The 57,671-nt window shown below is 66.0% G+C and carries 45 protein-coding genes (2 of these 45 cut by a window edge); 19 read left to right on the top strand and 26 right to left on the bottom strand.

Annotation, left to right across the window (positions count from 1 at the left end; all coding sequences use genetic code 11):
• Positions 1-1,582, bottom strand: partial view of a transglycosylase domain-containing protein gene (locus tag CO669_RS26905; protein WP_097662965.1) — the 5' portion only. It extends 704 nt beyond the left edge of the window; only the first 1,582 of its 2,286 coding nucleotides appear in the window; it begins with the start codon at positions 1,580-1,582; the stop codon falls past the left edge of the window.
• A gap of 295 nt (positions 1,583-1,877) precedes the next feature.
• Between CO669_RS26905 and CO669_RS26910 the strand changes: the two genes are divergently transcribed.
• Positions 1,878-2,393: a YcgN family cysteine cluster protein gene (locus CO669_RS26910; protein WP_097662966.1), complete on the top strand. Its 516-nt coding sequence runs from the start codon at positions 1,878-1,880 to the stop codon at positions 2,391-2,393.
• A 162-nt stretch (positions 2,394-2,555) separates the two neighbouring features.
• Positions 2,556-4,139, top strand: coding sequence for an MDR family MFS transporter (locus CO669_RS26915; protein WP_097662967.1), 1,584 nt, complete (start codon positions 2,556-2,558; stop codon positions 4,137-4,139).
• 3 nt (positions 4,140-4,142) lie between these two features.
• Here the strand turns inward: CO669_RS26915 and CO669_RS26920 are convergent, their stop codons facing one another.
• Positions 4,143-6,623, bottom strand: a complete 2,481-nt coding sequence (locus CO669_RS26920; protein ID WP_198964282.1) for a GAF domain-containing sensor histidine kinase — start codon at positions 6,621-6,623, stop codon at positions 4,143-4,145.
• A gap of 95 nt (positions 6,624-6,718) precedes the next feature.
• A complete protein-coding gene (locus CO669_RS26925; RefSeq protein ID WP_283806823.1) occupies positions 6,719-8,368 on the bottom strand; it encodes a thiamine pyrophosphate-requiring protein in 1,650 nt (549 codons plus the stop codon).
• Positions 8,369-8,571: 203 nt separating this feature from the next.
• Between CO669_RS26925 and CO669_RS26930 the strand changes: the two genes are divergently transcribed.
• The gene (locus tag CO669_RS26930) at positions 8,572-9,210 is read left to right on the top strand and encodes a VOC family protein (protein ID WP_097662970.1); all 639 of its coding nucleotides are present in this window, start codon (positions 8,572-8,574) and stop codon (positions 9,208-9,210) included.
• Positions 9,211-9,259: 49 nt separating this feature from the next.
• On the opposite strand, the gene CO669_RS26935 is transcribed toward CO669_RS26930, so the two are convergent.
• The 8 genes from CO669_RS26935 to ku form a co-directional block, all read right to left on the bottom strand.
• Positions 9,260-12,013 (bottom strand): beta strand repeat-containing protein, encoded by a 2,754-nt coding sequence (locus CO669_RS26935; protein WP_097662971.1) that lies wholly within the window; start codon positions 12,011-12,013, stop codon positions 9,260-9,262.
• Between the two features lie 1,219 nt (positions 12,014-13,232).
• Entirely contained in the window at positions 13,233-14,828 is a 1,596-nt protein-coding gene (locus tag CO669_RS26940) for an MBL fold metallo-hydrolase (protein ID WP_097662972.1), read from the bottom strand.
• Positions 14,825-15,745, bottom strand: a complete 921-nt coding sequence (locus CO669_RS26945) for a ribose-phosphate pyrophosphokinase (RefSeq protein ID WP_097662973.1) — start codon at positions 15,743-15,745, stop codon at positions 14,825-14,827. The genes CO669_RS26940 and CO669_RS26945 overlap by 4 nt, the downstream gene beginning before the upstream one ends.
• The gene (locus CO669_RS26950) at positions 15,742-17,283 is read right to left on the bottom strand and encodes a thymidine phosphorylase family protein (RefSeq protein WP_097662974.1); all 1,542 of its coding nucleotides are present in this window, start codon (positions 17,281-17,283) and stop codon (positions 15,742-15,744) included. Before CO669_RS26950 ends, CO669_RS26945 begins: the two co-directional genes overlap by 4 nt.
• A 152-nt stretch (positions 17,284-17,435) precedes the next feature.
• Positions 17,436-17,600 (bottom strand): Flp family type IVb pilin, encoded by a 165-nt coding sequence (locus tag CO669_RS26955; RefSeq protein WP_097662975.1) that lies wholly within the window; start codon positions 17,598-17,600, stop codon positions 17,436-17,438.
• Positions 17,601-17,787: 187 nt separating this feature from the next.
• Positions 17,788-17,970, bottom strand: a complete 183-nt coding sequence (locus CO669_RS26960; RefSeq protein ID WP_097662976.1) for a hypothetical protein — start codon at positions 17,968-17,970, stop codon at positions 17,788-17,790.
• A 159-nt stretch (positions 17,971-18,129) separates the two neighbouring features.
• A complete protein-coding gene (locus tag CO669_RS26965) occupies positions 18,130-18,366 on the bottom strand; it encodes a hypothetical protein (protein WP_097662977.1) in 237 nt (78 codons plus the stop codon).
• Positions 18,367-18,423: 57 nt separating this feature from the next.
• Positions 18,424-19,425: a non-homologous end joining protein Ku gene (gene ku, locus CO669_RS26970; protein WP_097662978.1), complete on the bottom strand. Its 1,002-nt coding sequence runs from the start codon at positions 19,423-19,425 to the stop codon at positions 18,424-18,426.
• Between the two features lie 236 nt (positions 19,426-19,661).
• On the opposite strand from ku, the gene CO669_RS36165 reads away from it, so the two are divergent.
• The 14 genes from CO669_RS36165 (at position 19,662) to CO669_RS27035 (ending at position 37,051) form a co-directional block, all read left to right on the top strand.
• The gene (locus CO669_RS36165; protein WP_174718932.1) at positions 19,662-19,817 is read left to right on the top strand and encodes a hypothetical protein; all 156 of its coding nucleotides are present in this window, start codon (positions 19,662-19,664) and stop codon (positions 19,815-19,817) included.
• Positions 19,818-20,047: 230 nt separating this feature from the next.
• A complete protein-coding gene (locus tag CO669_RS26975) occupies positions 20,048-20,713 on the top strand; it encodes a response regulator transcription factor (RefSeq protein WP_018315821.1) in 666 nt (221 codons plus the stop codon).
• A gap of 94 nt (positions 20,714-20,807) precedes the next feature.
• Entirely contained in the window at positions 20,808-22,184 is a 1,377-nt protein-coding gene (locus tag CO669_RS26980) for an ATP-binding protein (protein WP_097662979.1), read from the top strand.
• Between the two features lie 161 nt (positions 22,185-22,345).
• Complete coding sequence (locus CO669_RS26985) at positions 22,346-23,746, top strand: hypothetical protein (RefSeq protein WP_097662980.1); 1,401 nt, start codon at positions 22,346-22,348, stop codon at positions 23,744-23,746.
• 99 nt (positions 23,747-23,845) lie between these two features.
• Positions 23,846-24,115, top strand: coding sequence for a hypothetical protein (locus CO669_RS26990; protein ID WP_097662981.1), 270 nt, complete (start codon positions 23,846-23,848; stop codon positions 24,113-24,115).
• Positions 24,116-24,246: 131 nt separating this feature from the next.
• The gene (ccmI, locus tag CO669_RS26995; protein ID WP_097663025.1) at positions 24,247-25,350 is read left to right on the top strand and encodes a c-type cytochrome biogenesis protein CcmI; all 1,104 of its coding nucleotides are present in this window, start codon (positions 24,247-24,249) and stop codon (positions 25,348-25,350) included.
• 37 nt (positions 25,351-25,387) lie between these two features.
• A complete protein-coding gene (gene ccmE / locus CO669_RS27000; RefSeq protein ID WP_097662982.1) occupies positions 25,388-25,933 on the top strand; it encodes a cytochrome c maturation protein CcmE in 546 nt (181 codons plus the stop codon).
• Positions 25,930-27,912, top strand: a complete 1,983-nt coding sequence (locus tag CO669_RS27005; RefSeq protein WP_097662983.1) for a heme lyase CcmF/NrfE family subunit — start codon at positions 25,930-25,932, stop codon at positions 27,910-27,912. Before ccmE ends, CO669_RS27005 begins: the two co-directional genes overlap by 4 nt.
• Before the next feature lie 4 nt (positions 27,913-27,916).
• The gene (locus CO669_RS27010; protein WP_097662984.1) at positions 27,917-28,399 is read left to right on the top strand and encodes a cytochrome c-type biogenesis protein; all 483 of its coding nucleotides are present in this window, start codon (positions 27,917-27,919) and stop codon (positions 28,397-28,399) included.
• A 127-nt stretch (positions 28,400-28,526) separates the two neighbouring features.
• Positions 28,527-29,870 carry a methyl-accepting chemotaxis protein gene (locus CO669_RS27015; protein ID WP_097662985.1) on the top strand — a complete coding sequence of 448 codons (1,344 nt, stop codon included), beginning with the start codon at positions 28,527-28,529 and terminating at the stop codon, positions 29,868-29,870.
• 222 nt (positions 29,871-30,092) lie between these two features.
• Positions 30,093-31,670 (top strand): Do family serine endopeptidase, encoded by a 1,578-nt coding sequence (locus CO669_RS27020; protein ID WP_097662986.1) that lies wholly within the window; start codon positions 30,093-30,095, stop codon positions 31,668-31,670.
• A 272-nt stretch (positions 31,671-31,942) separates the two neighbouring features.
• Positions 31,943-32,623 (top strand): response regulator transcription factor, encoded by a 681-nt coding sequence (locus tag CO669_RS27025; RefSeq protein WP_097663026.1) that lies wholly within the window; start codon positions 31,943-31,945, stop codon positions 32,621-32,623.
• Positions 32,607-34,067 (top strand): sensor histidine kinase, encoded by a 1,461-nt coding sequence (locus CO669_RS27030; protein ID WP_097662987.1) that lies wholly within the window; start codon positions 32,607-32,609, stop codon positions 34,065-34,067. Before CO669_RS27025 ends, CO669_RS27030 begins: the two co-directional genes overlap by 17 nt.
• Positions 34,064-37,051, top strand: coding sequence for a bifunctional [glutamine synthetase] adenylyltransferase/[glutamine synthetase]-adenylyl-L-tyrosine phosphorylase (locus CO669_RS27035; protein ID WP_097662988.1), 2,988 nt, complete (start codon positions 34,064-34,066; stop codon positions 37,049-37,051). Before CO669_RS27030 ends, CO669_RS27035 begins: the two co-directional genes overlap by 4 nt.
• On the opposite strand, the gene CO669_RS27040 is transcribed toward CO669_RS27035, so the two are convergent.
• The 5 genes from CO669_RS27040 to CO669_RS27060 are packed head-to-tail and all read right to left on the bottom strand — an operon-like array spanning position 37,008 to position 43,000.
• Positions 37,008-37,241, bottom strand: coding sequence for a formate dehydrogenase subunit delta (locus CO669_RS27040; RefSeq protein WP_198964283.1), 234 nt, complete (start codon positions 37,239-37,241; stop codon positions 37,008-37,010). The two genes, CO669_RS27035 and CO669_RS27040, sit on opposite strands and share 44 nt — an antisense overlap.
• Positions 37,231-38,058 carry a formate dehydrogenase accessory sulfurtransferase FdhD gene (fdhD, locus tag CO669_RS27045; RefSeq protein ID WP_097662990.1) on the bottom strand — a complete coding sequence of 276 codons (828 nt, stop codon included), beginning with the start codon at positions 38,056-38,058 and terminating at the stop codon, positions 37,231-37,233. Before fdhD ends, CO669_RS27040 begins: the two co-directional genes overlap by 11 nt.
• 4 nt (positions 38,059-38,062) lie before the next feature.
• The gene (gene fdhF, locus CO669_RS27050; protein WP_097662991.1) at positions 38,063-40,960 is read right to left on the bottom strand and encodes a formate dehydrogenase subunit alpha; all 2,898 of its coding nucleotides are present in this window, start codon (positions 40,958-40,960) and stop codon (positions 38,063-38,065) included.
• A gap of 10 nt (positions 40,961-40,970) precedes the next feature.
• Positions 40,971-42,527 (bottom strand): formate dehydrogenase beta subunit, encoded by a 1,557-nt coding sequence (locus CO669_RS27055; protein WP_097662992.1) that lies wholly within the window; start codon positions 42,525-42,527, stop codon positions 40,971-40,973.
• Positions 42,524-43,000, bottom strand: coding sequence for a formate dehydrogenase subunit gamma (locus CO669_RS27060; RefSeq protein ID WP_097662993.1), 477 nt, complete (start codon positions 42,998-43,000; stop codon positions 42,524-42,526). The genes CO669_RS27055 and CO669_RS27060 overlap by 4 nt, the downstream gene beginning before the upstream one ends.
• A gap of 224 nt (positions 43,001-43,224) precedes the next feature.
• Between CO669_RS27060 and CO669_RS27065 the strand changes: the two genes are divergently transcribed.
• Complete coding sequence (locus CO669_RS27065) at positions 43,225-44,118, top strand: LysR family transcriptional regulator (protein WP_097662994.1); 894 nt, start codon at positions 43,225-43,227, stop codon at positions 44,116-44,118.
• 3 nt (positions 44,119-44,121) lie between these two features.
• Here CO669_RS27065 and CO669_RS27070 read toward each other — a convergent pair whose 3' ends face one another.
• From CO669_RS27070 to CO669_RS27100, 7 genes are all read right to left on the bottom strand, one after another.
• Positions 44,122-46,452: a PAS domain-containing sensor histidine kinase gene (locus CO669_RS27070; RefSeq protein WP_097662995.1), complete on the bottom strand. Its 2,331-nt coding sequence runs from the start codon at positions 46,450-46,452 to the stop codon at positions 44,122-44,124.
• 240 nt (positions 46,453-46,692) lie between these two features.
• Complete coding sequence (locus tag CO669_RS27075; RefSeq protein WP_097662996.1) at positions 46,693-48,066, bottom strand: cation-efflux pump; 1,374 nt, start codon at positions 48,064-48,066, stop codon at positions 46,693-46,695.
• Positions 48,067-48,274: 208 nt separating this feature from the next.
• Positions 48,275-49,243 (bottom strand): zinc-binding dehydrogenase, encoded by a 969-nt coding sequence (locus CO669_RS27080; protein WP_097662997.1) that lies wholly within the window; start codon positions 49,241-49,243, stop codon positions 48,275-48,277.
• A gap of 25 nt (positions 49,244-49,268) precedes the next feature.
• Positions 49,269-50,264, bottom strand: a complete 996-nt coding sequence (locus CO669_RS27085; protein ID WP_097662998.1) for an NAD(P)H-dependent flavin oxidoreductase — start codon at positions 50,262-50,264, stop codon at positions 49,269-49,271.
• A gap of 1,025 nt (positions 50,265-51,289) precedes the next feature.
• The gene (locus CO669_RS27090; protein ID WP_097662999.1) at positions 51,290-51,943 is read right to left on the bottom strand and encodes a hypothetical protein; all 654 of its coding nucleotides are present in this window, start codon (positions 51,941-51,943) and stop codon (positions 51,290-51,292) included.
• A 53-nt stretch (positions 51,944-51,996) separates the two neighbouring features.
• The gene (locus CO669_RS27095) at positions 51,997-52,194 is read right to left on the bottom strand and encodes a hypothetical protein (RefSeq protein WP_249153894.1); all 198 of its coding nucleotides are present in this window, start codon (positions 52,192-52,194) and stop codon (positions 51,997-51,999) included.
• A 243-nt stretch (positions 52,195-52,437) separates the two neighbouring features.
• Positions 52,438-54,174, bottom strand: coding sequence for a phospholipase D-like domain-containing protein (locus CO669_RS27100; protein ID WP_198964284.1), 1,737 nt, complete (start codon positions 54,172-54,174; stop codon positions 52,438-52,440).
• A 7-nt stretch (positions 54,175-54,181) separates the two neighbouring features.
• On the opposite strand from CO669_RS27100, the gene CO669_RS35450 reads away from it, so the two are divergent.
• Positions 54,182-54,616, top strand: a complete 435-nt coding sequence (locus tag CO669_RS35450) for a hypothetical protein (protein ID WP_143278743.1) — start codon at positions 54,182-54,184, stop codon at positions 54,614-54,616.
• Between the two features lie 158 nt (positions 54,617-54,774).
• Here CO669_RS35450 and CO669_RS27110 read toward each other — a convergent pair whose 3' ends face one another.
• The 3 genes from CO669_RS27110 to CO669_RS27120 form a co-directional block, all read right to left on the bottom strand.
• Complete coding sequence (locus tag CO669_RS27110) at positions 54,775-56,178, bottom strand: coiled-coil domain-containing protein (RefSeq protein WP_198964285.1); 1,404 nt, start codon at positions 56,176-56,178, stop codon at positions 54,775-54,777.
• 580 nt (positions 56,179-56,758) lie between these two features.
• Positions 56,759-57,544: a fumarylacetoacetate hydrolase family protein gene (locus CO669_RS27115; protein ID WP_198964286.1), complete on the bottom strand. Its 786-nt coding sequence runs from the start codon at positions 57,542-57,544 to the stop codon at positions 56,759-56,761.
• Positions 57,544-57,671, bottom strand: the final stretch of a protein-coding gene (locus CO669_RS27120) for a 2-dehydropantoate 2-reductase (RefSeq protein WP_097663004.1). The gene runs 892 nt beyond the window's last position; 128 of the gene's 1,020 nt are visible here — the last part of the coding sequence; its start codon lies off the right edge, out of view — the gene reads right to left on this strand; the stop codon is at positions 57,544-57,546. The genes CO669_RS27115 and CO669_RS27120 overlap by 1 nt, the downstream gene beginning before the upstream one ends.

A 57,671-nucleotide genomic window follows, 5' to 3' on the forward strand; every position in this document is an offset into this window, starting at 1 on the left:
CCACGGCGTGCTCGAGCACGGTGACCTCGTCCGAGCCGATCGGCATCGACGGCGTGTCGGGCAGCGGCGCCTTCAGGCCGAAGCGGCGCGCGACCTCGACGATCTTGGCGCGGCCGACCTTGGCCGGGTTCTGCGCCTTGGGCTCGTTCCTCTGGCCGATCGCGATCGACAGCTTGACGGGCACGACGTTGATCGAGCGCGTGATCGCCTGCGTCAGCGTCACCGAACCGGAATAGGAATGGCCATAGTTCTGCGGACACCAATTGCCGATGCAGACCGGGCCGTCGACCACGATCGAGTTCGGGGTGAAGCCGTTCAGCAGCGCGGTGGTGTAGACATAAGGCTTGAACGACGAACCCGGCTGGCGATAGGCGTCGGTGGCGCGGTTGAACTGGCTGGCGCCGTAGTCGCGTCCGCCGACCATGGCGCGGATGCCGCCGTCGAGATCGGACACCACGGTCGCCGCCTGCGTTGCGTGATAATCGCGGCCGAACTGGCGCAGCTGGTTCTCCACCGCGTCTTCGGCCGCCTTCTGCACGTTGGTGTCGATGGCAAGCCGCACCACGAAGACGCGCTCGGTGTACGACTTCGGGAAGGTGTCGACCAGCTTGCGCATCTCGTCGAAGGCGTAGTCGAGATAGTAGTTCGGCGAGGCCTCGTCGCGGCGGTCGACGGCGAAGGCGGGGTTGCGGCGGGCGCCGAACACCTGGCCCTCGGTCATGAAGCCGGCATCGACGAGGTTGTCGAGCACGACGTTGGCGCGGGCGCGGGCGGCGGGCAGGTTGATGTGGGGGGCGTATTTGGTCGGCGCCTTGAACAGGCCGGCCAGCATCGCAGCTTCCGCCAGCGTCACGTCGCGCGCGGACTTGTTGAAGTAGAAATGCGCAGCTCCATCCACGCCGAAGGTGCCGCCGCCCATGTAAGCGCGGTCCAGGTACAGCTTGAGGATCTCGTTCTTGGTCAGGCGCCATTCCAGCCAGACCGCGAGGAAGGCCTCGTTGACCTTGCGCTCGATGGTGCGCTCGTTGCTCAGAAACAGGTTCTTGGCGAGCTGCTGGGTGATCGAGGAGCCGCCCTGGCGGACGCCGCCGGCCTGCGCGTTGGTGACGAGCGCGCGCGCGGTGCCGGCGATGTCGATGCCGAAATGCTCGTAGAAGCGGCGGTCTTCGGTCGCCAGCGTCGCCTTGATCAGGACATCAGGAAAATCTTCAAGCGGGATCGAGTCGTTGTGCTTGATGCCGCGGCTGCCGATCGGATTGCCGTAGCGATCGAGGAAGGTCACCGCGAGATCGGACTTCTTCAGCCAGTCCTCGTCCGCGGTCTCGCGGAAGGCGGGGATGGCGAGCGTCAGCATCACGACCAGGCCGCCGAGGCCGAGGGTTGCGGCTTCCGACAGCGGCTCGATGAACACCCAGCGCTTCCAGCGCCCGACATAGAACCGGTCCATGAAGGTCGAGTAGCGCTCGTAGAGCTCGCGGATGCCCTTGGCCGAGGAGAACAGCGAGGAGTCGATGCGCGCGTCGAGGTCCAGAAAGAAATTCCGGATGCGGCTCTTCCAGTTGGATGGTGTATTCTGGACCACCTAGAACCCTTGAGGCTCGCTTCGACAGCATTCAAGCACCCGGCCGGGGCGGCACCGAAACGTCTTGCGGGAATGTTGCGGCAAACCCAAGGCGCCCGGTTCGCATCCGAGGGGGGACTTCGTGTTCCTTCTAGCCGAGCGGGGTCCATAAACCAATGGTCACGCTCGCGATTTTGAACAACAGGCCTAATTGACCCCGGTTCATTACGGGCCTCGAAAAGCGCCTGCTTGCGGCATCCCGGCGCGACCGCCTAGATGGCGTCGCCGTCACTCTTTCGAACCCTTGTTGAGGCGCATGACCGCAGCTCCCAAACGACCTTCCGCGCAGGAAGAATTCTTCTGGAAAACCAAGACGTTGGAAGAAATGTCGGCGGGCGAATGGGAAAGCCTGTGCGACGGCTGCGGGCGCTGCTGCCTGAACAAGCTCGAGGACGAGGATACCGGACAGATCTATTTCACCCATGTCGGCTGCAAATTGCTCGATGGGATGAGCTGTGCCTGCAAGGACTATCCGAATCGATCCGACAAGGTTCCGGATTGCGTCCGCCTGACGCCGGCCAATGTCCGCACCCTGAACTGGCTGCCGCCGAGCTGCGGCTACAAGCTCGTCGCGGAGGGGCGGGACCTCTATTGGTGGCATCCGCTGGTGTCGGGTGATCCCAACACCGTGCACGAAGCCGGCGTCTCCGTGCGCGGCCGGGTCGAGGGCAGCGAGGACGAGATCCCGGACGCTGAGCTCGAGGACCACATCGTGCAATGGCCGGCACAGCTGCCGAAACGGGCCCGCCTGAAGCGACGTCCGAAGGTCTGAGCCGCCGTCAGGCCCTGGCGACGATCACGCGTTCGGGATGGCCCGGGGGCGGGATGCACCCATGCGCCGCGGTGCCTGCCCGGGACAAGCTTTGCTGTCTACATTGGGCTGCATAGAACGAATCCTTTGCGGCGTTGCGCCGCCACACGGCTTTCGATCGAGATGAACAAGTTCGACCGGCAGAGCAATTCTGCCGACATCCAAACTTTGCCCGACGACATCGCCGAAGAGCTGTCCCGGCTTCCGAGCGAGGTCATCAGCGTCGATGATGCCCCGTCCATCACGCCGCCGGCGCCGCTGACCTCCGACGAGGTCCGCACCATCGTGATCAGCCTGATGCTGACGATGTTCCTGGCGGCGCTCGACCAGACCATCGTGGCGACCGCGCTGCCCACCATCGGGCGCCAGTTCCAGGACGTCTCCAATCTCTCCTGGGTCATCACCGCCTATCTGCTCGCCTCGACCGCGGTCGCGCCGGTGTTCGGCACCTTGAGCGACATCTACGGCCGCCGCGCCATGATCATCATCTCGCTCAGCCTGTTCGTCGCAGGCTCGGTGCTGTGCGCGATCGCGCCGAACATGCCGATGCTGATTTTGGCGCGCGGCCTCCAGGGCCTTGGCGGCGGCGGCATCATGCCTGTCGTGCAGACCGTGATCTCCGACGTCGTCTCCCCGCGCGAGCGCGGCCAGTACCAGGCCTATTTTTCCAGCGTCTGGATGGTCGGCGGCATCCTTGGCCCCGTCATCGGCGGCGTGTTCGCCGAGCATCTGCACTGGTCGATGATCTTCTGGATCAACCTGCCGCTCGCGGCCGCCGCCATCGTGATGCTGCTGCCGAAGATGAAGAAGATCCCGGTGTTCCACCGCAAGCGCAAGGTCGACTGGCTCGGCGGCGTGCTGCTGATGGCCTCCGCCGTCGTCTTCATGCTGGTGCTGACCTGGGGCGGCACGCGCTATCCCTGGCTGTCGCCGACCGTGCTGGCGATGGTGGGCGGTGCCGTCGCGCTCGCGGTCAGCTTCGTGTGGCATGCAAGGCGGGCCGACGAGCCGTTCCTGCCGTTGAAGCTGCTGACCGGATCCGTGGCGCCGTTCGCGCTGACCGCCGGCGGCTGCGGGCTCGGCGCGATCACCGGCCTCACCGTGCAGCTGCCGCTCTATTACGAGTCGGTCTACCATTTGAGCGCGAGCGAGGCCGGTCTTGCGCTGATCCCGCTCGCGGCGGTCTCGACCGTCGGCGCGGCCGTCGCCGGCCGCACCATGGCCCGGGCAAAACACTACAAGCGCGTCGCCATCATCGGCACGTCCTGGGCCGCGCTGTGCGGCCTCGGCCTCACGCTCACCACCTTGCCGCTCTGGGGACTGCTCATGCTGATGGCGGCGTTCGCGCTCGGGCTCGGCACCACGTTCCCGGTCTGCGTGGTCTCGCTGCAGAACTCGGTCGCGCGCCCGCAAGTGGGCACCATCACCGGCGCGATGAACTTCTTTCGCTCGCTGATGTCCTCGTTCACGGTCGCCGCCTTCGCCGCGATCCTGCTCATCGCTCTCGGCATCGACGTTCCGCTCGCCGGCGAGCACCACGCCGCAGGCAGCGTCGCCATTCCCGCCGACGACATGCGGCACGCCTTCCGCTACGTGTTCGGCGCCGCCACCGCGCTGATGACCACGGCCGCGCTGTGCCTGATCGCGATGGAGGAGCGGCCGCTGGCCGGGCCGTCTGCCGCCCCGCAGGTGGAGATGGCGGAGTAGGGCTCAGCCCGCACCATCCGGGAAGCTGCTCTTGCGCGGCAGCAGAATGGTGAATTCGGTGAACTCGCCCGGCCTGGTTACGACGTCGATCGTGCCGCCATGCTGCTTCACCACGATGTCGTGACTCATCGACAGTCCGAGCCCTGTGCCTTCGCCGGCCGGCTTGGTGGTGAAGAACGGATTGAACATCTTCTCCTTCACCTCGTCCGGGATGCCCGTGCCGTTGTCGCGGATGCGGATCTCGACGTGATCGCCGCGGTCGCGGGTCGCGGCGGTCACGACCGGCGCGTAGCCGGCAGCCGCGTTGTCCGCCTTGCGCCTGGTAACGGCATAGAAGCCGTTTCCGATCAGGTTCAGCAGCACCCGCGTGATCTCCTGCGGAAACAATTCGGCAGAGCCTGCCGCCGGATCGAAGTTGCGCTCGAGCGTCACGTCGAACTGCGGCGTCTCGGCCCGCGCGCCGTGATAGGCGAGGTTGAGGCTTTCCTCGACCACTGCGTTGACGTCGCTCAGCCGATGCTCGCCGCCGCCCTCGCGCGAATGCAACAGCATGTTCTTGACGATGGAATCGGCGCGCCGTCCGTGCTGCACGACCTTGTCGAGATTGTCCTTCAGAAGTCCCGTAAGCTCGTCGACCTCGCTGCGGATATCCTCCGCAAGGGCGGCGGGCGCGAGCACCTCGTTCAGCTCGTCGGTCAATTCGGCCGAGAGCGAGGCAAAATTGTTGACGAAGTTGAGCGGGTTCTTGATCTCGTGCGCGATGCCGGCGGTGAGCTGGCCGAGGGACGCGAGCTTTTCGGTCTGGACCAGCCGGTCCTGTGCTGCGCGCAGATCGTCGAGCGATTTCGCAAGCTCCCGCGTGCGGTCCTGCACCTCGTTGAACAGGCGCGTGTTCTCGATCGCGATCACGGCCTGGTCGGCGAAGGTCTTGAGCAGGTTGATCGCCTTGTCCGGGAATTGGCCGGCTTGGGGTCGCGTCACCGCGATGGTGCCGATCGCGATGCCGTCGCGGAGCATCGGCACCACCAGGATGCTGCGATAGCCTCGGGTGCGCGCCAGCTCCTTCATGGCCTCGGTCAGGTCAGGCTCGTTCTGCATGTCGCTGCGGAAGGCATGTTCTCCGCTTCGAGCGACCCGGCTGTGAATGCCCGGCGACGACAGCTGCGTGGGGAAGGAGCTGAGCAGATCGGCATTGCCGGCTTCATTGTCGGTGGTGAAGGCGGCCAGATGCAGCATGCCGTCCTTGAGGCGGGTGACGGTGGACGAATGTCCGCCGATCAGCGTCTTGGCGCTGTCGGAAATGGCCTGGAACACCGGCGTGACGTCGGCGGGCGAGGCCGCGATCACCTTGAGGATGTCGGCGGTCGCGGTCTGGCGCTCCAGCGCCTCCCGCGTCGCATTGAACAGGCTGACGTTCTTGATCGCGATCACCGCCTGGTCGGCAAAAGTCTGCAGCAGCCGGACGTGATGGTCGGCGAAGGCGCCGGTCGCGCGGCGCGTCGCGATGATGAGGCCGATCGCCTCGCCCTCGCTCATCAGCGGCGCGAACAGCATGCTGCGATAGCCGCGGGCGCGCGCGATGTCGCGCGCGGCCGGTTCCAGCTCGGTGTCCGGCAATTGCGCCGCGGCACCCCTGGCCACGAGCGGATAGGGCGGAAAGCGCGCGAACGGGACCGGGAACGAGGCCTGCAGCACGCGATCGCCGGACGGATCGGTCGGCGTGAAGGCCGCAAGATGGGCCGCGCCGTCGACGTAGCGCAGCACCGCCGTGGAGAAGCCGCCGATCAGCCGGTTGGCGTTGGCCGCGATGGCGTCGAACACCGGCTGCACGTCGGACGGCGAGGCCGCCATCACTTTCAGGATGTCGGCGGTCGCGGTCTGGCGTTCCAGCGTCTCTTTCGTCTCGTTGAACAGGCGCGCATTCTCGATCGCGATCACGGCCTGGTCGGCGAAGGTCTGCAGCAGCTGCACGAGATCGGCCGCGAACGCGCCTGGCTCGGCGCGCGTGACGCTGATCATGCCGACCGGCGTGCCGCGGTTCATCAGCGGCATGAACAGCACGCTGCGGAAGCCGCGCAGCCGCGCCAGCTCGCGGTTCAGCTCGGGGACGTCAGCGGCCTCGCTGTCGGGAAACTGGATCGTCTCGCCCCCGCGCACCAGCGCAAAGGTCGGAAACTCCGAGATCTTGCGCGGGAACGACACCTTCAGCCCTTCGTCGGCCTCCGGGCTGGTCGGCGTGTAGGCGACGAGATGCAGCTCGTCGCCGATGAACTGGAGCACGGTGGCGGAGAAGCCGCCGAGCAGGCGCTTGGAGCTCGACGCGATCGCCGAGAACACCGGCCGGGCATCGGAGGGCGAGGCCGCGATGGTGCGCAGGATCTCGGCGCTGGCGCTTTGGCGGTCCCGCGCAATTGCGAGCTCGCTGCGCAGCCGCGCATTCTCGGCTGCGAGTTCGTCGGCGATCGTCTTCGGAGGGTTGGTCATTCGCAATCCGGCTTGATGCCACGACAGGCGCAGCACCAGGCCGGATTATCACATCCCCTGCGGCCGGAGCCAGCGCCCGCGGCGTCCCGGCTGCCTCACGTTCCCGGCCGCGATACCTCGGTCTCCTTGCTGGTGATGAACTCCAGCAGCACCGGAATGCCTTCCCTTGTCTTCTGGATGCCGCGCCTGATCGCGGGGATGATGTCTTCCGGCCTTTCCACCCGTTCGCCATAACCGCCGAAGGCGCGCGCCATCGCGGCGTAGTCGCCGGAGATGTCGGTGGAACGATATTTCTCGGTCGAGATCGGCATCACCTTCAATTCGATCGCCATCGAGAAATTGTTGAGCAGGATCGACATGATCGGAATCCGCTCGCGTACCGCGGTCTCGAAATCCATGCCGGTGAAACCGATCGCCGCATCGCCCCAGACGTTGATGCAGAGCTTGTCGGGCTTGGCGAGCTTGGCGCCCATCGCAAGGCCCAGGCCGTAGCCGAGCTGCGTGGTCTTGCCCCAGCCGAGATAGGTGAGGGGTTGCGTCGACTTCCAGAACGGCGAGAGCTGGTCGCGCGGGCTGCCGGCATCATGCGTGATGATGGTGTTGTCGATGTCGACCGTGTGCTGCAGATCCCACAGCACGCGATAGGGGCTCAAGGGCGCATCGTTGCTGGTGAGCTTCGGCATCCACTTCGCCAGCCATTCCTTGTGCGAGGCCGCGATCTCGGCCGCCACGGCGGAGGCATCGCGATCGGTAGTGACGGTCTTGCCGATCTCCTCCAGCAGCGCGTCGAGCACGAGGCCGGCATCGCCGACCAGACCAATTTTCGCCTCCACGTCCTTGTTGAGGTGGTTGGGATCGAGCGTGGAGTGGATGATGGTCTTGCCCTTCGGCATGGCGATGCCGAAGTTCGTTTCCGTAAACGAGCAGCCGATGCCGAAGATGACGTCGGCTTCGGCCAGGAATTTCGGCACCGCGCGCGGCACCGCAAGGCCGCCGGAGCCGAGCGAGAGCGGATGGGTTTCCGGAAACGCGGATTTGCCCCCTAAGCTGGTGGTGATGGGGATCGCCAGCCGCTCGGCGAGCCGCTTCAGTTGCGGCCAGGCCTGCGCGTAATGCACGCCCTGGCCGGCATAGATCACCGGCCGCTTGGCGTTGACGAGCAGATCGGCCGCTTGCTTCACGTGAACAGGGTCGGCGCCGTAGCGCGTGCGCAGCACCGGCGTGTAGTTGAGCGGCTCCGGCACTTCCTCGTTCCACATGTCGGAAGGAATTTCCACGATGACCGGCCCGCCGCGGCCGTTCTTCAGCTTGGTGAAGGCGCGGCGGAAGATGTTGGCGACCTCAGTGGCGAGAATGATGGGCTCGGACGATTTCGCAAACGGCTTCATCGCCTCGCTGGAATTGAAGTTCGGCTCGATATGCGCAAGCCTCCGCTGATAGCCCATCGGCAGCACCAGCACGGGCACGGATTCGCCGAAGCACTGCGCGACGCCGCCCATCGCGTTCTCCGCGCCGGGCCCATGCTGCATGCAGAACGCGCCGATCGAGCGTCCCGACGTCACCCGCGAGATCGCATCCGCCATGTGGATGCCGACGCGCTCCTGCCGCACCATCACGGGGCGGATCTCGGCCTTGGCGGCGTGCTCGATCAGATGGTTGACGGGATAGCCGCAGAGGATCTCGATCCCCTCGCGCCGCATGATTTCCGCAATGGCGGTGCCGAGCTTCATGGCGTCTCTCTCCACTCTCAGGGCGTGGCCGGTTGATCCGGCTCGCTCGAGAGAGGATCAGGAATCGACCGGACCGTAAAGCGAGGCGCGGCGCGGATGCGTCGGGTCTGCCATGCAGGAGGGCGTCCTCAAGATCGCGCCGTCCCCCGGCCGTAGGCAATGACGTTGCATGCCGGGGAGGATGACCGCATGATGAAGCAACGTTCGCGGAATCCCGGATGCTGAAGCTCGATCATATCACGGTCATCGCTCCGAGCCTCGCCGAAGGCGTCCGCCACGTCCGAGACTGTCTCGATCTCGATGTCCCGTTCGGGCAGCGCCATGCCTATATGGGCACCCACAATCATCTGCTTCAGCTCGGCGGCACCGTCTATCTCGAAATCGTGGCGCTCGATCCGGAGGCCGCAGCGCCGGGCCGTCCACGCTGGTTCGGCCTCGACGACCAGCACAAGATCAGGTCCGACTGGGACGAGGGCCGCCGCCTGCGGGGCTGGGTCGCGCGAACCGACTTGATCGACGCGATCATCGCCCGCCACGGCGATCTCTTCGGCGCGAAGGTTCCGCTTCCCACGACCGATCCGTCGTTCGACTTCGCCATTCCCAGCGACGGGTCGCTCCCGCTCGACGGCGCCGCTCCCTCGATCATCGACCGGCGTGGCAAGCCCCGCTCGATGGCTGCGATCGCCGACCTCGGCGCGCGGCTGCAATCCGTCACGCTCGAGCATCCGGAACCCGCTGCGCTGGAGCCGCTGTATCGTGCGTTGGCGATCGATCGGCCGCCCGACATCGTGCAGGGGACGAGGTTGCGCTATCGCGCCCGGATCGAAACACCGAGCGGAGCAAGAGAGCTCACCTGAGCGCCGCCGGCCGCCGGCGGCGCCCTGCGCATTTTTCGCCTTCGAACGCTCAGACCAGCGTGCCCGCGTGAAGGTTCGCGTGGGCGAGCAGGGACTGGATCACGACGTTGTCGCCGGGACCTCCGTCCAGCACGTCGAGGCCGCCGCCGCCGATCAGCACGTCGTCGCCGAGGCCGCCGAGCAGCGTATCGTTGCCGGCGCTGCCGATCAGCACGTCATCGCCCGCGCCGCCGTCGAAGACGAGATGCGGGCCGCCGGGACCGACGCCCGACGCCTCGATCACGTCGTCGCCGCCGAGGCCGTTGATGGTGATGGTGTCGTTGAAGTCGAAATTCTCGATCACGACCTGGCTTGCCAGGCCGTCGATCACCAGCGCGCCATTGCTGTTGAGCGACAGGGTAATGACGTCGTCGCCGCCGGTTCCGTTGATCACGATGTTGTCGGCCGCGCCGTCGCCGCCCGGAGTGCCGGGGTTACCGCCGAGGTCGACCTTCACCTGTGTCACGTCGGTGCCGCTCATGTCGCCGATCGTGATCTTGTCCGCGCCGCCGCGCGCATCGAACGCGATCGTCTCGACGCCGTGGGTGTCCATCGTGATGGCGGCGACGTCCCGCGTCAGCTCGGCGCGCGCGCCGTTGGCGAAGATATTGATGGTCTCGGCGATGTTGGCGCCGTTGAACAGCAGCGTGTCGCTGCCGGCCTGGCCCTCGACAATGTCGTTGTCGTCGCCGGGATTCCAGACGAAGGTGTCGTTGCCCGCGCCCATCAGCGCGACGTCGTTGCCGTCGCCGCCGTTGATGATGTCGTCGCCCTGGCTGCCGTGGATGGTGTCGTTGCCGAGCCCGCTGTTGATCGTCAGCTGCAGCACGCCGGCCGCAAGGCCGCTGGCGTCGATGACATCGTCGCCGCCAAGGCCGTTGAGCGTCAGCTGATCGGTCGCGTCCATTCCGGTCAGCTGGGTGGCCGCATGCAGGCCGAACACCGTCACGCCGCCGGCATTGCCGCTGACGCCGAACGTGTCGGCGCTCTGGGTGGCATCGACCGCGACGGTGTCGACGGCGCCGTCGGGCGTTGCCGTGGGACCTGCGAGGTCGATGTTCACGCGCGTCACGTCAGTCCCGGTCAGATCCCCGATCGTGACGTGATCGCTGCCGCCGAGCGCATGGATGTCGACGTGCTCGACCCCGTGCAAATCCATCGTGATGTTGGCGACGTCGCGCGTCAGCAAAGCGCGATCGCCGTTCGCCACGACGGACATGGTTTCCGCAATGCTGGCGCCGAAGAACCGCAAGCTGTCGACGCCGGTGCCGCCCTCGACGGTGTCGCTGCCGTCGCCGGGGTTCCACTGGAAGACGTCCGTGCCGGCACCCAGCAGCGCGACGTCGTTGCCGCGGCCGCCGATGACGACATCGTTGCCGTCGCCGCCGATCAGCGTGTCGTTGCCCCCGCTGCCGGTGATCGTGTCGTTGCCGGCCCCGCCATCGATGGTCAGTTGCACGATGCCCGCGGCCAGCATGGCCGCCGAGATCGTGTCGTTGCCGCCGAGGCCCTGGACGAGAAGTGCATCGTTCGCGCCTTCCGCGTTGGTGATGGCGACGGTGGCGGGCAACCCCGTGACCGCAACCGACGTGCCGGTGCCGGAGATCTCGACCGCGTTGGCGCTATTCGTGCCGACCAGCGTCACGATGTCGGCCGCACCGTCACCGGCGCCGCCTGATCCGAGATCGATGTTGACCTGCCTGACGTCCGTTCCGGCCAGGTTGTTGACCGCGATATTGTCGCTGCCGCCCTTGGCGTTGATCGTGACGGTTTCGATGCCGTCGAGGTCCATCGTGATGTTGGCGACATTGCGGGTGAGCAGCACATGGCCGCCATTGGCCGCGGACAGGGTGATGTCCTCGGCGATGTTTGCGCCATTGAAGAGAAGAGTGTCAGCTCCGGCCTGGCCGTCGACCTTGTCGCTGCCGTCGCCGGGATCCCACTGGAAGGTGTCGTTGCCGGCGCCGAGCAGGGCGGTGTCATTGCCCTGGTTGCCGTCGACGAAATCGTTGCCGTCACCGCCCAGCAGGCGGTCGGCGCCGTTGCCGCCGAGGATGGTGTCGTTGCCCGCCCCGCCGTCGATCGTCAGATTGATGAGCGCGGCGAGATTGCCGGAGGCGGTGATCACGTCGTCGCCGCCACCGGCATTGACCACAAGGTTCTCGGTGGTGCCGATGTCGAGCGAGAACGGTGCCGGATCGACCCGGTCGAAGCGCACCCGCGTGCCGTTGGCGGTGATGGCAAACGTCTCGCTGCCGTTGCCGCCGTTCACCTCGGCGGTGTCGATGCCTTCGCCGCCCTCCATCAGGTCGCTGTCGTCGCCGGGGTTCCAGATCATGCGGTCGTTGCCGGCTTCACCGAACATCTGGTCGTTGCCGTCGCCGCCGACCAGCACGTCGTTGCCGGCGCCGCCGAACAACAAATCGTTGCCACCCTTGCCGAGCAGCGTGTCGTTGCCGGACTGGCCGAACAGCATGTCGCCGCCGGACCCGCCGGTCAGCGTATCGTTGCCGGCACCGCCGAACAGGTTTGCGGCGGGCATCGCCCCATTGCTTTCGTCGATGGTGATGACGTCATTGCCGTCCAGGCCGAAAGCCTGGATCAATTTGGTATTGGCGACCGTGGCGGGGCCGCCTTTGACTGCGACCGCGCCATGGTTGACGACGATCGTCCCGGCCGCGTTGCGGCCCAGTGTGACCGTGTTGTTGTGGGCATTGCCAAGAACGGTGAGAATTCCGGCGGAAAAATTTGCTGTGACAGCCATATGCGCTTCTCGCTCTGCGTGATCGAAATAGGCCGTGCGGCGGTATCGTGACGCTTTCGCGATGCCGGGGCAGACGGCAAACGACATCGTCTTTAGGCCGGGACGCCGGTTCCAGCTTCGCTGAAGTCTTCGGACCGGCTCCTGTTTTTCTTGAGAACCGCTTGATTCTTGGGATCGTCAGTTCACGCAGTCGTGTTCGCCGTGGGCCCGGCCGATCTCACCTACAATTGGTTGTGCTGCCCGACAGGCAAAACACGCCAGCGCTGGGTCGAGATCTCCACCCAAAAATATTCGAATTTACAGAAGTTCGGTTTTGCCGTACAAGCCTTCGCATCCCGCCCGCCACGAGGGCGTTTCGCGATCGTCACGAAGCGCGGGCCGGGATGCGGTGGCCGCGACGGCGTCGGCGCGTGATGGTGCTGCAGGGCGGGGAAACCCGTGAGCAGCGGCAGGCGCGATACGACACGGCGCTGACAGCGTCTTCGAATGGTCTCGACGGTGAGCGCACGCCAGCCGTGGAGAACCCAGCGAAGATGTGCGCGGACGGAGAAGTCGTGTGGTCCTGACGCCCGGGGTCTGTGCGTCAAGGCTTGCGGTGATGCGGCAGCCAACCGGTGGCCACATCGATCACCCGCAAGGCGACGGGGGCAATAGTGCAGCGCTCCCCGAGGAGAGCACGAAGGACACCGTGAAAACCATCGCGCAGGGAAGGCCGGGCGACCGGCACACCTGTCGTCCACCCCGTGCGCGTTTCTTTCGCACACGCGGGACTTCGGGTGCCAGCCGGCGCCCGGCCTTCCCTGCGCCCTTGCTTTCAAAGGGTGCGAGACGAAAAGCAAAACTCGGGCAAAACCAGCCGCGAGAATGCGAAGGCATGTGCGGTGCCGTAGGATGGGTAGAGCACTTGCGAAACCCATCGTGTTTCAGCACGAAGATCATTGATGGGTTTCGCTTCGCTCTACCCATCCTACCAATCATCAGGGAACATCGGTCTCGTATCTCGGACGCAGCGCAGCAGCGCAAGAACGCTGCAGCGCGTTCGGGACACGAGAGAGGCGTGTTGATCCTGCGCTCGTTCCTCACACTCCGTCATTGCGAGCGAAGCGAAGCAATCCAGAGTCCCTCGGCGGAAAGACTCTGGATTGCTTCGTCGCAAGGGCTCCTCGCAATGACGGAGTCCGTTGAGGCGCCGACGCCCATTACTCCGACCGGCCTCCCGCTACGCCTTCTCCTCGAGCGCGCGGCGCAGCCTGCGAATGATCACGCCGCGGGCGCGGTCGTCGGCGGCGGCGCCGATCCGCTCGTTGATGTCGAGCATGAGCTCGGACATCTCGTTGTGCCAGTCGAGACGGGTGACGGCCTCCGGGGCGAGGCGGCGGCGATGATCGACGTCGCGCACGCGTGGTTCGGGCGCGGCGAGCTCGTAGATGTCGTCCAGCATCGGCTGGTAGACCTTGGCCGCCGGAATGATGCGTTCGGCGACGCGTGCGGCCAGGCCTGCAATCGCGCCTTCCTCGCCATGGACCAGGAACAGCCCGCGCGAGATGGGACGGCGGGCCGCGATCCAGCCGGTCATGCCGGCGCTGTCGGCATGACCCGAATATTCGTCGATCATGCGGATGCGGGCCGCGACCTTGATTTCCTCGCCCTGGATCCGCACGGCCTTGGTCCCGTTCTGCAGGAAACGGCCGAGCGTGCCGTTGGCCTGGAAGCCGGCGAGCAGCACGGTCGCGCGCTCGTTCCACAGCCAGCGCTTCAGATGATGGCGGATGCGGCCGGCGTCGCACATGCCGCTTGCCGCGATGATGATGTGGAAACCGGACAGGCGCATGATCGCCTTGCTCTCGTCCGCGGTCTCGGTGAATTTGAGATGCGGCGAGTTGAGCAGGCGCGCGGCATCGACGGACGGGTCGAGGCTCTCGGCATGGCGGCGGAACACTTCGGTGGCGCGGATCGCAAGCGGGGAATCCAGGAAGATCGGCGCGGTCGGAATCTCGCCGTGCTCCATGAGATCGACGAGATCGACGATCAGCTCCTGGGTGCGCTCGACCGCGAAGGCGGGCATCAGCAGCGCCCCGCCGGCGTTGGCTGCCTCGCGCACCTCGGCCGCGAGATGCTGGCGGCGAAGGGCAGGCGTCGTGGCTTCGCGCACCCGGTCGCCATAGGTCGATTCCGAGATGACGTAGTCGAAATCGGTCGGCGCCTCGGGATCGGGCTGCAACAGCTTGGCCTCGGGCCCGACGTCGCCGGAGAGCAGCACGCGCATCGGCCGTGCCGCACCCTGTTCGGCGATCTCGAGCTCGATCGAGGCCGAGCCGAGCAGATGGCCGGCGTTCCAGTAGCGCGCGCGGACGCCGGGGATGACGTCGGTCCAGCTTTCATAGTCGACGGCGCGAAACGATTGCAGCGAGGCGATCGCATCGGACTGCGTGTAGATCGGCTGAACCTCCTTGCGCCCCCGTGAGGCGTTGCGCCGGTTGAGCTGCGTCACTTCCGATTCCTGAATGCTGCCGGCGTCGGGCAGCATGTAGGAGCAGAGGTCGATGGTGCCGCGCGTCGCCAGGATCGGTCCCTCGAAGCCTGCGCGCACCAGTTTCGGCAACAGGCCGCTGTGGTCGATGTGGGCGTGCGTGAGCAGCACGGCGTCGATATCGGCGGGGCGGAACGGAAAGGCGCCGTAGTTGAGCTCCTTCAGCGTCTTCTGCCCCTGGAACAGGCCGCAATCGACCAGGAAGCGGCCGCCCGCGGTCTGAAACAGATAGCTCGAACCGGTCACGGTGCGGGCGGCGCCGCAGAATCGAACGGTGATGCTCATGGCGTCGTCTCCGGAGGCAGTGTCGTCGTCAGTTCGGACCGCAAGGCGGTTGCAAGACTCTCTGCGAGGAAAATGGCGTTGGTCGGATGTGGCACGCTGTCGGTCGAGCGAATCGACCGGATGCCGGCGCTGGCGAATGCGACGGTCATCGCGGGTGGAAACAGCGCATGCGTCACGACCGCATCGACCGCGGTGGCGCCCATCGCCGTCAGCGCCTTCGCCGCGGCGATCATCGTCGTTCCCGAGGACATGATGTCGTCCACCAGCAGCGCGGGCCGTCCCGACAGCAGGTCGGGATCGGCGAAGCTGATGGCAACGGAGTGATCGCCGTGCCGTGTCTTCTGCGCCACCGTGTGTCGCAGCTGCAGCCGGCTCGCGATGTCGCTCACCCACGGCTCGGACTCCATGTCGGGCCCGATCACGAGCGTTGCGGGATCGATGCCGCTGGTCGCCAGGGCCTTCGCGATCGCCGGCATCGCGGAGATGTTCTCCGCCTCGATGCCCGGAAAGACGGACCCGATGTCGGGGGTGCGGTGCAGATGCGCATCCACGGTGACGATTCGGTCGACCATGGTTGCAAGCAGAGTGCCCATGGCACGCTGGCTGATGGCTTCGCCCGGATGAAATGCAGCATCCTGCCGCATGTAGCAGAGATAGGGCGCGACCAGCACCAGCCGCTTGGCGCCGTTGCGTCGCAGCGCCTCCGCCGCGAACAGCAGGGTGATCAATTTGTCGTTGGGATGATCGAGCGGAGCATAGAGGATGGTGGTGTCGGTGGCCGGCGCGACGGCGACGCGCAGCTCGCCGTCCGGAAAGCGATGCACCGCGATCTCGGCGCAGGAAATCCCGAGCCGGGCTGCGAGTCGCTCCGCCGCGTCGCTGCCGCCCGGCAATGTCTGGAGCGCGATCGTGCTCACGGCGCCGACTTGCGTTGCGGGGCGCCGTGACCGTTGATGACGTAACCGGTCTCATCAGCGGCGGCATCGGCCGCCAGGTCGTGCTCGGGGCGGTCGAACGTGTAGACGCGATAGAGCGGCTCGCCCTGCTCCACGCGATCGCCGATCTTCTTGAACAGGCGGATGCCCGCGCCCTTGTCGAGCGGCGCGCCGGCGGTGCGGGCGAGGCGGTTCATGCGCAGGCAGTCGATCGCGGACACGGTGCCGTCATGCGCCGCCTTGACGTCGAAGCTGAGCGAGCCCAGCTCGGTGCTGCAGGTCGACGGGCCCTGGGCATCGATGATCTTCTGCATCTGCTTCAGCGCCGCGCCGCTGTCGAGCAATTCGCGCGCCCTCGCATAGCCGGCACCGCCGCGCAGCTTCGGATCGTATTCGAGGAGATGGGCGGCAAGCCGCAGCGATTTCTCGCGCAAATCGCGCGGCGCATCCTTGTCGTTGCCGAGCACGGCCATGACGTCATTGGCCTCGAGCACCGGCCCGATGCCGTTGCCGATCGGCTGGCTTCCGTCGGTCATGATCACCTCGACGGTGCGGCCGAAGCGGTCGCCGACGAATTCGAACAGCTTTCGCAGCCGCATCGCCTCGACGCCGCTGCTGACCTTCGCGGTCGGCCCGACCGGAATGTCGATCAACAGATGCGTCGAGCCCGCCGCGATCTTCTTGGACATGATGGAGGCGACCATCTGCTCGCGGGTGTCGAGGCTCAAGGGGCGCTCGACCGAGATCAGGACGTCGTCGGCCGGCGACAGGTTCACGTGCCCGCCCCAGATCAGGCAGCCGTTGCAGGCCGAGACGATCGCCTTCATCTCCTCGACGCCGACATTCACCCGCGCCAGCACTTCCATCGTGTCGGCCGTGCCCGCAGGCGAGGTGATGGCGCGCGAGGAGGTCTTGGGGATCGGCAGGCCGTGCGCGGCGACGATCGGCACCACCACCATCGAGGTGCGGTTGCCGGGAATGCCTCCGATGCAATGCTTGTCGACGACGACGGGCGTCGGCCACACCAATTGCGTGCCCGCCTGCGCCATCGCCCCGGTGAGGGCGAGCAGCTCGTCGCTGGTGATGAAGCTTGCCGAGCCGATCAGGAAGGCGGCGATCTCCATGTCGGAGTAGCGATAATGCGCGAGGTCGTTGATGATCGCGCCGATCTCGTCCCGGCTCAGCGTTCGCCCATGGATTTTCGCGCGCACCGCTTCGAGGCTCTCAGGGGGCGAGGCGGGCCTGACCGTGACCTGCGTGCCCGCGCCTTGCGCGAAGCGGTGGAATGCCGGTTCGGAGAGGCCGATCTCGTCCGGGGTGACCAGCGTGTCGTCGTCCGTGATCAGCAGCGTCGCCAGCAGGACCTTGTCGTCCTGGCGAAGCTCGACGCGGCTGAAGCCGCGGAAGATCTCGGCACGCAGCGCCTTCGATTGCCTGGAGAGGACGACGACGTTCTCGCGGCCGGTATCGAGGCGGACGCGGCGGATTTTCAGTTGGGAGTGTGGAAGCTCTGGATGCATGGACGGGCCGGCAGGGAGGAAACTCGGCCCCCATGCTTAGACGTCGCGGTCCCGGTACTGTTGACCCAGATCATGGCCGGCAAGACCGGCGGGCCGGTGCGCCATGGCAATATCGCCGATGCCGGATGGCCGCATCCGGCAGGGCCGGGCGGTTACTTCGTGGCGGCGTCGATCGAGTTGAACTTGTTGTTGAGCAGGGCGCCGCCCGTGCTGTTCACGACGGTGACGATCGCGAGCGCGATGCCGGCGGCGATCAGGCAATACTCGATAGCGGTGGCTGCTTGTTCGTCGGCAAGAAAGGACCTGAGCAATGCCATCGTCAACTCCCGTTCGTCAGTCCAATGTATGCGGCGCCGTTTGCGAAATGCAAAAATCGATTCACGAAGTCTTCGCCGGGGCGCGTCAAAGCACTGGCGCGCTAGCCCCGACCTCTGGCGTTATATGCTGCCATTCGTTGACTTAAGGTTTCGTCACTCGATTTGGCCGGATTTGACAGGGTCTTTTTCAGGACCCGGCCGGGCCGCCGGGCGCGGACTTGCCGGGGCGCCTCAGAACGGCGGCGAGGCGGCTGGCCAGATAGCTCATCACGTGCGGCTGCGATCGCATAGCGCCGTCGGTGAGGCGCTCGTCATCGGTCGTGTCGCTGACGAGGCCGATATAATTCTTCCTGGCGTCCTGCTTCTGCATGGCGTGCCAACCCTGGTCCAATCGAGGGCGGGACCTTGGTCGGTGCAAAGGCAATCAACGGTTAATTTTGTCTTCCGTAGGACTACGCGGTGGCGCAACGGAGATCGCCGAAAACGAGGTCGCCGTTTACGGATTGTTGAGGCTAAGGACCGGCCGGGCTTATTTGCGGTCCGCGTCCGCGTTCAGCGCTCGCAACATCGCGATGCGGGCGAACATCGTCCAGCCGCCGCCTTGCTCCGCCGCGTTGATCAGGGTCTCGATCGCGGTCTGCCAGTGGTGCGCGTGCTGCACGTCCTCGGGCAGCTGCATGATGTGATCGGCCGCCTGCTGCAGAGTTTGCAGCCGGCGTCCGCCACGCAAAGAAATCGGATCGTCGAATGCCGCCGACCAGGGCATGTCAGGCCGGCCGACGGGTGCGGGGAGGCGTCACGGTGCGATCGCGCCTGCGTGCCGCTAGCCTGCCTTCTTCGCCCGCGCCGGCGCGCGGACCGGCTTGTCGGCGGCCTTCCTGGGCGTGGTCGCCGCCTTCGCCGCGGCCTCCTTGCCGCCCTTGCCGGAGATCGGCAGCAGCATCTCGCGCTGGCCCTCGACGCGCTTCTTCGGCTTTTTGGCCTTGGTCGCCTTGACGGTCTCCTTGGCGGTCTCCTTGGCAATTTTCGCCGCGGGCGCGGTGTCCTTCTCGCTTGCGATGCTCTTCTTCAGGGCGTCCATCAGGTTGATGACGTTGCCGCCGCTCTTCGGCGTCGCCTTGGCCGCGATCGGCGTCCCGGCTCGCTTCTTGTTGATGAGATCGATCAGCGCGGTCTCGTAATGATCCTCGAACAGCTCGGGCTCGAACGCGCCGGACTTCTTCTCGACGATGTGCCTGGCAAGGTCGAGCATGTCCCTGGTCAGCTTCACGTCCTGGATGTCGTCGAAATATTCAGCCTCGCTGCGGACCTCGTAGGGGTAGCGCAGCAGCGTGCCCATCAGGCCGGTCTCGAGCGGCTCGAGCGCGATGATGTGCTCGCGGTTGGTCAGCACCACGCGGCCGATCGCGACCTTGTCCATGCTGCGGATGGTCTCGCGGATCACCGCATAGGCGTCGTGGCCGACCTTGCCGTCCGGCACGAGATAATAGGGACGGATCAGGTAGCGGTTGTCGATGTCGGCCTTCGGCACGAACTCGTCGATCTCGATCGTGTGCGTGGAGTCGAGCGCGATGTCGTCGAGCTCGTCCTTGGTGACCTCGATATAGGTGTCGGTGTCGACCTTGTAGCCCTTGACGATGTCCTCGGAGGTGACCTCGTCACCGGTCTCGGCGTCGACCTTGAGGTACTTGATGCGGTGCCCGGTCTTGCGGTTGATCTGGTTGAAGGAGACCTTCTCGGTATCCGACGTTGCGGGATACAGCGCGACCGGACAGGTCACGAGCGACAAACGCAGAAAACCCTTCCAATTGGCGCGGGGGGCCATGGGCTACTCCAAACGCAACAGAGGACAACGTCCCAGAATACCATCGGGGAACAACGAATCATAGCAAGGCCGGTCGTTGAATTCGCCAACTGCGTTAACTGGTCGCCCGGCCTTGGGTTGCGGCCCGATCGGCCGGCCAACGGCCGGAACATCACATCGGATCGAGCGTTGGCTCCGGACACAGGGCTGCGAGAGGTCGCGGTCATCGGAGGCGACACGCAGAGATTGAGGGCATCATGGCGACCACACGAGAGCAGCATCAGATCGTCGAAACGGCAACCGAGGCGCGTCAGGGCGAACCTGGACCGTCCGTTGCCGCACTGCTCGCCATCTCGACCGGGCTTGCGATCCTGATTCTCGCCGTCATCTGGTTCGTGTTCTTCCGGACCTGACGACCGAATTCACGGGAAGGGCGGACCTTCCAAGGCGCCGCTTGAGGCGGCACATTGCGCCCGTTCTGCTGCCGGCTCGTCCGGTCGCAGGGCGGGCGTAGTCGCGTTGGCGGCCAACACATCGTATATGACCAAAAAGTAACGCAGGCGGTTCCCGGCGTTCATATTCAGTTCACGCCGGAATTGCTCATCTGGTGTGGTGTTGATGCAGTCGATTTCTGGAGAGAAGCGTGCGCCTGCTCGTTGTTGAGGACGACCCCGATCTCAATCGCCAGCTCACCAAGGCGCTGACCGACGCCGGCTATGTCGTCGATCGTGCCTTCGATGGAGAGGAGGGGCATTATCTCGGCGACAACGAGCCGTATGATGCCGTGGTGCTCGACATCGGCCTGCCGAAGAAGGACGGCATCTCGGTGCTCGAGGCCTGGCGCCGCAACGGCCGCACCATGCCGGTGCTGATCCTCACCGCCCGCGACCGCTGGAGCGACAAGGTCCAGGGCTTCGACGCCGGCGCCGACGATTACGTCGCAAAGCCGTTCCACCTCGAGGAGGTGCTGGCGCGCATCCGTGCGCTGCTGCGCCGCTCGACCGGTCATGCCCAGAGCGAGCTCTCCTGCGGCCCCGTCACGCTCGACACCAGGACCGGCCGGGTCAGCGTCTCGGGCAATCCGGTCAAGATGACTTCGCACGAATATCGGCTTCTGGCCTACCTCATGCACCATTCCGGGCGCGTGGTGTCGCGCACCGAGCTGGTCGAGCACCTCTATGACCAGGACTTCGACCGCGACTCCAACACGATCGAGGTGTTCGTCGGCCGCATCCGCAAGAAGCTCGACGTCGACATCATCCAGACCGTCCGTGGCCTCGGCTATCTCCTGACCCCGCCGGCCGCCTGAGGCGTTCCGGGGCTTGACGGGCAGCCCGACAGGGGCCTTGGTCCGGTCATGACCTCCGACGCCCTGCGACCCTGCGCCTCCCGGGATCGTTCCGATGGCCGCTAGCTCACTTGCGAACCGACTGTTCCTGTCGGCGACCGCCTGGCTCGTGGTGATCCTGGCCATCACCGGCGTGGTGCTGTCGTCGGTCTACAAGAACGCCACCGAGCGCGCCTTCGACCGCCGGCTCAATCTCTATCTGCGCACCCTGATCGCCGAGGTCGCCACCCCCGACGAGCCGCCGGACCGGCAGTTCCAGTCGCTGGGCGAGCCGCTGTTCGAACTGCCGCTGTCGGGCTGGTACTGGCAGATCACGCGCACCGACACCGAGAAGCCGGAGGTGCGCTCGTCGCGCTCGCTCTGGGACAAGAAGCTGCCGAAGCTGGAAGAGCAGGGCTCCGAGCTCACCGCCGCCGGCATCCGCCTGGCCTATGTCGACGGGCCCGAGGGGCAGAATTTACGCATGGTCGAGCGGCCGGTCGATCTCGGCGCCGACGGCAAGTTTCTGGTCAGCGTCGCCGGCGACGACACCGAGATCTTCGACGAGACGCGCAGCTTCGACTATTACCTCGGCGGCACCTTCACCGCGCTCGGCATCGTGCTCCTGCTGACGACCGTATTCCAGGTCCGCTTTGGCCTCGCGCCGCTCAAGCGCATCTCGGAATCGATTGCCGACATCCGTTCGGGGCGGGCGGAGCGGCTCGAGGGCGAATTCCCGGTCGAGATCGCGCCTTTGGCGCGCGAGACCAACGCGCTGATCGACGCCAATCGCGAGATCGTCGAGCGCGCGCGCACCCATGTCGGCAATCTCGCCCATGCGATCAAAACGCCGCTCTCGGTCATCGTCAACGAGGCCGGCAGCCATGCGGCCGAGCCATTCGCGGCGAAGGTGATGGAGCAGGCGGATGTGATGCGCGACCAGCTCGCCCATCACCTGGAGCGTGCCCGCATCGCGGCGCGTGTCTCGATCGTCGCGACCGTGACGGACGTGGCGCCCGCCATCGAGGCGCTGCGGCGGACCATGGAGAAGATCCATCGCGACCGCGGCATCGTGGTCGAAGCCAAGGCCGATCCGTCGGCCAAATTCCGCGGCGAGCGCCAGGACCTGGAGGAGATGGTCGGCAATCTCGTCGACAATGCCTGCAAATGGGCGGCCTCGCGCGTCTTTGTCGAGGTCCTCGTGGAGACGCCGCCCCAGGCGGGGGGCGGCCCGCGGCTACGGATCATCGTCGATGACGACGGCCGCGGCCTGTCGGAGGCCGAGCGCGCCCAGGTCTCCCGGCGCGGCCAGCGGCTCGATGAATCCAAACCCGGCTCGGGGCTGGGCCTGTCGATCGTGACCGATCTCGCCGCGCTCTATGGCGGCAACCTCTCGCTCGGCGGTGCGCCGACCGGCGGCCTGCGCGCCGAACTGGTTCTTCCGGGAGTGTAACACATTGCCAAAACTTGGCTTTTTGTCCTCGCTGAGGCCCCGGTCCAGGCCGGGTGAAGGGATTCGGTCGCACTTGCTAAACGGCTTCTTAAGTGGGGCCCTCCTATGATCGCACCGGACCCATCCCATGTCCGCCATTTTACCGTGCATTACCCGGGCGCATGAGCCAGACATCGATCGAGCGGCTGAGGGAATATCTCGCGCAGCTCCCGCCGCAGTCGCAGGCGCTGCTGATGCGGGAGTTCGAGCGTGCGCTCGAGCGCGGCCAGGACACGGCCGTGGCGACCCTCGTGCTCGAGCAGTTGCGCAAGATCGTCCGCAAGAGCGAGGCGGATGAGGCCCCGCCGCCGCGCACGGACGATCTGTCGCGGCTGCTGTTCCAGGTGCTGGAACCGTTCCTGGTCGAAGCCGGCGTCCCGACACGGGTCGGCCAGATCCGCCGCTCCTCGCTGCAGCCGATCTGGCAATGGCTCGGCCGCGACGGTGCGCCGGCCAAGGTGAATGAATTCGAGGCCGCGCTGGCGCGGATGCCGGCCGACAGTGCCGGGCAGATCGATGCGCTGGCACAGAAGCTCCAGGCGGTGGCTGCCGATGCCATTTTCGAGCTGACGGGTCCCGGCGGCGGCGACAAGTCGCGCGCGCTGGCCCGGGTCGGCCCGCCCAACGTGATCGAGGACCTCTATTCGATCGGAGCGGTGCTGCAGGTCCGGGAAGCCATCGCCAGCCTGATCGAGAAGCTGCCGCGCACCTTGCGCGCTTTCGGCGATTCCCAGATCGCCTCGGTGACGTCTGCGCTCAACATTCCGGTGCTGCAGACCCCGCAGATGTTGCCCTTCGCGCTGTCGATCGTGGCGCAGCGGATGACCGCGCCGTGGCAGATCATTCGCCTCGCCGTCAAGATTGCCGCCTCCGACGACGAGATCCGCGTCGCGGCGACGCCCTATGGCGTCGCGGTCACGATGGCGCTGCATGATCTGTCCTGCGTCGCCGCCGCCTTGCGCATGGACATCAAGCGCGGCCATTTCGACAACGTCGCCGGCAATCTCAAGACGTTGCACGACGGCGTCCGGGGCCTGCGCACCGAGCTCGACCTGCGCAACGATTCCGCCTGGGGCAAGCAGCTGACCTCGATCCGGGCCGACATCTCCAATGCGCTGCAATCCGAGATCGACAGCGTTCCCGGCCGCGTCCGCCGCATCCTGCGCCAGCGCCCCGAGAAGGACATTCCGCCGGGCGCGCGGATCGACGCCACCGAGGTCGAGGAAACGGCGGCGCTGATCGATTTCGTCGCGACCTGCCGCAATTATGCGAGCGAGCTTGCGATCAACGAGGTGACGCTGCGCACCTATTCCGACCTCCAGCAATATGTCGAACGCTCGACCGAGCAGCTGGTGCAATCTCTGCGCGCCGCCGATCACAAGGTCCGCACCTACAGGCAGCAGCAGGTGCAGGCCGCGATTCGCTTCTGCCAGGTGCTGTTCGGTGATGACTATGCCTCGCTGATGAGTCGGGCGGCGGAGAACGCAGCGACCGGCGAGCGCAAATCGTCGCGGGCAAGCTGATCCAGGCGCATATTTTTGTGATCACAATTTGAGGTTGACGGTGCAGGTCGCGCACCGTACGGTCCCGTGCAAGTCCGGGGAACTTCTATTTGTGGGCGCATGAAACCCGTTATCAGCTCCATCGAAATTGAGAACCGCGTCATCGTTGCCAAGTATCAAAGACTGATGGTCGGCGCCAAAGTGGTGCTGGTCGAGAAGGCAAGCGGTCGGCAAGTGTCCGAGACGATCACGAGGGTTGCGTCGCCGGTTCCCGTCGGTGCGCTGCGCATCAGACTGCCGGATGTGGTCGCGCCGGGAACATACTTCCTGCGGGCCTTCAACGGCCACGGCGAGGACGCCGCGCAAAGTGCGGATTTCGAGATCGGCTAAGCCGTTGGATTTTCACCGTTTCACGACTGCATGCGGTCGCGACGAATTGACAATTGTCAATTGCCGCATCGTCCGGCCGTGGTGTAAAGCCACCTATGGGCGCGGTTTGCGCGCTGCCGGAAGCTTGCCAGATGACGCTATGGTTCGTGTTCGCGCTGATGACGGTCGCGGCGATTTTCGCCGTGCTCTTGCCGCTTGGCCGTAAAGAGCGCGCGCAAGTTCAGGGCAGCGAGGTCGTGGTTTACAAGGACCAGCTGGCCGAGATCGAGCGTGATCTCGCCGCGGGCCTGATCCCCGCGCCGGACGCGGAGGCCGCGCGCGTCGAGATCAGCCGCAGGCTGCTCGCCGCGGCCGCCAGCGAGCCCGAGGTGGCGCCGCAGTCGAATCTCAAATGGCGCCGCGCCGCGGCCGTGGTGGCGCTCGCGGGCCTGCCGCTCGTCGCGGCCGGCGTCTACATGCCGCTCGGCTCGCCCAAGCTTCAGGACTTTCCGCTGGCGCAACGGGAGCGCGCGCCGGGCAAGGCGCAGTCGCTCGAGAATCTCGTCGAGCAGGTCCAGCAGCACCTGGAGAAGAATCCGACCGACGGGCGCGGCTGGAACGTGCTTGCGCCGGTGCTGGAGCGGCTCGGCCGTTTCGACGAGGCGGTGCGCGCCTATCGCAACTCACTCGCCTATAATGGCGAGAGCGCGGAGCGCCGGTCCGATCTCGGCGAAGCGATCTCGGCCGCCGCCGGCGGTGTGGTGACCGCCGAGGCCAAGACCGAATTCGAGCGCGCGCACGCCCTGAACGCCGACGATCCCAAGGCGAACTACTTCCTGGGCCTTGCCGCGGAGCAGGACGGCCGCAAGGACGATGCAGCCAATATCTGGCGCGCGCTGCTTGCGAAGGCGCCCGCGGATGCGCCGTGGCGTGCCCTGGTGCAGGCCTCGCTGGTGCGCGTTGCCGGCGGGACGATGCCGGCGCTGTCGGACGAGACGATCGCCGCTTCCAAGGACATGGCCGAGGGTGATCGCAACGCGATGGTGCGCGGAATGGTCGATCGTCTGGCCACCCGCTTGAAGCAGAACGGCGACGACGTCGATGGTTGGCTGCGCCTGGTGCGCGCCTATCTCGTGATGGGCGACCGGGACAAGGCGATGGGGGCATCGGCCGATGCCCGGCAGGCCGTTGCCAGCGATGCGGAGCGGCTTCGCCAGCTCAATGACGGCCTCAAGACTCTCGGGCTCGGCGGATGACGATGTCGGGACGAGAGCAGCGGAGAACGGACACGCCATGACGCGCAAGCAGCGACGTATGACCATCATCGGCGGCTCGCTCGCCGTGCTCGCGCTCGCGGCCGCGCTGGTGCTCAACGCACTGCGCGACTCCATCGTGTTCTTCTCCACCCCGACCATGGTCGCCGAGAAGCACGTCGAGCCCGGCAAGCGGTTTCGCCTCGGTGGGCTGGTGCAGCCCGGCTCGCTCCATCGCGGCGACAATCTCGCGGTGACCTTCGAGGTCGCCGACGGCAACGCCAAGCTGCCGGTGGCCTACAAGGGCATCCTGCCCGACCTGTTCCGCGAGGGGCAGGGCGTCGTCGCCGAAGGCGCGCTCGATGCGAATGGCGTGTTCAAGGCCGATACCGTGCTTGCCAAGCACGACGAGACCTACATGCCGAAGGACGTCGCGGATGCCCTGAAGAAGCAGGGGCACTGGAAGGACGATTACGGCGGCAAGCCCGCTGACAGCGGCAAGCCTTCCAACAACGGCAAGACGTCCGACGCGGGCAAGCCCGTCGCGACGACGGCGCAGGGCAATCCGCAGGGAGCAGTGCGGTGATCGCAGAATCCGGACATTACGCGCTGGTGCTGGCGCTTGGGCTCGCACTGATCCAGTCGATCGTGCCGCTGATCGGCGCGCGACTGCGCGACGCCGCGCTGATGAACGTGGCGCGCTCCACGGCGCTGGCCCAGCTCCTGTTCGTCGGCGCCTCGTTCACGGCTCTCGTGATGCTGCACGTGAACTCGGACTTCTCCGTCGCCAACGTCTACGAGAATTCCCACTCGATGAAGCCGTTGCTCTACAAGATCACCGGCGTCTGGGGAAACCATGAAGGCTCGATGCTGTTGTGGGTGTCGATCCTCGCGCTGTTCGGGGGGCTGGTCGCGGCCTTCGGCAACAATCTGCCGCTGTCGCTGCGCGCGCACGTGCTCGCGGTGCAGGCCTGGGTCGCCAGCGCCTTCTATCTTTTCATCCTCGTGACCTCGAATCCGTTCCTGCGCATCGCGACCCCGCCGATCGAGGGGCGCGATCTCAATCCGGTGCTCCAGGACATCGGGCTCGCCGTGCATCCGCCGATGCTCTATCTCGGCTATGTCGGCTTCTCGATCTCGTTCTCCTTCGCGATCGCGGCGCTGATGGAAGGACGGATCGATGCGGCCTGGGCGCGCTGGGTGCGGCCGTGGACGCTGGTCGCCTGGATCTTCCTGACGCTCGGCATCGCCATGGGCTCGTACTGGGCCTATTACGAGCTCGGCTGGGGCGGCTGGTGGTTCTGGGATCCGGTCGAGAACGCCTCGCTGATGCCGTGGCTCTCCGGCACCGCGCTGCTGCATTCGGCGCTGGTCATGGAGAAGCGCAACGCGCTGAAGGTCTGGACCATCCTGCTCTCGATCCTGACCTTTTCGCTGTCGCTGCTCGGCACCTTCCTGGTGCGCTCGGGTGTCATCACCTCCGTGCACGCCTTCGCCACCGACCCCACCCGCGGTGTGTTCATCCTGCTGATCCTCTGCCTGTTCATCGGCGGCAGCCTGTCGCTGTTCGCCGGGAGAGCCACCTCGTTGAAGCAGGGCGGCCTGTTCGCGCCGATCTCGCGCGAGGGGGCGCTGGTCCTGAACAATCTGCTGCTCACCGTCGCCTGCGCGGTCGTGCTGTTCGGCACGCTCTATCCGCTGGCGATGGAGATGCTCGCCGACTTCAAGATGTCGGTCGGTGCGCCCTTCTACAATCTCACCTTCGCGCCGCTGTTCGCCCTGTTGCTGCTTGCCGTGCCGTTCGGGCCGATGCTGGCGTGGAAGCGCGGCGATCTGCTCGGCGTGACGCAGCGCCTGCTGGCTGCGGGCGTCGCCGGACTCGTCGCCGTCGCCATCGCCTGGGGCTGGGCGAGCGGTGGCAGCACGCTGGCGCCGCTTGCGATCGGGCTCGGCATCTTCGTCATCGCCGGCGCCGTCACCGACATCGTCGAACGCACCGGTCTCGTACGGCTGCCGTTCGCGACGGTGCTGCACCGGGCCCGCGGCCTGCCGCGCTCGGCCTGGGGCACGGCGTTCGCGCATGCCGGCCTCGGCGTGGCGCTGATCGGGATCGTCTGCGAGACCACCTGGAACAGCGAATTTATCGCGACGATGAAGCAGAACGACGTCGCAGAGATCGCCGGCTTCGACGTCAAGCTCGACGGCTTGCTGCAGCGTCAGGGCCCGAACTATCGCGAGATGATCGCCCAGTTCAACGTCAGCCGCGACGGCCAGCCCCTCAGCGTCATGACGCCCTCCAAGCGCAGCTTCACCACCCGCGGCTCGTCGACCACCGAGGCGGCGCTGCTGACGCGCGGTGCGAGCCAGCTCTACATCTCGCTCGGCGATGCCACGGCCGAGGGCGCCATTGCCGTGCGCATCTACTACAAGCCGATGGTGCTCATGATCTGGTGGGGGCCGGTGCTGATGGCGTTCGGTGGCGTGCTGTCGCTGTCCGACCGGCGCCTGCGGGTTGGCGCGCCGAAGCCGGCGCGGGCCAAGCAGCGCCTCCAGCCGGCGGAGTGATCCGATGCGTCGGATGATGGTTGCGTTCATCGCTCTGATGCTGCTGGCCGTGCCGGCGGCTCACGCGGTGCAGCCCGACGAGATCATGGCCGATCCCGCCAAGGAAGCGCGTGCGCGCGAGCTGTCGCGCGAGTTGCGCTGCATGGTCTGCCAGAACCAGTCGATCGACGATTCCGATGCGCCGCTGGCGCGCGACCTGCGTCTGCTGGTGCGCGAGCGTATCGGCGCCGGCGACAGCAACTCGCAAGTGCTCGACTTCCTGGTCGCGCGCTACGGCGAGTTCGTGCTGCTCAAACCGCGCTTCGAGGCTCAGACTCTGCTGCTGTGGCTGCTCGGGCCGCTGCTGCTGATCGGCGGCGGCGTGGCACTGTGGCTGCAGATCCGGCGCCGCGCCCGCAGCGGTGTCGATGTACCAGCGCCACCGCTCACGCCCGACGAACAGGCGAAGCTTGCGGCGCTGATGTCGGACGAAGCCAAATCTCCCTAGCGAGCGACGTCGTCCTGGTTACGTATTGCTACGTAGGCCGCCGTCCCGCTGCCGCGTGGTTCATGGTATCTTGACCTTTGTCTGGAAGCTTGTCGCGAGCTTCGATTCCAGACTCTGAGTCCTCCCGATGTTCGCGAACAGTAATCTGACGATCCGCTTCCTGGTCGGCGCCGTCGTGGCGGCACTATTGTTTCTGCTGGGCATCGGCGGCGGCACCGGCTTCATTGCGGTGCTCTATCTGAACAACGAGATCACGAGCCTGTCCGCGGACTTCGCCGCGCTGAGCGGTCCTGCGCGCGACCACGCCATGCTGACCTATCAGCAGGCGCAGGCCGCGTTCTCCTGGTTCCTGGCCGCATGCGGCGGGATTGCCGTCGTCGCCTCTGCAATCTGCATCACCACCTGGTTCGCCGTGCGCAACGGTATCCTCAGCCCGCTGGCGGCGATCGTGCATGCCATGCGCGAGGTCGCCGACCAGAAGTTCGAGACACCGGTTCCCGGCCTCGGCCGCACCAACGAGATCGGCCTGCTGGCGGGTGCGCTGGAGGTCTTCAAGACCAACGGCCTCGAGCGGCGCCACCTCACCGAGCAACAGCTGCACGAAGCGCAGCACCAGGCCGAGCGGTCGAAATTCCTGGACGACCGGATCAAGAGCTTCAACAATCTCGTCGCCAGCGTCGTCGACAGCGTGGCGTCGTCGGCCGTGCACCTGAAGAGCAATGCCGAGACGCTGTCGCGGACGGCCAACGATACCAGCACCAAGGCCAATGCGGTGGCGAGCGCCGCGAACCTGGCCAGCGCCAGCGTGCAGACTGTGGCGGGCTCGGCCGAGGAGATGACGAACTCGATCGGCACGATCAGCCGCCGCGTCACGGACGCGACCCAGCGCGCCGAGGGCGCGGCATCGCAGGCCGAAAAGAGCCGCGACACCATCCACACGCTGTCGGATGCCGCCGACAAGATCGGCGAGGTCGTCCAGCTCGTGCAGGCGATCGCATCGCAGACCAATCTCCTGGCGCTGAACGCCACCATCGAGGCGGCACGGGCAGGGGAGGCCGGCAAGGGATTTGCCGTGGTCGCCTCCGAGGTGAAGAATCTGGCACATCAGACCAGCAAGGCGACGGAGGAGATTACCTCCCATGTCGCCAGCATCCAGGGCATCACCGCGGAGACGCGCGGCGCGATCGACGCCATTTCCAAGACGCTGTCGGAGATCTCGTCGATCATGTCCGGCATCGAGGTCGACACCGCCCAGCAGCGCAACGCCACGCAGGAAATCACCCGCAGCGCCCAGGATGCCGCGCACGGCACGCTCGACGTCTCCAACCATATCGTCCAGATCACCTCGACCTCCGCGGAGACCGGCCGCATGGCCGCAGAGGCGCGGGATTCCGCGGTCGACCTGTCGCAACAGGCCGCAACCCTGAAGCGCGAAGTCGACGAGTTCATCGTCAGCGTCAGGGCCAGCTGAGCACGTCAAAGCACGCCTGACGCGCCATCACGGGAACCTGCTTAAGTTCCTGTGGGAGCGCAATTTTCAGCCTGCGCTGAACGGCCGCATCCCGCACGGTCCCTTCATTACGAAAGTTTAACCCCGCCGCCAGCGCGCGGTAAGGCGGGAGCCCCCATCTTCAGGTCCGCAAGGTGCTGGCATCCGGCACCAAATGGATTTCAAGGCCCTGGAGATTTCTGCATGACCGACCGTATCGACCTCTCGAACCTTCCGTCCTACCGGCAGCCGCGCCGGTCGGTGTTCTCCGCGCGCAGGTTCGCGCTGATGGCCTCGGTGGTCGCCGGTCTCGGCGCGGCCGTCTATGGCTTCGGCCCGTCGAGCTCGCCGGCCGATCTGTTCTCGAGCCCGGCGCATGCGCAGGTCAACAACGAGGTCCGCAAGGTCGAACGTCCCATCGGCTTTGCCGATATCGTCGAGCGCGTGAAGCCCTCGGTGATCTCGGTGAAGGTCAACATCAAGGAGAAGACCGCGAGCAACGACGACGGCGACGATTCCTCCTCGCCGTTCCAGCCGGGCTCGCCGATGGAGCGCTTCTTCCGCCGCTTCGGCGGTCCGGATGGTTTCCCGGGCATGAAGGGCGGCCGCGGCCGCGTCGTGCAGGGCCAGGGCTCCGGCTTCTTCATCTCGGCCGACGGTTTTGCCGTGACCAACAACCACGTGGTCGACGGCGCCGACAAGGTCGAGGTCACCACCGACGACGGCAAGACCTACACCGCCAAGGTGATCGGCACCGACCAGCGCACCGACCTCGCTCTGATCAAGGTCGAGGGCAGCTCGAGCTTCCCGTTCGCCAAGCTCGCCGACGCCAAGCCGCGGATCGGCGACTGGGTGCTCGCGGTCGGCAACCCCTTCGGTCTCGGCGGCACCGTGACCGCGGGCATCGTCTCGGCGAGCGGCCGCGACATCGGCAACGGTCCGTATGACGACTTCATCCAGATCGACGCGCCCGTGAACAAGGGCAATTCCGGCGGTCCGGCCTTCGACACCAACGGCGAGGTGATGGGCGTCAACACCGCGATCTACTCGCCCTCCGGCGGCAGCGTCGGCATCGCGTTCTCGATTCCCGCCAGCACCGTGAAGAGCGTGGTCGCCCAGCTCAAGGACAAGGGCTCGGTCAGCCGCGGCTGGATCGGCGTGCAGATCCAGCCCGTCACATCCGACATCGCCGACAGCCTCGGCATGAAGAAGGCCGAAGGCGCGCTGGTGGCGGAGCCGCAGGCCAACGGACCGGCCGCCAAGGCCGGCATCGAGTCCGGCGACGTGATCACCGCGGTCAACGGCGAGACCGTCAAGGACGCCCGCGAGCTTGCCCGCACCATCGGCGGCATGGCGCCCGGCGCGACCGTGAAGCTCAACGTGCTGCACAAGGGCCAGGACAAGGTCGTGAACATGACTCTCGGCCAGCTGCCGAACACGGTCGAGGCCAAGGCCGACAACGACAATGACAGCGGCAAGGGTGCGAGCAAGGGCACCGACGTGCCCAAGCTCGGCATGACCGTTGCGCCCGCCAACTCCGTCGCCGGTGCCGGCAAGGAAGGCGTCGTGGTCACCGAAGTCGATCCGAAGAGCGCCGCGGCCGAGCGCGGCTTCAAGGAAGGCGACGTGATTCTCGAAGTCGGCGGCAAGAGCGTGGCTACCGCCGGCGACGTCCGCGAGGCCATCAACACGGCGCGGACCGACAACAAGAACAGCGTCCTGATGCGCGTGAAGAGCGGCGGCCAGTCGCGCTTCGTCGCGGTGCCCCTCGCCAAGGGGTAGGCCTCGGGCCGCTTTGAGATGAAGGGTGTCGCCGGCATCAGTCGCCCCCGCCGCCGGCGCCCTTCGGGGAAGCAGCGTAATGTTCGCTTCCCCTGTCTACCTTCCGGTGGAATTACGCCCCCCTCCGTCGGAAGGCCTAGGGCGGTGAGGTCCCCCCAGCTTCACCGCCCGCCTTTTTCTCCATGCCGGCGTCTCCCACTCGGCTTGCATGCGATAGCCGCTCGCGCCATGTTTAGAGAAGGTTGACCTCCTTGACCGCCGCCGAACGCACGATGCGCCTCCTCATCATTGAAGACGACCGCGAATCCGCCGACTACCTCGTGAAGGCGTTTCGCGAAGTCGGACACATTGCCGACCACGCCGCCGACGGCGAGGAGGGCCTCGTCATGGCCGAGAGCGGCGATTACGACGTGCTGGTGGTGGACCGCATGCTGCCCAAGCGCGACGGCCTGTCGCTGATCGGGATGCTGCGCGACAAGGGCAACACCACGCCGGTGCTGATTCTCTCCGCGCTCGGACAGGTCGACGACCGCATCAAGGGCCTGCGCGCCGGCGGCGACGACTACCTGCCGAAGCCCTATTCCTTTGCCGAGCTGCTGGCCCGGGTCGAGGTGCTGTCGCGCCGCCGCGGCGGTCCCGCCGAGGACACGCTGTACCGTGTCGGCGATCTCGAGCTCGACCGGCTCTCCCACCGCGTCGCCCGCGGCAAGGACGAGCTGACGCTGCAGCCGCGCGAATTCCGCCTGCTCGAATATCTCATGAAGCATGCCGGCCAGGTGGTGACGCGCACCATGCTGCTGGAGAACGTCTGGGATTATCATTTCGATCCGCAGACCAACGTGATCGACGTGCACATCTCGCGGCTGCGCTCCAAGATCGACAAGGGATTCGAGCGGCCGCTGCTGCACACGATCCGCGGCGCGGGGTACATGATCCGTGACGGCATTCGGTAAACTCGTCCGCACCACGGCATTCCGGCTGACGCTGGTCTATCTGCTGCTGTTCGCGATGTTCGCGGCTTCACTGCTGGCCTATTTCGCCTGGAATACGCGGCGGCTGATCACCGAGGAGATCACGCAGACGGTCAATGCCGAGACCTCGGAGATATCGGAGATCTACGGCCGCCGCGGCCTGCGCGGCCTGGTGCTGGCGATCGAGTACCGGGCGCTGCGGCCGGGCGCCAACCTCTATCTCGTGACCACGCCGACGGGGCAGGCGATCGCCGGCAATGTCGGCTCGCTGGCGCCCGGCGTGATGGCGACGCGCGGCTGGTCCGAGACCGCCTATCGCCGCATCGAGGATGCCGACGACCGCGACCATCGCGCGCTGGTGCGCGTCACCGAGCTCGAGAACGGCTTCCGCCTCCTGATCGGCCGCGACCTTGCCGAGCGCCGGCGGCTGTTCGGCATCGTCGCCAAGGCCGCGCAATGGTCGGTGCTGATCGTCGTCGTGCTCGGCCTTGGCGGCGGCGTGTTCGTCGCGCGCCGTGTGCTCCGGCGCATCGACGCCATGACGGGGACGGCGCAGCGCATCATGACGGGCGATCTCAGCGAGCGCCTGCCGGTGGGGCGCAGCGGCGACGAGCTCGACCGTCTCGCCGAGAATCTCAACGCCATGCTGGAGCGGATCGAGGCGCTGATGGCGGGGCTGAAGGAGGTCTCCGACAACATCGCCCATGATCTCAAAACGCCGCTGACGCGGCTACGCAACCGCGCCGAGGAGGCGCTGGCGAAATCCGGCTGCGAGGCCGATTACCGGGCGGCGCTGGAGCGGACCATCGAGGAATCCGACGGTCTGATCCGCACCTTCAACGCGCTGCTGATGATCGCGCGCGCCGAGTCCGGGCAGGCGCGCGGCAACATGGATGATTTCGATGCCGCCGATGTGGCCAACGGCATCCACGAGCTCTATGAGCCGCTCGCCGAGGAGGACGGCATGACCTTGAAGGTCAAGGCCGATCCGACGCCGGTTCACGCCAACCGCGAACTGATCAGCCAGGCGCTCGCCAATCTGGTCGAGAATGCGATCAAATATGGCAAGCCTGTCGCGCAGACCGGTGGAACCGTGGTCAGCATGGACGCGCGGCCGATCTTGATCGAGGCCAGGCGCGAGGGCGACCATGTGCTGCTCAGCGTCACCGATCGCGGCCCCGGCATACCCGAGGCCGATCGCAAGCACGCGGTCGAGCGATTCGTTCGCCTGGAAGCGAGCCGCACGCAGCCGGGCTCGGGCCTTGGCCTCAGCCTCGCTTCGGCGGTTGCGACGTTGCATGGTGGCGAATTGCGGCTGGGTGACGCCCAACCGGGCCTCGTCGCCACGCTGGCGCTCCCTGCGCGCCTCAGTGCCGGCGACAGGGTTGCTCCGCCAATACCGGATGTGCCACAGAAGGTGGCATGAACCACTCCGCGCCGGGAAACGCGGACAAGCATGGTGAGAAGCTGGCCGCACGGTTCGCGGAAGCTCCCCATATTGCCGCTTCCGTAACCGACGAACGACGTCTGGAAAGCTGGCTGAGCGAGCTCGAGCCGGCCCAATCGGCGCGTCTTGAAGCGCTGCTGGTCCATCCTTTCGCGCGGGATATCCTGGCCGGTATCGCGGAATTCTCGCCTTATCTGTTCGATCTGGTGCGCGCAGACGCCTTGCGCCTGATCCGGCTGCTCGAATGCGACCCGGATGCGCATCTGACGGCCCTCATCGCGGACGCCAGGGGCGCAGTGCTCGCGGCTCCTGACGAAGCCGAGGTGATGCGGCTGCTTCGCCGCATGAAGGCGGAGGCAGCGCTGCTGACCGCGCTGTGCGACATCGGCGGGGTCTGGCCGGTGATGCGGGTGACGGCGGCGCTGACCGACGTCGCGGTGTCCTCGGTGCAGGTGGCGCTCCAGTACCTGCTGCGGCAGGAAGCCGCACGTGGCAGGATCTCGCCGCCCAATCTCGAGGCTCCCGAGGAAGGCTGCGGCCTGATCGTGCTCGCCATGGGCAAGATGGGGGCGGGCGAGCTGAACTATTCCAGCGATATCGATCTCATCGTGTTCTTCGATCCCGATGCGACAACGCTCGCGCCTGACATCGAGCCGCAGCCATTCTTCGTCCGGGTCACGCAAGGGATGGCGCGCATCCTGCAGCAGCGCACCTATGACGGCTATGTGTTCCGCGTCGACCTGCGCCTGCGGCCCGATCCGTCCTCGACGCAGGTGGCGATCTCCAGGGACGCCGCGCTGAACTATTACGAGCGGGAAGGGCGCACCTGGGAGCGCGCCGCGATGATCAAGGCGCGTGCCTGCGCCGGCGATGCCAGAGCGGGCGAGGCGCTGCTGGCCGAGATCGGCCCCTTCGTCTGGCGCAAGCATCTGGACTTCGCCGCGCTCGCCGACGTCCACGACATGAAGCGGCAGATGCAGACTTATCGCGGCCAGAGCGAGGTCGCGGTCGAGGGGCACAACGTCAAGGTCGGGCGCGGCGGCATCCGCGAGATCGAGTTCTTCGCCCAGACCCAGCAATTGATCGCCGGCGGCCGCCATCCGGAATTGCGCGTGCGCCCGACGCTCAGGGCGCTCGACATTCTGGCGGCCAGCAACTGGATCACGCCAGCCGCGCGCGACGAACTGACCACGGCCTACGAATTCCTGCGCCGCGTCGAGCATCGCCTGCAGATGATCGCCGACGAGCAGACCCACGCGCTGCCCGAGGACAAGGACGCCGTCGAACGCTTCGCCCGCTTCTTCGGCTATCCGGATCGCGAAGCCTTTGCGAACGACCTGCTGCAACAGCTCAAGATCGTGCAGGGCCACTACGAAAAGCTGTTCGAGGGCGACGATCCGACCGGCACGGCCAAGCTGCCGGCGCTCGACTATGGTGCGGGAGCCGACGATCCGCGGCTGCTGCAGCACCTCACGACGCTCGGCTTCAAGAAAGCCGCAGCGGTGGCGCAGACCGTGCGCGACTGGATCACCGGCGACTATCGCGTGTTCCGCAATGAGGCGACGCGGAATGCCTTCATCGAATTCGTGCCGGCCCTGATCGACGGACTTGCCCATGCCGAGGAGCCGGATCGCGCCGTCGTGGCGTTCGACGATTTCCTGAAGGCGCTGCAGCGCGGCGGCCGGCTGATCACGCTGCTCGGCCAGAACCGCGATCTCGTCGCGCTGGTGGCGCTGGTGCTGGGCGCGGCGCCGCGGCTCGGGGAGATGCTGGCGCGGCAGCCGCAACTGATGGATGGCCTGATCGATCCGCGCTTCTTCGGCGCCATGCCGGACCGGCAGGAATTGTCGGCGCGGCTCGCCGCCACCGTACAGGACGCCGGCTCATACGAAGAATTCCTCGATCGCCTGCGCCTGTTCGGGCAGGAGAGCCTGTTCCTGATCGGCACGCGGATCCTCTCCGGCACCGTCTCGGCGCAGCAGGCGAGCACCGCCTTTGCCGATGTCGCCGAAGGCATCGTCCATACCGTGCACGGCCTCGTTGCCGACCGCTTCGCCGCCCAGCACGGCCGTATCAAGGAGCAGGAGACCGCGATCATCGCGATGGGCCGGCTCGGCAGCCGCGAGATGACGGCCTCGTCCGATCTCGATTTGATCCTGCTCTATGATTTCGACGCCGATCATCCGGACTCCGATGGGCCGAAATCGCTGCAGGGCGCGCATTATTTTGCCCGCCTGACCCAGCGCCTGATCAGCGCCTTCACGACGCGCACCAATTACGGGGTGCTCTACGAGATCGACATGCGGCTGCGCCCCTCGGGCCGCGCCGGCCCCGTCGCCTCGAGCCTTGTCTCGTTTGCGGACTACCAGGCCAACGAGGCCTGGACCTGGGAGCACATGGCCCTGACGCGGGCGCGCGTGGTGTCGGCCTCGCCCGAATTCCGGGAGCGGATCGAGCGCGTCATCCGCGAGGTGCTGACCCGCCATCGCGATCCCGTCATTACGGCCAACGACGTCGCCGACATGCGGCGCGCGATCGCCCAGGAGAAGGGCGAGGGCGATTGCTGGGACCTGAAATACGCCGCCGGCGGCATGGTCGACATCGACTTCATCGCGCAACATCTCCAGCTCGTGCATGCGCACGAGATGCCCGAGATCCTCGACGTCAGCACCATGCAGGTGCTCGACAATGCGTGCAGGCTCGGCGTGCTGCCGCAATCGGAGACCGAGATCCTGCGTGCCGCCGCACGGCTCTATCACGACCTGACGCAGATCCTGCGGCTGTGCGTCAGCGATGGCTTCAAGCCGGAAACCGCCGGCACGGATCTGCAGCGCGTGATGGCGCGCGCCGGCGATGCGCCGGATTTCTCCTCGCTTGAGGCACGCGTGAAGGAGACCCAGGGCGAGGTGCGGCGGGTGTTCAGGGCGCTGCTGGAAGCGTCGTCGCCTGCTTCAACGAGGTGAGCGCCTCGCGCACGTCAGGCTCAAGGCCGGCGCCGCCGGCGTCGAGATGGGCGAAGATCGCGCGCTTCATCCGGGGATCCCAGAACTTCTTGATGTGCTCGGCGATCCCCGGCACGGCTTTGCCGCGGCCCTGGCTCTGGAAGAACTTGCCGATCTGGTTGGCCATGTAGATCAGGCGGTCAGGCGACATCGGCAACCTCCGTGGCATGGCGGGCGACGATCCGCTCACCATGCGAAAACACTTCGAACCCATCCTGGCGGGCAATGGCGATCAGCGTGATGCCGGCGGCTTCTGCGGTGCGCACGGCGAGCGCGGTGGGCGCGGAGACCGCGACCATCACCGGCGCGCCGATCGCGGCGGCCTTCTGCACCATCTCGACCGAAACGCGGCTGGTCAGCAGCACCATGCCGCCGCTCGTATCGTTGCGGCTGCGCGCCAGGGCGCCGGCGAGCTTGTCGAGCGCATTGTGGCGGCCGACATCCTCGCGCAGCGCGACGATGTTGCCTGATGGGGACCAGAACGCGGCAGCGTGCACGGCGCGGGTCTGCAGGTTGATCGACTGCAACGGCGCGATTGATTGCATCGCCGCCATGATCTGCTCGGGCGTAAAAGTCTGCCCCTGCGGCACGACCGCGGCGGGACGCACGGCCTCGGCGATGGACTCGATGCCGCAGATGCCGCAGCCGGTGGGGCCGGCGACATGACGACGGCGCTCGCTGATCAACGCCGCGTCGTCCGGTGCAAGCCACATCCTGAGCTCGATGCCGTCGTCGAGTCGAACGATGTCGAGCGACTTGATGTCGTCGACCGACTTGATGATGCCTTCGTCCAGGCTGAACCCGACGGCAAAGTCCTCCAGGTTCTGCGGCGTCCCCATCATGACGGCATAGGTGCCGCCATTATAGGTCAGCGCCAGTGGCGTCTCCTCCGGGATCAGCCGTACGCCTTCGGACGCGGCGTGGTCGCGCCAGATCTCGCGGTCGATGGCCTGGACGGGCACGTGCATGCGGTTACTCCGCGGCCTCGGCCGGCACGATGCGGCGGGATTGCCGCGCCTGCGCGTCGTAAGCCTTCTGCCAGTCGGACGGGCCGTTCGACGGCGAGATCTGCACCGCCGTCACCTTGTATTCAGGGCAATTGGTCGCCCAGTCCGAATAGTCGGTCGTGATGACGTTGGCCTGCGTATCCGGATGGTGGAAGGTGGTGTAGACGACGCCGGGCGCGACGCGGTCGGTGATCTCCGCACGCAGCGTGGTCTCGCCGGCGCGGCTCTTCAGCCGCACCCAGTCGCCGTCGCGCACGCCACGCTGCTCGGCATCGTGCGGATGGATCTCGAGGCGATCCTCGGCATGCCAGACCACGTTGTCGGTGCGCCGCGTCTGCGCGCCGACATTGTACTGGCTGAGGATGCGGCCGGTGGTGAGCAGAAGGGGATAGCGCGGGCCGGTGCGTTCGTCGGTCGCGACATATTCGGTGACGACGAACTTGCCCTTGCCCCGAACGAAGCCGTCGATATGCATCACCGGCGTGCCCTCGGGCGCCTTCTCGTTGCAGGGCCACTGCACCGAGCCGAGCTCGTCCAGCTTGGCGTAGGAGACGCCGGCGAAGGTCGGCGTCAGTGCCGCGATCTCGTCCATGATCTCGGAAGGGTGGCTGTACTTCATCTCGAAGCCCATCGCCTTGGCAAGGCCGATGGTGACCTCCCAGTCCGCCATGCCGTTCTTCGGCGTCATCACCTTGCGCACGCGCTGGATGCGGCGTTCGGCATTGGTGAAGGTGCCGTCCTTCTCGAGGAAGCTCGAGCCGGGCAGGAAGACGTGGGCGTAGTTCGCTGTCTCGTTCAGGAAGAGGTCGTGGACGATGACGCATTCCATCGCCGACAGCGCCGCCACCACGTGGCTGGTGTTGGGATCGGACTGCAGGATGTCCTCGCCCTGTACGTAGATGCCCATGAACGTGCCTTCGACCGCGGCATCGAACATGTTGGGAATGCGCAGGCCCGGCTCGGGGTTGAGCTTGACGTTCCACAGCGCCTCGAACTGGTCGCGCACGGCATCGCCGGAGATGTGGCGATAGCCGGGTAGCTCGTGCGGGAACGAGCCCATGTCGCAGGAGCCCTGCACGTTGTTCTGCCCGCGCAGCGGGTTCACGCCGACGCCGGGACGGCCGATATTGCCGGTCGCCATCGCAAGGTTCGCGATCGCGATCACGGTGGTCGAGCCCTGGCTGTGCTCGGTGACGCCGAGCCCGTAATAGATCGCGCCGTTGCCGCCGGTGGCATAGGCGCGGGCCGCCTCGCGCAGATCCTTCGGATTGACGCCGGTGAGGATGGCGGTGGCTTCCGGGCTGTTGTTCGGCTGGGCGACGAAGGCTGCCCATTCCTCGAACTCGCTCCAGTCGCAGCGCTCGCGCACGAAGGCTTCGTTGACGAGGCCCTCGGTGACGATGACATGCGCGATCGCCGTCATGACCGCGACGTTGGTGCCGGGCATCAGGGGCAGGTGGAGCGCCTTGACGTGCGGCGATTCCACCATTTCGGTGCGGCGCGGATCGATCACGATCAGCCTGGCGCCCTGGCGCAGCCGCTTCTTCAGACGCGAGGCGAACACCGGGTGAGCGGAAGCTGGGTTGGCACCGATCACGACCACGACGTCGGTGTCCTCGACCGAGTCGAAATCCTGCGTGCCTGCGGAGGTGCCGAAGGTGGTGGCGAGGCCGTAGCCGGTCGGCGAGTGGCAGACGCGGGCGCAGGTGTCGACATTGTTGTTGCCGAAGCCGGCGCGGATCAGCTTCTGCACCAGATAGGTTTCCTCGTTGGTGCAGCGGGACGAGGTGATGCCGCCAATGGCGTCGCGGCCGTATGTCTGCTGGATGCCGCGCATCCTGGCGGCGGCGAACGAGAACGCTTCATCCCAGGACACTTCACGCCAGGGATCCTCGATCCGATCGCGGATCATCGGCTTGAGAATGCGTTCCTTGTGGTTGGTGTAACCCCAGGCGAAGCGGCCCTTGACGCAGGAATGGCCGCGATTGGCCTTGCCGTCCTTGTAAGGCACCATGCGCACCACTTCCTCGCCGCGCATCTCGGCCTTGAAGGCGCAGCCGACGCCGCAATAGGCGCAGGTGGTGACGACCGAATGCTCGGGCTGGCCGATCTCGATCACGGATTTCTCGGTCAGCGTCGCGGTCGGGCAGGCCTGCACGCAGGCGCCGCAGGAGACGCACTCGGAGCCGAGGAAGCTCTCGCTCATGCCGGGCGAGACTCGGCTGTTGAAGCCGCGGCCGGAGATGGTCAGGGCGAAGGTGCCTTGCACCTCCTCGCAGGCGCGGACACAGCGCGAGCAGACGATGCACTTGGAGGGATCATAGGTGAAGTACGGGTTGGACTCGTCCTTCGGTATCCAGTGGTCGTTGTCGCAGCCGTGGCTCTCGCCAGGTGTCTTGTTCGGAGTCTTGGCGAAGACGTGATTCTCGCCCTCATAGCCGTAGCGCACGTCGCGCAGGCCGACGGCACCGGCCATGTCCTGCAATTCGCAGTCGCCATTGGCGCCGCAGGTGAGACAATCGAGCGGATGGTCGGAGATGTAGAGCTCCATCACGCCCTTGCGCAGCTTCTTCAGCCGCTCGCTCTGGGTATGCACGACGAGGCCGGGCATCACAGGCGTGGTGCAGGATGCCGGCGTGCCGGCGCGGCCTTCGATCTCGACGAGGCAGAGGCGGCAGGAGCCGTAGGCGTCGACCATGTCGGTCGCGCAGAGCTTGGGGATCTGGTGGCCCGCGTCCATCGCGGCACGCATGATCGAGGTGCCCTCGGGCACCGTGACCCGGTTTCCGTCGATGGTCAGCGTCACCATCGTCTCCGACTTCGAGCGCGGCGTGCCGTAGTCGATTTCTTCGATCAAAGACATCGTCGTTCTCCTATTCCGCGGCCTGAAGCGTGGTCGGGATGGGTGCAAAATCCTCCCGGAAGTGCTTCAACGCGCTGAGCACGGGATAGGGCGTGAAGCCGCCGAGTGCGCAGAGCGAGCCGAATTTCATGGTGTTGCAGAGGTCCTCGACGAGCGCGAGATTCTCGCTGACGCGCTCGCCGTTGATGATCTTCTCGATGGTCTCGACGCCGCGGGTCGAGCCGATCCGGCAGGGCGTGCACTTGCCGCAGGATTCGATGGCGCAGAACTCCATCGCAAAGCGCGCCTGCCGGCGCATGTCGACGCTGTCGTCGAACACGACGATGCCGCCATGGCCGATCAGGCCATCGCGTGCGGCGAAGGCCTCGTAGTCGAACGGCGTGTCGAACAGGGCACGGGGGAAATAGGCGCCGAGCGGACCGCCGACCTGCACCGCGCGCACGGGGCGGCCGGTCAAGGTGCCGCCGCCGATGTCGTCGACGAGCTCGCCGAGCGTCACGCCGAACGCGGTTTCGAACAGGCCGCCGTAGCGCACATTGCCGGCGAGCTGGATCGGCATCGTGCCGCGGGAGCGGCCCATGCCGAAATCGGCATAGGCCTTGGCGCCCTCGGCGAGGATGAAGGGAACGGCCGCGAACGACAGCACGTTGTTGATCACGGTCGGCTTGCCGAACAGACCGTGATGCGCCGGCAAGGGCGGCTTTGCACGCACGATGCCGCGACGGCCTTCCAGGCTCTCCAGCAGCGAGGTCTCCTCGCCGCAGACATAGGCGCCAGCGCCGACACGCACTTCGAGATCGAAGCTGGTGGTCGAGCCCCCGATCTGGTCGCCGAGATAGCCGCCGCGCTTGGCTGCCCCGATCGCCGCGTTCATGGCCTCGACCGCGTGCGGATATTCGCTGCGGATGTAGATGTAGCCCTTGGTCGCGCCGACGGTGAGGCCGGCGATGGTCATGCCCTCGATCACCAGGAAGGGATCGCCTTCCATGATCATGCGGTCGGCGAAGGTGCCGCTGTCGCCCTCGTCGGCGTTGCAGACGATGAACTTGCGGTCGGCCCCGGCCTGGGCGACGGTCTTCCACTTGATGCCGGTGGGAAAGCCCGCGCCACCGCGGCCGCGCAGGCCGGACGCCGTGACTTCGTTGAGGATCGCATCAGGTCCGAGCGAGAGTGCGCGCTCCAGCCCTTTGTAACCGCCATGGGCGCGGTAATCGTCGAGCGAGCGCGGGTCGATCACGCCGCAGCGGGCGAAGGTGAGGCGGGTCTGGCGCTTCAGCCAGGGAATCTCCTCGGTGGCGCCCAACCGCAACAGATGCGGCGTGTTGCTCGCGAGCGCGTCGAGCAGGGAGGGGACATCGGCTTCCGTCACAGGGCCGAAGGCGATGCGGCCCTGCGGCGTCGCCACCTCGACCAGCGGCTCCAGCCAGTACATGCCGCGCGAGCCGGTCCTGACGATCTCGATCGCGACGCCGCGCGTGGCTGCTGCCTGCTTCAGCGCCAGAGCAACTTCGTCGGCACCGACGGCGATCGCGCCGGCATCACGTGAGACGAACAGACGCATGCTCATCGCTGTGCGTCCGCAACCAGCGCGTCGAGGCGCTTTTGGTCGAGCCGGCCAATCAGGCGGCCGTCGAGCATCGCGGACGGCGCTGTCGCGCACAGGCCGAGGCAGTAGATCGGCTCCAGCGTGACGCGATCATCGGGCGTGGTGCTGCCGAGCGACACGCCGAGCTTTGCTTCCGCGCGCGCCGCCAGCGCATCGCCCCCCGCGGCCTGGCAGGCCTCGGCGCGGCACAGCTTCAGCACGTGGCGGCCGGCCGGCTTGCGGCGGAAATCATGATAGAACGTGAACACGCCATGCACTTCGGCGCGCGACAGATTGAGCGCCTGCGCCACCATGGGAATGGCCGCCTCCGGCACGTAGCCGAACGCCTCCTGAAGCGCATGCAGGATGACCAGCGTCGCGCCTTCCTGGTCGGCATGTTCGGCGATGATCTCGGCGCCGCGCGTCTCGTTCCAAGGCTCAAAAACCGCTGTCATTCGTCGTTCTCAACCTGAGCGTTTCCTCCGCGCAAACTAGTTGGAATCATTCGAAGATCAATAAAGCGGTCCCGTGCTGCGATTGCGAATTCAGATCGATTTGCAACCGCCATCGGTCGATACGATTTGCCAATGAAAGTTGGATCGGCTGCCGGTTTTTGCGTGTTGGTGCAGGGCCGGCATGCTAGCTTGCATGCCAGACGAGAATTCGGGGAGACGACCGGTTGATCGACAAGCTTGAACTATTGCTGGCGCTGGCGAAGGAGCGGCATTTCGGACGCGCGGCGGAAGTCTGTGGCGTGACGCAGCCGACGATGTCGACCGGGCTCAAGCAGCTCGAGGAAATTCTCGGCGTGATGCTGGTTCAGCGCGGGTCCCGTTTCCAGGGGTTCACTCCCGAAGGCGAGCGGGCACTGGACTGGGCGCGGCGGATCGTCGGCGATGCCCGCGCGATGCGTGACGAGATCAACGGGCTGAAGCATCAGCTCTCCGGCGAGATCCGCATTGCGGCGATTCCGACCGTGCTCGGCATGGTGGCGGCGCTGACGACGCCGTTCCGCGCCCGGCATCCCGAGGTGCGCTTCCGCATCCAGTCCACCACCTCGTCCGAGGTGCTAGGGCTTCTGGAAAATCTCGAGGTCGATGCGGGGCTGACCTATATCGAGAACGAGCCGATCGGCAAGGTGCGTACCATTCCGCTCTACAACGAGAGCTATCGTCTCCTGACGGCGCCGGACGGGATGTTCGGCGACCGCGAGACGGTGACGTGGGAGGAGGTCGGGCAGGTGCCGCTATGCCTGCTGACGCCCGACATGCAGAACCGCCGCATCATCGACCGCGCGCTGCGTTCGGTCGGCGCGGAGGCGACGCCGACGTTGACCTCGAACTCGCTGCTCGTGCTGTTCACGCATGTGAAGACTGGACGCTGGGCGAGCGTGATGCCGGCCAAGCTTGCCGAGACGCTCGGCCTCTCGGACACCGTCCGCTCGATCCCGATCACCGATCCCGAGGTCAATTACAGCATCGGCATGGTGATCCCGCAGCGCGATCCGATGACGCCGCTGATCGCGGCGCTCGTCAACGTCGCGCGGGAAGTCGCGCCGTCGCTGCAGCTGTAGGGATCAAGCCGCAGCCGATATCCCGGACGCCGCCTTGATCGCGTCGCGCGGCAGGGTCACGCGCACGACGGTGCCGACTTCGAGCCTGGAGCGCAGCCGCATCGAGCCGCCGTGGAGTTGCGCCAGCGAGCGGGCGATGGCAAGGCCGAGGCCCGAGCCGTGATAGGTCTTGGTTAGCTGGCTCTCCACCTGCTCGAACGGGCGGCCGAGCCGCGCCAACGAATGCGGCGCGATGCCGATGCCGGTGTCGGCGATCATCAGCACGACCCGGTCTTCAAGCTGCCGGCTGCGCACCACGACGCGTCCGCCGTCCGGCGTGAACTTCACGGCGTTGGACAGCAGGTTGACGATGATCTGCTTGGTCGCGCGGCGGTCGGCGACGACGGAGATGGATTTTGCGATGTCGGCATCGAGCGTGATGTGCTTGTCCTCGGCCCGGCCGGTGACGACGCGCAGGGATTCCGCCAGCGTCCGCGACAGGTCGAGCTCCTCCATGTCGAGCTTCATGCGGCCGGCCTCGATCTTGGACATGTCGAGGATGTCGTTGATGACCTCCAGCAAATAGTGGCCGCTGGTCAGGATGTCCTGGCAATATTCCTGGTACTTCTCGCTGCCGAGCTCGCCGAACATGCCCGAGCCCATGATCTCGGAGAAGCCGATGATGGCGTTGAGCGGCGTGCGCAGCTCGTGGCTCATATTGGCGAGGAACTTCGACTTGGTCTGGTTGGCTTCCTCGGCGCGGGTCTTCTCGCGCTGGTACTTCTCGGCGAGATCGGCGAGCTCGACCGCCTGGCGCTCCAGCGCCGCCTGCGATCGCTTGAGGTCGATGACGGTGGCACGCAGGCGCAGATCGTTGTCGACCAGCTTCTGCTCGTGCTCCTTGATGCGCGTGATGTCGGTGCCGACCGAGACGTAGCCGCCGTCCTTGGTGCGGCGCTCGCTGATGTGCAGCCAGCTGCCGTCGTCGAGCTGCGCCTCGAAGGTGCGCGCGCCCGGGCCCTGGCTCGCGGTCTCGTTGTGGCGGGTGCGCACCTCCGGCATGCGGCCGACTTCGAGCACGGTCTCGTAGGAGGTGCCGGGAATGACGGCGCTGTCGGGCAGCTTGTGCAGGCGCTGGAAGTGCGAGTTGCAGAGCACGAGGCGGTCGCTCGCATCCCACAGCACGAAGGCTTCCGGAATGGTCTCGATGGCGTCGCGCAGACGCAGGTCGGCTTCGACGGTGCGCTCGGCGAGGCTCTTCTGCTCGGTGATGTCGACGGCGATGCCGATCAGATGCACGCTGGAATCGGTCGCCCCGCGGGTCTTCTCGCAGCGGACGCGGAGCCAGATCCAGTGGCCGTCGACATGCTGCATGCGGAAGGTCTGGTCGATGTGGTCGATCTTCTCGGAGATGAGCTGATCGGCGATCGCGAACAGGTCGATGTCGTCGGACTTCACCAGCGCGTTGACCTCGCCGAAGGTGAGGAGCTCGTGGCGGCCGTCGAGGCCCAGCATCGAGAACATCGATTGCGACCAGAAGATCCGGCCGCGCGACAGGTCCCAGTCCCACAGGCCGCAGCGGCCGCGGTTGAGCGCGGTGTCGATCCGGCCGCGGACGGCGTCGTTGATGAGGTCGCCCTCGCGGGCGCGAGTGGACTGCCAGTGGAAGGCGAAGCCGAGGATCAGGACGACGAAGCCGGTCGTCGCCGACAGCGTCACCGAGAGGGCTGCATCGGAGCCCCAGATCGGCTCGTTGCGCTCCTGGATCACGGTGACGAAGCCCGGCAGCGACTTGATCTGCCGTGAGGTCGCCATCGCGGCGTTGCCGTTCGGCAGCGTCATGTCGGAGATGTTGCCGTCGCGCGTCGGCGCCGCGAGCAATTGTGCGGTCGTGATGGCGTCGAGCAGCCGGTCGTTGCCCGCGGGCTCGTTGTCGATCGGGATGCGGGCGAGGACGCGGCGCTCGATACCGGCCGAGGTGACGATGACGTGGCGGCCCGTGGCCGTGCCCCAGGACGGGATCAGGTCGGGCAGCAGCGTCGGCAGGTTCTCGATGTTCTTGAGCCGCTCCTGCCGCACGAAGGTGAGGCGGTCGATGCGTTCTGCCAGGAGGTCGGCCAGCGCGGAGATGTCGTGACGGATCACCAACCGCTTCTGGCGGGTCTGATCGACAACCTGCACGAATGCGCCGAGGCAGATCGTGATCAGGAAAGCGATGATGAGCGTCGGCACGGCGCGACGAAGCGCCGGCTCTGCGATCAAGAGCCGATGATAGGCAGGTTTCGCGATCGATTGCGCCAATCCCTTGATCGAATCGGATTGGACGCACGCGTTCGCGGCGTCTGCACGCGACATGCCTTCGGCCCCCTGAAAACCAGCTTGCAACTGAAGTCCGGAAGCAGCCCCACATCGCTTCCGAATCACAGCGATTTGAATCCAGTTTTCGCGGGGTGTCGAGAGTCAATGAATCGTTAACGCGTATTTATTCTTATCCAACGCGCAGTTTGTGTCTCGCGCGTCCGCAAACTCACGGGCGGGAGGAGTCCGAAACGAGAACGTGTGACTCCTCGCACGCTCTTCAATTCTTTTGCCTCGTCAGCCGCGCGGTGGTTCCGCGTGGCTGATCACACGCTTCACGCTCGGGAACGCACGCCGCAATGCGCGTTCGATCGCGTCGACGTGCTCGTGCACCTTGATCACGCTCATCGACGGCGTGGCGCGGCAGTGGAAGTTGACGATCTCGCCGGCATCGGTGTTGCGAACACGGACATTATGGATGTCGTGGATCTCGCCGTCGGCGGCATACTCCGTCAGCGCGGCGGCGATGGTCCGCACCCGCTCAGGCGCGGCATCGACCCCGAACGGCAGTTCCGGCTCCAGCGGCTCGATATGGACGTCGACCTCGACGTCCTCGCCGAACTCTTCCTGGATGTTGCGTTCCAGGCTGTTGGCGATGTCATGGGCGGCATCCAACTGCATGGCGCCATCGACCTCGAGGTCGATGCTGACGATCAGCTTGGCGCCGAGATCGTGCACCGTGACGTGGTGGACGGCGAGGCTGGAATTGCGCGCGATCACCATGATGCGGTCGCGCACGGTCTCGTTGTTGCGCGCGACGGGGACCGGGGTGAAGGTGAGGTCGGCATCGCCGAACGCCTGGTCGACGGCGGCCTGCACCTTGCGCTTGATCTCCTCGACGCGGTCGATCGGATAGGTCCGCGGCACCTTTGCGATGGTGTCGATGAAGGTGGTCGCACCGACCATGCGCACGCGCAAGCGCTCGACGTCGATCACGCCGGGCACGCTCAGGATCGCGGCCGTGGCCTTTTCCTGCGCGCCTTCCGGGGCGCGGTCGACCAGCGTCTGCACGGTCGAGCCGGCCATGCGCAGGCCGAGAGCTGCGATCATCACGGCGACCGCGGCGGCCGCCGCGGCGTCGCCCCACCAGAAGCCGAGCGCGGCGAGGATGAGGCCCACGATCACGGCGAACGAGCCCATCACGTCGGAGGCGAAATGCAGCGCGTCGGCCGCCAGCGCCTGGCTCCGCGTCTCGCGTGCGGCGCGGTGCAGGGCGCGGGCGCGCCAGAGATTGACGACGATGTCGATCACCAGCACGACGAAGGGGACGGCCGAGATGGTCGGCGGCGGGGTTCCCTCGCTCAGCCGGCTGTAGGACTCGACCAGGATGCCGCCGGCGAGCACGTAGAGCAGGGCGGTGACGCCGAGCGCCGAGATGCTCTCCAGCTTGCCGTGGCCGTAATGGTGCTCGTCGTCCGCCGGCTTGTCGGACACCCGCACCACCGCCCAGGTGATGATGGTGGCGACGAGGTCGATCGAGGAGTGCAGGGCCTCGGAGATCAGCGCGAGCGAGCCGATCGCGATCCCGACCGCAAATTTGGCCGCCGCCATGCCGCCGCTGGCGAAGATCGAGATGGCCGCGACCGATGTCTTATTGTGCTGGGTGGTCATGGCGGGGGATTTAGCAGCCCACGGGTGAACATCAAGCGATGATCCACAGGGTTAGTCGCGAGTGAGTTGCAGAAGCGATCCGCGTTGCTCGATCTCGTAGGGTGGGCAAAGGCGCACTTGCGCCGTGCCCACGAGTCTTTTCCGATGGATACAGATACGTGGGCACGCTTCCGCTTTGCCCACCCTACGGGACCGTCGCTTTGGCTCCTTACAGCGTCACGACGATCTTCCCCAGATGCTTGTTCGCCTCCATGTGCGCGAACGCCTGGTCGATGTCGGCGAACGCATAGACCTTGTCGATCGGCAGCTGCAGTTTTCGCGACTCGACCGCGCCCCAGATGTCCTTGCGGACCTCCGCGAAGATCTCGCGGACCTCCTCGATGGTGCGGGTGCGGAAGGTGACGCCGACATAGTCGATGCGGCGCGCCGCATGCAGGTCGAAGTTGAAGTCGGCATGGGTGCCGCCGAGCCGGCCGACATTGACGATGCGGCCTTTCACCCTGGTCGCGGCGAGGTTCTGGCTGGCGACCTTGCCGGAGACCTGGTCGACGATGAGGTCGACACCTTCGCCGTTCGTCGCCGCCAGCACCTCGTCGACCCATTTGGGATCGGAAGAGTCGACCGCGAGGTCGGCGCCGTATTCCTTCAGCCGGCCGCGCCGATAGGCGTCGGTGGAGGAGCCGATCACGAGCTTGGCGCCCTTGAGCCGGGCAATCTGCATCGCCATCAGGCCGACTCCGGAGCTGGCGCCCTGGATCAGCACGCTCTGGCCCGGCTGCACGCCGCCGACGGTGACGACGGCATTGTGCATGGTCGCGAGTGCGACGGGCAGGGTGGCGGCTTCCTCGAAATTCATGTTCGAGGGCGCGTGGAACAGCCGGCCGTGGTCGGCCAGGGTGTATTCGGCAAACGCCGCGCCGCCGGAGCCCATGATGCGGTCTCCGACCTTGACGCCCTTCGCATCCGGTCCGAGCTCGGCGACCTCGCCGGCCCATTCCATGCCGAGCACGGTGCCGACGCCGCCGGCCGCGCCGTGGGCGTGGCCCTTGCGCATGCCGGTGTCGGCGCGATTGAGGCCGCAGGCGCGGACGCGCACCAGCACCTGCGCACCCTTCGGCTTTGGTTGAGCGACGTCGGAAATCCGGGCGCCCTCAGGGCCGTAGACATAAGCCTTCATGAATTGCTCTCGCTTCTTGCAGTGACTATTCCGCGGCTTCGCGTTGCGGCTGAACGATCATGCCTTCGAGCCGGCTGCGGATGATGGCTTCAGCCTCGCGCACGATGCGCGAGACCAGCTCGGCGCAGGTCGGGATGTCCTGGATGAGGCCCTGGACCTGGCCAGCCGACCAGATGCCTTCGTCGGAATTGCCGGTGGCGTAGACCATCTTGCCGCGGGCGCCCGCGACAAGCTCGCGGATGTCCTCGAACCTGGCGCCTTCCTTCTCCATGGCGACGACCTTGGTCGAGATCTCGTTTTTGGCGACGCGCGAGGTATTGCGCATGGTGCGGAAGATCAGCTCGGTCTCGCGCTCGTCATTGGCGACGATCTTCTCCTTGATGAGCTGATGGATCGGGCTTTCCCTGGTCGCCATGAAGCGGGTGCCCATGTTGATGCCCTCGGCCCCCAGCGCCAGCGCAGCCACGAGACCGCGGGCATCGGCAAAGCCGCCGGAGGCGATCATCGGGATCTTGACCTTGTTGGCGGCGGCCGGGATCAGGATCAGGCCCGGCGTGTCGTCCTCGCCGGGATGGCCGGCGCATTCAAACCCGTCGATCGAGATGGCGTCGACGCCCATGCGCTCGGCCGAGAGCGCGTGGCGGACGCTCGTGCATTTGTGCACGACCTTGACGCCGTTCTTCTTGAACTCGTCGACATGCTCCTGCGGCTTGTTGCCGGCGGTCTCGACCACCTTGATGCCGGCCTCGATGATGGCGGCGCGGTATTCGGCATAAGGCGGCGGCTTGATCGCGGGCAGGATGGTGAGGTTGACGCCGAACGGCTTGTCGGTGAGGTCGCGGCAGCGCGCGATCTCCCTGGTCAGGTCCTCCGGCGTCGGCTGCGTCAGCGCCGTGATGAAGCCGAGCGCGCCGGCATTGGCAACCGCGGCAACCAGTTCGGCGCGCCCGACCCATTGCATGCCGCCCTGGACGATCGGATGCTCGACGCCGACGAGTTTTGTGAACCGTGTCTGCAACATGGATGTGTTTCCCCCCGGGTGGCCCGCAGGCTCTGTTGTCGGTTGATGACGGGAAGGATGCCGCCGGGGATGGCAAAAGTCTATCAGCGGGGGCGTGCGGCAGGGGCGGGGCGATCATGCGGGGATGAGGGTGATTCCGCGGGGCGGATAATTCCTGTCCCTTCACTGCCGCAGCCACGGCTTTGGCCATGACGGCGGTGAGGCTGGAATGCGCCATTGCCTCAGCAACGACTGAGTATGCGGGGCTCTCGGAGGCCGTCAACGCGCATTCCCCTACAGGCGCGCCTTCACACTCTCGCGGCTCATTTCGCCCGAGCTTTGCTTCGTCGCATCGCCCTTATCGAGACAAGGGCGCAGGGAAGACCGGGCGCCGGCTGGCACCCGCAGTCCGTGCGCAAGAGAATGCACACGGGGTGGACCACAGGTGAGCCGAACGCCCGGCCTTCCCTGCGCGATGGTTTACGGCGTACTTCGTGCTCTCCTCGGGGAGCGATGCACTATTGCCCCCGTCGCCATGCAGCTGTTCGATGCGCGCCGGTTGGCCGCCACATCACCGCAGGACTTGACGCACAGACCCCGGGCGTCAGGACCACACGACTTGACCGTCCGCGCACGTCCTCGCTGGGACTTCGAGTGCTGGCGTGTGCTCACGCCCGAAGCCATGCGAAGACGCTGTCGGCGCCGGGTCGTATGCGCGGAAAGCGCCTTGCTCACGGTGTCCCGCCCTGCAACGCACCTCGCGCCCGACGCCGTCGCGTCCATCGCTGCCCGGCCCGCGGTTCGTGACGATCGCGATCCGCCCCTCGTCTCGGGCCAGGGTGGCTTGCTTGTACGGCAAATCAGAATTTCGGTAAAGTGGAATATTTTGGCGCGCGGGGATTGACAGGCGGGGTCGAGGAATTGACGGGGTGTTTTGCCCGGCGGGCGAGGGGTGTCACGCCGAACGCCTGACGGGCAATAGCCGACGCCGGTCCCGGATTTCGCTTTTGCTCCATCCGAGCTGCATGGTCGTCGCTACACGGGCGCTACTGCTCCGCCGACAGCCGCACCATCTGGCGGCCGCCGTTCAATTCCTTGAGGCGGTTGACGAAGTTTTCCGGGCGTTGCCAGCGATTGGGGACCTCGAGACCCATGAATTCGGCGATGTCGCCGATGAAGCCGGTGCAGTTCATGGTCTCGGCGTTCCACACCGGCGAGCTGGCCTGCTTTTTCTTGATGTAGGCGAACACGCGCTTGGCGTCGGCCTCGTTCAGATAGACGCGATAGCTCGCGGTCAGATATTCCGGATCGAGATCGCCGTAGCTCGCGCCGGTCTCGGACGGCACGAAGGTGATGTGACCGAGCACGTAAGCCAGGGTGTCGCCGGCCGGCGTCAGGCCGGCAACCTCGACGGCCTTCTCGCTGGTCTTGCCGTACCAGACGAAGGCATGACCCCAGCTCGCGGCGGTTCGGGCACGGAAGTCGACGTAATACGGACCCTTCTCCGCGCGCGCGACCGAGCGCCGCGTCGATTGCGGCGCCGGTCGTGATGCGGTGTCGGTCGTGGCAAGCGCATTGGCGTCTGCAACGCGCTTGTTCGCTTCATGGGCGGAGGCCGAGGGCGTCGTACACGCAATCATGGCCGCGAGGGCAACCCCCGCAAGGATGCAGGGTCCCGATCGATCAGGCTTCTTCGTCACGCTGTGCCCCTCGACTGTCGGCCGCTTAGATTCTGCGCTTGATCTGTTGCGCGTCAGTAGCGCGCGGCGACGGGGCCCGGCGCCTTGCCGATCGGGGCCTTTCCAACCGGGCTCTTGCCAATCGGCATCTTGCCGATCGGCGCCTGCTCGGCCGGGTAGACCGGCACGGGCTGGCGGCGCGGCAGATCCGCAGCGTTCGCAGCCGTCACCAGAGCAAGCGTGGCACCCAGAGCAAATACAATCTTCTTCACAGCGATACCCCTAGAAGGTTTGGTCCAAACACGGCCATGCCGTGCCCCCAGACACGCCTCACAAAAGGACGGTGGAATGCGACCAAGTTGCGGCGCGCACGGGGCATGTCAGCGGCATATGTCTGACGCGCGCAGATGTGATGTGTCTGGATGTGTCCGAGTTGGGCGATCCTGGCCGTGCCGCAGCCATCCGCGAGATGGGAGTTCGCTTCGCGCGACCCATCCCGCGAATTCTGTCTGCCTTCAGGAGAACAGCAGTCGATCCTTGATCTTGTGCCCGACGGTGAAGTCGTCTTCGAACCACGCCTTTTCGCCCGGGCCCGGCGGTTGCGCCAGATGCAGCTTCACGCCCTCCTGCTTGGCCTTCTTGACGGCAACCCGGAACGAGTAGTGGTCGAAGATGCTCAGCGCCTCGATCATGTAGGACACCGCGATGCGCCGGTCCTTGATGACCAGGAGGTTCTCGCCGTTCTGGCGATCGGCGGGTTTGGAGAAATTGTAGGATCCGAGATAGACCCGCGCGGTCGGCTTGTCGAAATCGATCACGGTGAACTTGTGGTGCATGCGCGTGCCGGTGCCGCCGGTCGGCTCCGACTTGAACGGTTCCGGCACGTTGGCGCCAAGCTCGGCGGCAAATACCGGCGTGACATTTCCGTCAGGGTTCTGCACGTCGATGCCGCCGACCTTCTTGTCGGATATGCCGTAGACAAAGACGTTGCTGTTGGCGGTGAGATCGGTGATGGCGTCGCGCACGGAGCCCCCCGTCTGGGCCAGGAAGGCAAGCGAATAGAGCAGGGACGACGTCGCGCTCCTGAGGTCGGTCGCGATCTCATCAAGCTTGGCGTTGGCGGCACTGTGCGGCGATAACGCCACCTTGGCGTCGATGCCGGGAAGACCGAGATCCTGCCAATCGGCGGAGGGGGTTGCGCCGAAGCCCGCGACCTTGTTGCTGTTGGCAACATAGCTGTCGAAGGACGCGAAGGCGAGATCGACCGGCCTCTGACCGCTCACGACCAGCGCGTTGTTGGCCTGGACGTAGAAGCCGCGCCAGGACAGATTGGTCGAGCCGAACACCACTTTCTTCACGGTCGGACCGTTCACCGAGATCGTCTTGTTGTGCTGCAGATTGCCCATGTGCTGGCGCAGCACGTTGTCACGCCCGGCCGAGGCGACCAGGCGGACCTCCGCAGCGTTCTCGGCGGAACCGTCGTCGCCATGCGGGGAGCTGTCGTCGATGATGATCTTGAGCGACGGACCGAGCTGGACGAGACGGTCGAGGATTTCGGGCAGATTGAAATCGTAGGCGACGACACGGACTTCGGCATGGTCGGCGATCGCCTGATCGAGGGTCTCCAGGATCGCGGCGCGCGCCTCGAAGCCCATCCACGCCAGGGCGGCCTGCGTGTCGGGATGCGTGGGTTTGAAGTCGAGCCCGCCCGCGGCAAGCGGCGCCACCAGCGTGTTGATCGGGCCGTTCGCCAGATAGCGGTCGACGAAGGCCTGCGACGAGATGAAGCCGCGGGTGAAGGTGACGTTGGCGATGCCGGGATAGGTCTCGCGCGCGAGCTGGATCGGCGCCTGCTGCGCCTCGCCTTTGCTGAGCTTGCCCTGCGCGTCCATGAACATCGGCGTGACGCGATAGATGAAGTCGCCGGCGATTTCGGCGTTGCGCGGGAAATGCACCCAGCGGAATTTCTGGATCGGCGATTGCAGGGTCGGAAGCTTCTGCGGATTGACGTTGCCTGCAGCGTCGAGAAAGTTGAGCCGGTTGTTCAACGCAAAGAACTGACTGCCGCCGGGCTCCTGGTACTCGATCGCGAAGCCGACGAAGTTTTCGGGCGGCCGGCCGCTCTTCCAGTTCATCGCAACCAGCGTCATGCCGTCGCCGCGATGCAGCTTGAGGGAGAACAGTGCACTGGCGTTGGTGCCGACGACCTGGAAGCCAGACGCGTCCGGCGGATTTGACGGGGGCGGTGTCACTGACGGGGTGGAAGCGCTTGGCGTGGTGGTTGGCGGCGTCGTCGAATTGGTGGTCTTCTTTGCAACCTTGCCGGTCTTTTTCTTCTTGGATGCGCCGGTCTTGCCCTTCTTCGCCTTGGCCGTCTTCTTACCTGCCTTGGATTTCTTGGCCTTGGATTTCTTGGCCTTGGATTTCTTGGCTTTGGATTTTTTGGCCTTGGATTTGCTGGCCTTGGATTGGCTCACCTTCGCCTTGGCCGATTTAGATTTGGCCGATCTGGATTTGGCCGATCTGGACTTGGCTTTCTTCGCCTTGGCCTTTTTGGATTTGGCTGCGGCCTTTTTCGTCTTGGCTCTCGTTTTGGCTTTCTTGGACTTTGATGCCGAAGCTTTGGCTTTGGTCTTCTTGGCAGACTTGGTGGCTTTCCGGGCGGCCATGGACGCGTCCTCCGAATATGAATGACGGCCGGCATGGGCGTGTCGGTGCCGGCGATGGAATGATGATCGAGCCGATAGAGCCTAAAATTCAAATATTCGCGCCAAGATTGTATCACGGGCAGAACGATACGAAAATACCTCGTGGCTGCCATTTGCTGCGAAGCACGAAGATGGGGCGGGGCCTCACCCGATCCGGTTCAGGCTATTCCGGATCGTTGCAAAGACACCGCCGATGTCCTTGCGCAGGGCATCGAGCGCGTTGAAATTGTCGAAGCGGGCGAGGCGGTCTTCGACCTCGCGCTTGCTCTGGGTGAGCGCATCGACGCGCGAGGCGAGCGTGACGTCTCCGTTCGTCTCGATCTCGCCGACGGTTTTGGCGAGGAGATCGCGGGTGGCGCCGACGTCCGCAATCATGGCCTCGATGCCGAACACCGGGGCCTTGAGCGGGACGAGGTCGGCCTGCGATTTCGACAGCTCGGCCTTGAAGGCGTTCAGCGTTGCCAACGTCTCCTGCAAGGCGCCGAGGCGCTGGCGCGACTGCAGGACGAAATCGTTCAGCGCGTTCTGGCGCTCGGTGAGGCTCTTGCCGTCGGCATCGGTTTCGACGTCGGCGAGCGCGCGCTCGAGCTGGTCCCGGCGCTGGCTGAGCTCCTCGAAGTCGAGCCGGATGCCTTTGAGGATGTTGAAGCTGTCGTCGATGCGGGCGAGGCGCTGCTCGATCTCGATCTTGTTCTTCGACAGCGTCTCGACGCGGGCGAGAAGCGGCGTCTCGCCGCCGGTCTCGAGCTCGTCGATGGTCTTGGCCAGGTGGTCATGATCGAGGCTGAGCTCGCCGATCAGGGCGTTGATGCCGGCGTCGGAGGCGCGCAGCGGCGCCAGCTCGGCGTGGGATTTCGCCAGATCCGCCTTGTACTGGTTGAGCGCGGCAAATGTGTCCTGGACCGCGTTCACCCGCCCCAGCAGCGCCGCCACGTCGCGCGCGATGTCTCTCTGCCGGTCAGCGAGGTTGTTCTTGCGATCGTCGGTCTCGAGATCGTGCAGGGAGCGTTCGAGCTGGTTCTGGCGGTCACGGATCTCGGTGAAGACGGGCTCGACCGCACGGCGCTGATCGGCGACCTTGCCGACCATCTCGCGCAGGTGCTGCTGGCGGCGGCGGATCTCGGCAAGCTGGTCGTGCATGTCGGTGGATTCGTTGCGGCCCTGCTGAAGCAGCGCGCGCTGCTCGGTCTCGCCGAGCTTGTCGTGGAGGGCGGAGACCGCCTCCCGTGGATCGCTCTCGATCAGATGCTGGACGGTGGCGTCGAGATGGTTCTGCAGGGCGTGAGCGACGACGACGTCCTCGCGGGTCTTCCTGAGGCGATCACGCAGCGTCTTCAGGCTGCGATCCTGGCGCGATAGCTGCCAGGCCGAGGCGCCGATCAGGGCCAGCGCCAGGGCGGGGATCAGACCGGTCGCGATGCGCTGCGGCGCCGGCAGGGCCGCGAACCAGGCGGGCAGGTGACTGATGTCGTGTCCGAACGCCTGCTGGGCGAACACCGCGATGACGGCGAACAGGCCGACCCAGGCAACCAGGAAAAACAGCCACATCGTGAATTCCTCACGCCGGCACACATTTTGGCCATGATTGCCAAGAGCTGAACCGAGCGCAAGGGGCGGGGAGGGTTATGGGGGATTTCGGGCCACGCGATCCACGGTTGACTGCGTTGGCCGATGGGAGGAGCGGCGGCGAATGCCGGGTTATCCCGGACAGATCTTCCCACACACGTGTCATGCCCCGCCATCACGGATCGGGCAGCGTTCGCAGCCAGCATGAGCGTCTGCGGGACCACGCGACGAGTTGCCCCCGAATGTCGCTGCGCTCGTCGGCCTACGGTGTCGTGCGCGTATTACTTCCCGAGGAGGCTCGAGCGCATCTTGTCGGCGCACCAGACCGCGAAGATCGCACCGAACGCGAGAGCAAAGTACAGAGCCGTCCATAGAAGTGCATTGGCTGCATTCGTCATGGCGTCCTCCCTGGCGTCAGAAATTGATTGCCGGGAAGGATAAAAGCGGCTCAGCCGGCGCGATTTGCGCCGGATCAATTTTGCTGCGCTGCCGCGAGAATAAGTCGGGACCGTACGAAGACCCGTCCCGGATGTCGCTCCGCTCATCCGGGTTGACGGTTTGGCTACAGCCGAAACTCGTTGGTGAGCTCGCCGATGCCGTCGATGGCCACCGTCACCGTGTTCACCTCCTCCTTCATCACGCCGACGCCGACCGAGGTGCCGACGGCAATGAGGTCGCCGGGGAGCAGGGTCATGTCGTGGGAGATCCTGCTGACCAGCTGCTGCGCGGTGAAGATCATGTCGGAGATCGGATAATTCTGCCGCTCGGCGCCGTTGAGGATGGTGCGAACCACGAGCCTGGCCGGATCAAGGCCGGTCGCGATGACGGGGCCGAACGGGCCGTAATCGTCGATGCCCTTGGCGCGCGCCCATTGCGGGAAAGTGGGGTCGCTGGTCAGGATGTCGTTGGCGGTGATGTCGTTGACGCAGGTGTAGCCGAAGATGAAGCTGTCGGCCTCGCCAGGCGAAACGCGGGCGCAGGTCCTGCCGATGACGATGCCGAGCTCGCCCTCATAGGTGGTCTTGCCGTCGTAATAAGAGGGCCGCCGGATCACGGCACCCGGCGTCGTGATGCTGGTGGTGGCTTTCAGCAGATAGAGCGGCTCCGGCGGCTCGGGCTGGTTGAGCTTGGCCGCGAGCGCGTGGAAATTGTTCCAGAGCGCGACGATCTTGCTGGGCGCGCAGGGCGCGAGCAGCTCGACCTCCGAGGGCGCCAGCATCTTGCTGGTCGCGGCGTTGCGGCCGAACATCTCGCCCTCGTGCACGCAGATGCCCGCCGTCGTCAGCGTGCCGAAGCCGGTCGTGCCGGCGTGGCGGAAGCGCAGCCACTGCTTCGTCTCGCCAGCCATCACGCCACCGCCAATGCGCGCGGATCCGATGGCGTCGAGACGCCGTCATAGAGGCCGGCGATGCGGGCTCGCTGGGTCACCATCGCCAGCACCGAGTCGAGGGCGGGCGTGGCGATGCCGGTGAGGC

The sequence above is a fragment of the Bradyrhizobium sp. Y36 genome (assembly GCF_002531575.1).
Taxonomy (GTDB): Bacteria; Pseudomonadota; Alphaproteobacteria; order Rhizobiales; family Xanthobacteraceae; genus Bradyrhizobium.

Bases quoted from the DNA above. Each gene is read 5' to 3' on its own strand.
- CO669_RS26990 (WP_097662981.1), top strand. From the start codon at position 23,846: ATGAAACCCGTTATCAGCTCCATCGAAATTGAGAACCGCGTCATCGTT.
- fdhF (WP_097662991.1), bottom strand. From the start codon at position 40,960: ATGTCTTTGATCGAAGAAATCGACTACGGCACGCCGCGCTCGAAGTCG.
- CO669_RS26955 (WP_097662975.1), bottom strand. From the start codon at position 17,600: ATGGCATTGCTCAGGTCCTTTCTTGCCGACGAACAAGCAGCCACCGCT.
- CO669_RS26985 (WP_097662980.1), top strand. From the start codon at position 22,346: ATGAGCCAGACATCGATCGAGCGGCTGAGGGAATATCTCGCGCAGCTC.
- CO669_RS26950 (WP_097662974.1), bottom strand. From the start codon at position 17,283: ATGCATCCAGAGCTTCCACACTCCCAACTGAAAATCCGCCGCGTCCGC.
- CO669_RS27060 (WP_097662993.1), bottom strand. From the start codon at position 43,000: ATGACAGCGGTTTTTGAGCCTTGGAACGAGACGCGCGGCGCCGAGATC.
- CO669_RS26935 (WP_097662971.1), bottom strand. From the start codon at position 12,013: ATGGCTGTCACAGCAAATTTTTCCGCCGGAATTCTCACCGTTCTTGGC.
- CO669_RS27055 (WP_097662992.1), bottom strand. From the start codon at position 42,527: ATGAGCATGCGTCTGTTCGTCTCACGTGATGCCGGCGCGATCGCCGTC.
- CO669_RS27020 (WP_097662986.1), top strand. From the start codon at position 30,093: ATGACCGACCGTATCGACCTCTCGAACCTTCCGTCCTACCGGCAGCCG.
- CO669_RS27085 (WP_097662998.1), bottom strand. From the start codon at position 50,264: ATGTTGCAGACACGGTTCACAAAACTCGTCGGCGTCGAGCATCCGATC.
- CO669_RS26940 (WP_097662972.1), bottom strand. From the start codon at position 14,828: ATGAGCATCACCGTTCGATTCTGCGGCGCCGCCCGCACCGTGACCGGT.
- ccmE (WP_097662982.1), top strand. From the start codon at position 25,388: ATGACGCGCAAGCAGCGACGTATGACCATCATCGGCGGCTCGCTCGCC.
- CO669_RS26960 (WP_097662976.1), bottom strand. From the start codon at position 17,970: ATGCAGAAGCAGGACGCCAGGAAGAATTATATCGGCCTCGTCAGCGAC.
- CO669_RS26910 (WP_097662966.1), top strand. From the start codon at position 1,878: ATGACCGCAGCTCCCAAACGACCTTCCGCGCAGGAAGAATTCTTCTGG.
- CO669_RS27110 (WP_198964285.1), bottom strand. From the start codon at position 56,178: ATGTGGCTGTTTTTCCTGGTTGCCTGGGTCGGCCTGTTCGCCGTCATC.
- CO669_RS27115 (WP_198964286.1), bottom strand. From the start codon at position 57,544: ATGGCTGGCGAGACGAAGCAGTGGCTGCGCTTCCGCCACGCCGGCACG.
- CO669_RS27075 (WP_097662996.1), bottom strand. From the start codon at position 48,066: ATGACCACCCAGCACAATAAGACATCGGTCGCGGCCATCTCGATCTTC.
- fdhD (WP_097662990.1), bottom strand. From the start codon at position 38,058: ATGCACGTGCCCGTCCAGGCCATCGACCGCGAGATCTGGCGCGACCAC.
- CO669_RS27080 (WP_097662997.1), bottom strand. From the start codon at position 49,243: ATGAAGGCTTATGTCTACGGCCCTGAGGGCGCCCGGATTTCCGACGTC.
- CO669_RS27015 (WP_097662985.1), top strand. From the start codon at position 28,527: ATGTTCGCGAACAGTAATCTGACGATCCGCTTCCTGGTCGGCGCCGTC.
- CO669_RS27025 (WP_097663026.1), top strand. From the start codon at position 31,943: ATGCGCCTCCTCATCATTGAAGACGACCGCGAATCCGCCGACTACCTC.
- CO669_RS26920 (WP_198964282.1), bottom strand. From the start codon at position 6,623: ATGACCAACCCTCCGAAGACGATCGCCGACGAACTCGCAGCCGAGAAT.
- CO669_RS26965 (WP_097662977.1), bottom strand. From the start codon at position 18,366: ATGCCCTGGTCGGCGGCATTCGACGATCCGATTTCTTTGCGTGGCGGA.
- CO669_RS26930 (WP_097662970.1), top strand. From the start codon at position 8,572: ATGCTGAAGCTCGATCATATCACGGTCATCGCTCCGAGCCTCGCCGAA.
- CO669_RS27040 (WP_198964283.1), bottom strand. From the start codon at position 37,241: ATGTCGCCTGACCGCCTGATCTACATGGCCAACCAGATCGGCAAGTTC.
- CO669_RS27070 (WP_097662995.1), bottom strand. From the start codon at position 46,452: ATGTCGCGTGCAGACGCCGCGAACGCGTGCGTCCAATCCGATTCGATC.
- CO669_RS27035 (WP_097662988.1), top strand. From the start codon at position 34,064: ATGAACCACTCCGCGCCGGGAAACGCGGACAAGCATGGTGAGAAGCTG.
- CO669_RS27010 (WP_097662984.1), top strand. From the start codon at position 27,917: ATGCGTCGGATGATGGTTGCGTTCATCGCTCTGATGCTGCTGGCCGTG.
- CO669_RS26980 (WP_097662979.1), top strand. From the start codon at position 20,808: ATGGCCGCTAGCTCACTTGCGAACCGACTGTTCCTGTCGGCGACCGCC.
- ku (WP_097662978.1), bottom strand. From the start codon at position 19,425: ATGGCCCCCCGCGCCAATTGGAAGGGTTTTCTGCGTTTGTCGCTCGTG.
- CO669_RS36165 (WP_174718932.1), top strand. From the start codon at position 19,662: ATGGCGACCACACGAGAGCAGCATCAGATCGTCGAAACGGCAACCGAG.
- CO669_RS26915 (WP_097662967.1), top strand. From the start codon at position 2,556: ATGAACAAGTTCGACCGGCAGAGCAATTCTGCCGACATCCAAACTTTG.
- ccmI (WP_097663025.1), top strand. From the start codon at position 24,247: ATGACGCTATGGTTCGTGTTCGCGCTGATGACGGTCGCGGCGATTTTC.